Raw genomic sequence first — 56,113 nt, forward strand, 5'->3', positions numbered from 1 at the left:
AGGCCAAGGCGGCAGTCCTGCTGATGCGCCTGGACCCGAAGGACCTCAACCCGGCCAAGGGCCACGAGAACTGGGGCTACGACGGCATCGTCGCCTACTCCAAGATCTGCACCCACGTCGGATGCCCGGTCGCGCTCTACGAGCAGCAGACGCACCACTTGCTGTGCCCGTGCCACCAGTCCACCTTCGATGTCTCGAACAACTGCGAGGTCATCTTCGGACCGGCGGCCCGCCCCCTTCCCCAACTTCCGATCTCGGTCGATGACGACGGCTACCTGGTCGCACAGAGCGACTTCCACGAGCCGGTCGGCCCGTCCTTCTGGGAGCGTGCCCGCTCATGAGCAGCACAACGACCACCACCCCCACCACCGAGTCGGCGAACAAGCCGGCTCCTGACCGTGGTTCGCGCCTGATCAACTACACCGCGAACTACATCGACGAGCGCACGAGCATCTCCGGACTGGTGAAGGAGGTCGGTCGCAAGATCTTCCCCGACCACTGGAGCTTCATGCTCGGTGAGGTGGCGCTCTACAGCTTCGTCGTCGTCCTGCTCTCCGGGACCTTCCTGACGTTCTTCTTCCAGGCGTCGATGACCGAGGTCGTCTACAACGGTCCCTACGTCCCGCTCAAGGGCGTCGAGATGTCGGCCGCTCTGCAGTCCACGCTCAACATCTCCTTCGAGATCCGCGGCGGCCTGTTCGTCCGACAGATCCACCACTGGGCGGCCCTGCTGTTCGTGGCCTCCGTCATGCTCCACATGGCGCGCGTCTTCTTCACCGGCGCGTTCCGCAAGCCGCGTGAGCTCAACTGGGTCTTCGGCTTCGTGCTCTGGGTCCTCGCCATGGCCGAGGGCTTCACCGGGTACTCGCTCCCCGACGACCTGCTGTCCGGCAACGGTCTGCGCATCATCGTCGGCATGATCGAGGGTGTGCCGGTCATCGGTGTCTGGATCGCCTACCTGCTCTTCGGCGGCGAGTTCCCCGGCACCGACATCGTCGGCCGTCTCTACACGCTGCACATCCTGCTGCTGCCGGCGATCCTCGTCGCAGTGCTCGGTGTCCACCTCGTGCTCGTCGTGATCAACAAGCACACCCAGTACGCGGGCCCGGGCAAGACCAACGACAACGTCGTGGGCGTCCCGATCCTGCCGGCGTTCGCCGCGAAGGCCGGTGGCTTCTTCTTCATCGTCGCGGGCATCCTCGCTGCCATCGCGTCGTTCTTCACGATCAACCCGATCTGGAACTACGGCCCGTACGACCCCTCCCCCGTGTCCGCCGGTACCCAGCCTGACTGGTACATCGGCTTCGCGGACGGTGCGCTTCGTCTGGTGCCACCGCACTGGGAGGTCAACTGGTTCAGCTACACGATCTCGTTCAACATCCTCGTTCCGATCGCGGTCCTCATGGGGCTCATCATCGCGATCTTCGTGTACCCCTTCATCGAGGCCTGGGTCACGGGAGACGAGCGCGAGCACCACATCGCCGACCGCCCGCGCAATGCCCCGACCCGGACCGCTCTCGGCGTCGCCGGCATCACGCTCTACGGTGCGCTGTTCACCGCGGCGTCGTCCGACCTCATCGCGACCCACTTCATGGTGTCGATCAACCACGTGATCCACGTGCTCCAGGCAACGACGGTCCTCGGTCCGTTCGTGGCCTTCTGGATCACCAAGCGTGTCTGCCTCGCACTGCAGAAGAAGGACCGCGAGATCGTCCTGCACGGGTACGAGTCGGGCCGCATCGTCCGACTGCCGCACGGTGAGTACATCGAGGTGCACGAGCAGCTCGACGAGTACGAGCGGTGGCGCCTGCTGGAGTTCAACGACTACAAGCCGCTGATGATCCGCCCGGACTCCCGTGGTCGCATCACGTCGTTGCAGAAGGCTCGTGCACGCGCCTCCCGCTTCTTCTTCGAAGACCGCATCGAGCCGGTGTCGAAGAACGAACTCGAAGCCGCACATGCGGCGCACCACGGTCCCGACCTCGAGGGGACCCACCAGGCGCCGCAGGTCGGTGCCGGCACGCACTAGTCTCCTCGGCAAGAACGCGAACACCCCTCGTCCACTTCGTGGTCGGGGGGTGTTCGCGTTCGCATCACCCCGCGGACATCGGACACGCCGCCCCGGTTCACGGGGCGTTCAGACGTGGGTGCTGGAATCGTCGAGGACGGTGTGGCACTGTGTTGCACCACGCACCCGCTGCCAACGGAAGAAGAGACCGATGGACGCCCGGACGGCCGAACACCCCAGGCCGAACCACTTCCTGCTCCACCTCAGCGACACCCACCTCATCGCCGGCGACGGCGCGCTCTACGGAGCCGTCGACTCCACCGCACGGCTCGGCCAGATCATCGCCGAGATCGAAGCCTCCGGAGCACGCCCCGAAGCGATCATCATCACGGGCGACGTCGCGGATAAGGGGGAACCAGGTGCCTACGTCAAGGTCCGAGACATCATCGAACCCGCCGCCGAACGCCTCGGCGCCCAGGTCATCTGGGCCATGGGCAACCACGACGAACGCGGCGCCTTCCGGCAAGAGCTCTTCGGCTTGCAGCCCACCGACCGTCCCGTCGACTTCGTCTACGACGTCAACGGTCTCCGCATCATCACCCTCGACACGAGCGTCCCCGGACACCACCACGGCGAGGTCTCCCCGGAACAGCTCGACTGGCTCGCCGAGGTCCTCTCCGAAGCAGCACCGCACGGCACGATCCTCGCGATGCACCACCCGCCCGTCCCGAGTGTCCAGGACCTCACCGTCCTCGTGGAGCTCCGCGACCAGCCGGCTCTCGCCGAAGTGGTCGAGGGCAGCGACATCCTGACCATCATCGCCGGGCACCTGCACTACTCGACGAGCGCCGTGTTCGCGGGCATCCCCGTTTCCGTCGCGAGCGCCACCTGCTACACGCAGGACCTCAACGAGTTCCAGGGCGGCACCCGTGGACGGGACGGCGCCCAGTCGTTCAACCTCATGCACGTCTACGGACACCAGGTCGTGCACTCGGTCGTCCCGATCGGCACCTACGCGACGGTCGGCGAACCCGTGTCCTCCGTCGAGGTCGAAGCGCGCCTCGCTGCTGCCGGGGTCGTCATCCCGACAGCCGTCGAGCCGGCACCCGTCACGGCCTCCATGCCGGTGTTCACCCTCGACTCGGTACCGGTGTCCCCGATCCACCGGTGAGGGCGTGGGTGGGCGCCTGGAGGCCGTGCACGGAGCGGGCCCACGAGATTGCTGGGCCCCGGCCCCGTGCTCGCCCTGAGCACGACTCAGGAGCTGGCTGAGGTCCGGCGCCGTGCTCGCAGGCTCGCCCGGAGCGACGCTCCGGGGATGGCTGGGGTCCGGCCGTGCTCGCAGGCTCGCCCGGAGCGCCCCTCAGGAAGTGGCTGGGCTCCGGCGCCGTGCTCGCAGGCTCGCCCGGAGCGACCGGGAAGGCCGCTGGCGCGTCCTAAGCGCCCGGTCGCTCCCACGGGGCCGGGAAGGGGAAGTAGCGCTCGAGGAAGTCGGTGACCCGCTCGGTACGCTCCTCGTCGCTCACCTCCGGGAAGCTGCCGTCGTTCAGGCAGAACATGTCGACGTTCCGCTTCTTCAACAGCTCGTCGAGCTCCCGGAGCCCCGCTTCCATCGTCGTGTCGATGTACCCGACGGTCGCGTTCTCCTGGATGATCGCCCGTCCCGTGAGCAGCGCGTAGTAATGGTAGAGCGAGTTCGTCACGGAGATGTTGTCCGCCGCACGGAACCGGGAGCCGGCGGTCGCGGCGAACTCCGCCGCGAACTCGTGCTCCATCTCGGTCATGATGCTCTTCCGCAGCGGCGTGGCGGCATGCTCCAGGTGTCGCGTGGTGACCGCGCCGAACCGCTGCTGCAGGAGCTTCCGGTTCACCCGTGCCGAGTTCTCGAACCCGCTGCGTGCCGGGTTGTTCGTCCCGAGCCCGATCCGGGTGGTCGCGAGGATGAACTTCGTCACCGATCCCGGGCTGAAGAACATCGACGGGTCGACCTGGCGCCCGAAGAACATGTCGTCGTTCGAGTAGATGAAGTGCTCGCTGAGCCCCGGGATGTGGTGCAGCTGCGCCTCGACGGCCTGCGAGTTGTGGGTCGGCAGGACCGAGGGGTCGGCGAAGAACTCCTCGCTGCGGACGATGCGCACCTTCGGGTGGTCAGCCAGCCACTCGGGAGCCGGAGAGTCGGTCGCGATGTAGATGCGCCGGATCCAGGGCGCGAAGATGTGGACCGACCGGAGCGCGTACTTCAGTTCGTTGATCTGCCGGAAGCGGGCAGGGGCGTCGTCGCCCTCCCCCAGGACGGCGTTCGCCTGCGCGGCCTGACGGGCGCGCTGGTACTCGATCGCGTTGCCGTCCACCCACGAGAAGACGATGTCGATGGGGAACCGGATGTCGGAGACGTGGTCGTCGAACATGTGCTCGACGGTCGACCAGCCGCGTCCGTAGCGCTCGATGTCGACGAGGACGAACTCCTCGATCGGCAGGCTGCGTCGCATCAGGGCGTTCTCGACGGGCGCCAGGACCTCGGTCTCGGTGACACGCCAGAACTCGAGCTGCACACTCGTCTCGGCGCCGTACCGCAGGCGGCCCATCGGCTCGAGGCGCGGACGGAACAGGCGGAGGACGGGCTCGTCGGCCGCTCCGAAGCCGTCGTCGACGACGAGCAGGGCGGCCTTGCCCGGCGGCTTCGCGTAGAACGGCTCGCCGGCGGCGGCGTCCATCACGGCGCTCTCGGCCCGCTGGCGGTCGCGCTCGTCGACGGCGATGACCGGACGCTGGTCGTTCCCGCGGATGAGCAGGTGGTCGACGTCGCCGGCGGTGAGGGCGTCGTCGAGGAACAGCAGGTCCTCGATCATCGACTGCTGGGGCGTGAGGTGCCCGTTGATGAGAGTGAGGCGTCCCTTGCGGAGGACGACGTCAGGACGGTCGAGACCGCCGGAGGACGGTCGAGGGGTCAGCAGAGGACTCTCGGTCACCGGCTCGGTCTCGTTGCTCATCCATGCCTTCCAGGTCACGCCGCCGTACTCGATGCACAGCATGTGCGATCTTACCGGGAGGCGCGGCGTCAGTCCGCCGAGCGCGGGACCTTGACCGCGATCCCGACGACGATGAAGAGCGCCGCCGCCACGAGCTGCAGCGCCGCCCACAGCTGCCCCGCGATCGGGAGCACCACGACGGGGTTCCAGCAGACGGCGACGGCGGCCGTGAGGACTGCCGCCCACCAGACGCGTCCGCGGATCGCGAACACCAGGACGATGAGTGCCAGCACCGTGACGCCCCATCGCGCGAACACGAACGCCGAGGAGTCGAGGAACGCCACGCAGGCCAAGAGCACCACGGCCGCGAGGAGCGACGGTGCGAGGGCCGGCCGGGTGAAGTCCGGCAGGGTCCGTCCGTCGCGGTCCGACCCGCTCCTGCGAGTGGCGCCGGGAGACGGGCGAGCAGCCCTGGACTGCGACGACGCCTGGCGCGACGACGCCTTCGGAGACGAGGTCGCCTGCTGCGAGGACCCGATCGCCGGCCGTCCCTTCCGTCCCGTCATCGGTCCTGGGCGTCGCGCAGGTCCGCCAGCGAGATCGGCCGGGACATCGGCGGCAACTCACGGACACGCTCGAGCGCCGGAACGAGCTCGGCGACGTAGGCGCGATACCCGTCCTCGTCGAGGTGCAACCCGTCGTCGGTGAACCGCTCGTCGAGGTGGTCCCCGTCGGCCAGGGCAGGCCAGACGTCGAGGTACTGGGCGTGGCAGGTGGCGACGAACTGGCGGAGGTGCCGGTTCGCCTGCTCGATCTTCTGCGTGTACTCGGCCTGCCGCGGAAGGATCGACACCAGCAGCAGTCGGACGCCCGGCAGCGCACGACGGAGGCTCACCAGGGCGGACTCGACGTTCCGCACGACGTGCTCGGCGCTGGCACGGTGGTGGCCGAAGTCGTTCGTGCCGATCAGGAGGACGATGACCTCGGGTGCGGCCTGCACGACCTCGTCCAGGCGTGCCAGGACGCCATCGGTGGTGTCGCCGTCGACGCCGAGGTTGATCGTCCGTTCGTCCGGCAGCCACTGCTCCCATGCGCCGCCCGCGGTGATGCTGTCACCCAGGAACAGGACACCGCCGCCGTCCGAGCGGTCGCCGCCCGTGCTGCCGCCGTCCGTGCCGTCGTCACTCATGCCGCCTCCTCGTGCGCTGGCTGCGCGTCGTCATTCTGGTACGTGGAGTTGCGCTGCGTCGAGTCCGTGCGGTGCGCCTCCCGTTCCGCCCGGGCGGTGATCCGCTCGACCATGCCGGGGAAGATCACCCCGTGGAACGGCAGGATGCCGTACCAGTAGAGCCGCCCGGCAAGGCCCTGGGGGAAGTAGATCGCTCGCTGGTGGTAGTCGCTGCCGCCGTCGTCCGACGGGGTGACGGTCATCTCGAGCCAGGCGCGGCCCGGCGACTTGAACTCGGCCCGGAGGCGCAGGTACCGACCGCGTACCAGCCGCTCGACGCGCCACCAGTCCAGCGCGTCACCCTGCTCGAGACGCTTCGGGTCGCGACGGCCGCGGTTCAGGCCGACACCACCGGCGATCTTGTCGAGCCAACCGCGCGCGACCCAGGCGAGCGGGAAGGAGTACCACCCGTTCTCGCCCCCGATCGACTCGACGACGCTCCACACGGCCTCCGGCGGGGCGGACGAGTGCCGCTTGCGGTCGTCGACGTAGACGGTGTGGCCTGCCCAGTCCGGGTCGCTCGGCAGCGGATCGGCCGACCCGCTCGAGAGCGTCGCGTTCCGCCAGCTCGTCTCGACGTCGCCCTTGCGCATCTTCGCCAGCGCGAGCCGGACCGCTCGGCGGTACGAGGTGAGTCCGCCCTCCGGCGGCGGGATGACGTCGTCGATGTCGTGTTCGCGCTGGACGCACTCGAACTGCAGCGACTCGATGATCGGGGTCGCGAGCTTCCGCGGGATCGGCGTCACGACGTTGAACCAGTGCGCCGCCAGTCGCGGGGTGAGGACCGGGAGGACCGTGATCGGCCGCTGCGGCAGCTTCGCCTCGACCGCGTAGCCGTTGAGCATCTGCCCGTACCGGAGCACGTCCGGCCCGCCGATGTCGAACGTGCGGTTGACGTCGGCGGGGATCGTGAGTGCTTCGACCAGGTAGTAGAGGACGTCGCGAACGGCGATGGGCTGGATGTGGTTCCGCACCCAGCGCGGCGCGGGCATCCACGGCAGGACGTCCGTCAGGTGACGGATCATCTCGAACGACGTGCTGCCTGAACCGATGACGACGCCGGCCTGCAGCGCGACGGTCGGCACACCGGAGCCGAGGAGGATCTCCCCGACCTCTTTCCGGCTGCGCAGGTGCTTGCTGAGGTCGCCGTCCGGGTGCAGACCGCCGAGGTACACGAACCGCTGCACTCCGGCCTCGTGACCGACACGGGCCATGGTCTGGGCGGCGTCGCGCTCGGCCTGCTCGAAGTCGCCGTCCGCTCCCATGGCGTGGGCGAGGTAGTAGACCGCCTCGATCCCGTCGACGGCGCCGGCGACGGCGTCGGCGTCCTGCAGGTCCCCCTCGGCGACGGTCACCCGGTCCGCCCAGGGGACGTCCTGGAGCTTCCGTGGGTTGCGGACGAGCACCCGGACGTCGTGCCCGGCATCGAGGAGTCTGGGGACCAGTCGACCACCGATGTACCCGGTGGCCCCGGTGACGAGGACGCGCATGCTCCGCACGGTACGCCTCACGCCTGCTTGTAGGCTTGCCGGGTGGACAACGCAGCGCTCCCCGACAACACCGAAGCCGTCACTGCTGATGCCGTGCGTCGACTCATCGACCACGCGGTCCTCAAGCCCGAGCTGAGCCGCTCCGAGGTCGATGCGCAGCTCGACGAGGCCGCCGCGCACCGCGTGTTCAGCGTGTGCGTCCGTCCGGGTGACGTCCTGCACGCCGTCGAGCGCCTGCAGGGCACCGGGGTGGGCGTCGGCACCGTGATCGGCTTCCCGCACGGCACCACCTCGACCGCGGCCAAGGTCGCCGAGTCGCTGCAGGCCCTCGCCGACGGGGCCTTCGAGCTCGACATGGTGCAGGACATCGGCGCCGCGAAGTCCGGTGACTGGCAGCGCGTCGAGCGTGACGTCCGCGCCGTCGTCGATGCCGCCGGGGACACCGTCGTCAAGGTCATCCTCGAGACCGCGTACCTCACCGACGACGAGATCGTCGCCGCCAGCCGTGCCGCCGTCGCCGGTGGTGCCGCGTTCGTCAAGACCTCGACCGGCTTCGCCGGTGGTGGCGCGACCGCCGAGCACATCCGTCTGATGCGCGAGACCGTTGGTCCCGACACCGGTGTGAAGGCCTCCGGCGGCGTCCGCGGCCTCGACACCCTGCTCGAGATGGTCCGGGCCGGCGCGAACCGTATCGGCACCAGCGCCTCCGCTCGCATCCTCGACGAGGTCGCGCACCGCGTCGCCACCGGTGCGGCCTCGGATCGCGGCGACGACACCTCGTCCTACTGAGCCCCTCTCCCCCGACCGACCTCACCTGGCCGGCCGCGTCCGGACGTGACGACACGTCCCGGACCGCTGCCGGGCCTCCCGACCGCCACACCGGAGTGCGCATGTCCAGCACCACGACCTCGTCCGAGTCCTCGAACCTGGCCCTCGCCGTCGACCTCGGCGGCACGAAGGTCGAGGCCGCGCTGGTCACCGACCAGGGCGTCGTCCTGCCCGCCACCCGGCACCGCAGCCCGACCGGCCCCGGGCGCACGTCCGAGGAGCTGCAGGCCGCGGTCGACGAGGTCGTCGTCGCGGCCCTCGCCAGCCTGCCGGACGACGCGACCCTGGTCGGCGTCGGGATCGGCTCGGCAGGCCCGGTCGACGAGGAGAACGGCCTGGTCTCCCCGCTGAACATGCCGGTCTGGCGCGGCTACCCGCTCCGCGACCGCGTCGCCGCCCAGGTGCCGCATGGCGTCCCGGTGACGCTGCGCATGGACGGGCTCGCGATCACGCTCGCCGAGCACTGGGTCGGTGCCGCGCAGGGCTCTGACCACGTGATGGGCATGATCGTCTCCACCGGCGTCGGTGGCGGGCTCATCCTGCACGGTCGGACCGTGAGCGGGCCGACCGGCAACGCCGGCCACATCGGACACGTCGAGTGCGGTGGGTACGAGGACCCCTGCGCCTGCGGTGGCACCGGCTGCCTGGAGGCTGTCGCCAGCGGCCCGAAGACCGTCGGTTGGGCGCGTCGTCAGGGGTTCGCCGGCAGCACCGGCGAAGAGCTCGCGGCCGCCTACGCGGCCGGGGACGAGGTCGCCGTGGCCGCGGTCAAGCGGAGCGGTCGCGCGCTCGGTCAGGCCATCGCGGCCGCGACGAGCCTGGTCGACCTGGAGGTCGTGGCGATCGGTGGCGGTTTCTCACACGTCTCCCCTGACCTGTTCGAGTACGCCCGACAGGCCGTGGCGGAGCGGGTCGAGTTCCCGTTCGTGACGAAGGTGCGGATCGTGCCCACCGGGCTGTCGCAGGACGGCCCGCTCATCGGCGCGGCGGCGCTCGTGCACCGGGCCGACGTCCTGCGCTGACGCCGGTCCCGAGCCGGTCCACCGCTTGTCCACACCCGCGTCCCCGGTGACGCCCGGTACGGGATCATGTGCTCGTGCCCTCCTCCCGCCTCGTCACCACGGACGACTGGCCAGCGGCGGAACTGCACGCCGCCGTCCTCGCCGGTGACCTCGTCGCGGTCGGCGCCTGCTGGGCGTCGGTCGCCGAACCACAGGACGCTGCCCTCCGTGCCGCCTCGTACGGGTGGAGCGTCGGCGATCCGCGGGTCGTCGCCGGCGGCCTGAGCGCCGCGTGGATCTGGGGCGGGTGCTCCCGCCCGCCCGTCCCCCACGACGGCTGCGTCCCCGCCGACGAACGGTTCCGTCGGCGTGGTGCATGGACGACCGTGCGCGAGATCGCTCTGGACGACGACGACGTCACCACGTGCGCCGGGGTGCGGGTGCTCACGCCCGAGGCGACCGCCCTCGACCTGCTCCGGGTCCGACGTCGGTTCGGCATGCGGGACGCCGAAGCCCTCCGCGGACTGGTGGTCGCCGCGAACCTCGACCCGTCGTCCGTCGGACGCTGCCTCGAGCGGGCGGAACGGGCGCCGATGGGACGGCAGGCGCAGCGGCGGTTCCGCGACACCGGGTTCGACCGGACCGATCGGAGCCCGGCCTGACCGGCACTGCCCGGCCTGACCGGCACTGCCCGGGTCAGCCCGCGCTGACCCGGTACACGTCGTACACGGCATCGATGCGACGGACGGCGTTCAACACGCGGTCGAGGTGCGTGGTGTCGCCCATCTCGAACACGAACCGCGACAGTGCCAGGCGATCGGACGACGTCGACACGGTGGCCGACAGGATGTTCACGTGGTGGTCGGTGAGCACCCGGGTGACGTCGCTGAGCAGGCCGGAGCGGTCGAGCGCCTCGATCTGGATCTGCACGAGGAACACCGACTTGGACGACGGGGCCCACTCGACCTCGATCATCCGGTCCGGCTCGTTCATCAGCGACTTGACGTTCGTGCACGACGCCTGGTGCACCGAGACGCCCTGGCCGCGGGTGATGAAGCCCACGATCTGGTCGCCCGGCACAGGAGTACAGCACTTCGCGAGCTTGACGAGGATGTCCGGCGCACCGCGGACGAGCACGCCGCTGTCGCTGTTGCGCAGCTGTCGGCTCGTGACGTGACGCGGGAACGAGAGTTCCGGCTCGTCGGTCTCGGTCTCCGTCTGGATGCTGCCGAGCGCCTTCTCGATGACCGACTGACTGGAGACGTGGCCCTCGCCGACAGCCGCGTAGAGCGCAGCGACGTCGTCGTACCGCATCGCCGACGCCACCTCGGAGATGGTGTCCTGGCTCATGATGCGCTGCAGCGGCAGGTTCTGCTTCCGCATCGCCCGCGCGATCGCGTCACGACCCTGCTCGATCGCCTCTTCGCGACGTTCCTTCGTGAACCACTGCTTGATCTTGTTCCGCGCTCGCGGACTGCGGACGAAGGTCAGCCAGTCCTGGCTCGGCCCGGAGTCGGGGTTCTTCGACGTGAAGATCTCGACGACGTCACCGCTCGACAGCGCGCTCTCGAGGGGCACCAGCCGGCCGTTGACCTTGGCGCCCATCGTGCGGTGCCCGATCTCGGTGTGCACGGCGTAGGCGAAGTCGACCGGGGTGGCCCCGGCGGGCAGGCCGATGACCTTGCCCTGCGGGGTGAAGACGTAGGTCTCCTTCGCACCGATCTCGTACCGCAGCGAGTCGAGGAACTCGGCCGGGTCGCTGGTCTCTGCCTGCCAGTCGGTGATGTGCGCGAGCCACGCCATGTCCTGGTCGGACTGGCTCGAGCTCTCGGCGTCGCGCCCGGTGACGCGCTGCTTGTACTTCCAGTGCGCGGCGACACCGAACTCGGCACGCTGGTGCATCTCGTGCGTACGGATCTGGATCTCGACCGCGCGGCCCTGCGGCCCGAGGACCGTCGTGTGCAGCGACTGGTACAGGTTGAACTTCGGCGTCGCGATGTAGTCCTTGAAGCGACCGGGCAGCGGCGTCCACCGCGCGTGCACCGCACCGAGCATCGCGTAGCAGTCGCGGACTGTTGGGACGAGGACGCGGATGCCGACCAGGTCGTAGATCTCGTCGAACTCGCGCCCCCGCACGATCATCTTCTGGTAGATCGAGTAGTACTGCTTCGGGCGGCCCATGACGTCGCCCCGGATCTTGGCGGCCTTCAGGTCCTTCTTGAGGGTCCCGGTGACGCTCTGCACGAACTGCTCGCGCTTGGGCTGCCGCTCCTTGACCAGGCTGTCGATCTCGACGTAGAGCTTCGGGTGGAGCACGGCGAAGGACAGGTCCTCGAGCTCCAGCTTGATCATCTGGATGCCGAGGCGGTGCGCGAGCGGCGCGTAAATCTCGAGCGTCTCCTTCGCCTTGCGCGACGCGGAGGCGGACTCCACGAAACCCCACGTGCGGGCGTTGTGCAGGCGGTCGGCGAGCTTGATGACGAGTACCCGGATGTCCTTCGACATCGCGATCACCATCTTGCGGACGGTCTCGGCCTGGGCGCTGTCGCCGTACTTGACCTTGTCGAGCTTCGTGACGCCGTCGACGAGCATCGCGATCTCGTCGCCGAAGTCCTCGCGCAACTGGTCCAGCTGGTAGTCGGTGTCCTCCACCGTGTCGTGCAGCAGCGCGGCCGCGATCGTGATCGTGCCGATGCCGAGGTCGGCGAGGATCTGCGCCACGGCCACCGGGTGGGTGATGTACGGCTCGCCCGACTTCCGCTTCTGCCCGTCGTGCGCGCGTTCGGCGACGGAGTACGCGCGCTCGATGAGCGTCGTGTCCGCCTTGGGGTGGTGCGACCGGACGGTGCGGATCAGGGTGTCGACGGCACCCGCGGGCTGTGCGCGGGAGAACAGCCGCGGCAACAGGGAGCGGAGTGAACCGAGGTTCCCCGTCGTGTTCGCACCGAGCGGTGGACTGGACGGCCGCGGTGCCGATCCCGGCCGCGAGCCGTCGCCGGGCCGAGACGCACCGCTGGACTCGGGAGCACCGCCGGACCGGGAGGCTGCGCCGGCATCCGGCTGCGAGGACTCACGCGTGTCGGTCATGCTGCGCCTCCCGGGACTCGATCCGACAACACTACGCGTGTCGTGTCAGTGCTCGTGACCACGTTCGCCGTCAGCGGCGGCGGCCGTGCCGGGCCGGACGACCGGGGCGCCGGACTGCTCCCAGGCGACCATGCCGCCGGACAGGCTGACGGCGGGGACGCCGGCGCGCTCGAGCGCCGCGACCACCTGCGCCGAGCGGTACCCGCTGTGGCACACGACCACGGCGGGGTGCTCGTCGTCGACGGGGACCTCGGCCCAACGGGCCTGCAGCTCCGACATCGGCAACAGCGTCGCCTGCGGTGCATGCACCTCGTCCCACTCGGACTGCTCGCGCACGTCGATCAGCGGTGCGCCGGCCTCCAGGCGCGCGAGCGCCTCGGTGAGGTCGACCTCGGCGGCGGCCATCAGACCTCCGCCCCGGCCTCGACCGGACGCTTCTTCGCGGCCGCCTGCTGCTTCTTCGCGTCGGCCGCGACGATCTTCGGCTCCTTCTCACGGAGGTGCGCGTACATCGGCGAGGCCAGGAAGATCGTGGAGTACGTCCCCACGATGATGCCGATGAACAGCGCGAGCGAGATGTCCCGGAGCGTTCCGGCACCGAGCACGTACGACCCGATGAACAGGATCGCCGCAACGGGCAGGAGCGCGACGATGGAGGTGTTGATGGATCGGACCAGCGTCTGGTTCACGGCCAGGTTGACCGACTGCTTGAACGTGCGGATCGACTCGATGCTCGTGTTCTCGCGCACCTTGTCGAACACCACCACGGTGTCGTACAGCGAGTACCCGAGGATGGTGAGGAAGCCGATCACCGCAGCCGGCGTGACCTCGAGTCCGACGATGCCGTAGACGCCCGCAGTGATGAGGAGGTCGTGGATCAGTGCGGTCATCGCCGCGAGCGACATCTTCCAGGTGCGGAAGTACAGCGCCATGAACACTGCTGCCAGGGCCAGGAAGATCACGAGACCGCGGATCGCCTGTGCCAGGACGTCGGCACCCCACGTCGCACCGATGAAGGTCGCGGCGACCTTGTCGTCCGGCACCCCGTACGCCGAAGCGAGCTCGGAGGCGATCTCGTCGGTCTGGGCGGTCGTCAGCTGACCGGTCTGCACGCGGATGCCGTGCTGGCCGAGCTGCGAGACGCGCGGGATGACGTCCGGGACGACGCGTTCGACCGTCTCGGTCGCGAGGCCCTGGTCCGTCGACTTCGCGTCGGAGATGGTGAACTCGGAGCCGCCGGTGAACTCGATGCCGAGCTGGTACCCGCCGCGCAGCCACGGGATCGCGAGTGAGAGCACGATGCACACGACCGCGATGACGTACCAGGTCTTCCGGCGTCCGACGATGTCGTAGGACCGCTTGCCCGTGTAGAGGTCGCTGCCGAACTGGCTGAAGCTCGCCATCAGCTGTCCTTCCCGTTGCCGGTGCCGTTGCCCGTGCCGTTGTCGGTGCCGGCGGCCTTGCGCTCGGCGATGGTCTGGCGGCGGGCGGCTTCACGCGCACTGCGCTGCCGCTTGCCGTCCACGATCGGGGCCCGGAACTGCGCTCGGCCGCGGTACACCGCACCGAGTGCTGCCGGGTCGAGCCCGCTGAAGCGGTGCCCTTCGCCGAAGAAACGCGTCCGGGCGATGAGCTGCATCATCGGGTGCGTGAAGAGCGCGACCACGACGACGTCGATCAGGGTGGTGAGGAGCAGCGTGAACGCGAATCCCTTCACGTCGCTGACCGCGAGCACGTAGAGGGTCACGGCGGCGAGGAAGTTCACCGAGTCGGACGCCAGGATCGTGCGGAGTGCACGCTTCCAACCGGACTCGACCGCGCTCTCGAGGGCTCGGCCGTCACGGAGTTCGTCCCGGATGCGCTCGAAGTACACGATGAACGAGTCCGCCGTGATGCCGATCGCCACGATCAGACCCGCGACTCCCGCCAACGACAGTCGGTAGTCGACGCGCCACGACATGATCGCGATCACCAGGTAGGTGAGCGCTGCGGCGACACCGAGCGACAGGACGGTGACGAACGCCAGGGACCGGTACTGGATGACCGAGTAGATGACCACGAGGATCAGACCGATGAGACCGGCGACGAGGCCACCGACCAGCTGCGCGGTGCCGAGCGTCGAGGAGATGACCTCGTTCGACTGGACCTGGAAGTTGATCGGCAGCGCGCCGTACTTCAGCTGGTCGGCGAGGGTCTTCGACGAGTCTGCGGTGAAGTTGCCGGTGATCTGCGCCTTGCCGTTGGTGATCGCGGAGTTCGTCGTCGGTGCCGTGATGACGGTGCCGTCGAGGACGATCGCGAACTGGTTCTGCGGCTGAGCGAGCTTGACCAGGCGGTTCGTGACCGAGCCGAAGTCCTTCGTGCCGGCCCCGTTGAAGGACAGGTTGACGGCCCACTCGCCGGTCGTCGTGCCCTGCGAGTTCGACGCGAGACCCGACGTGGCGTTGCTGATGTCGGCACCCGACACCTCGACCGGGCCGAGGATGTACTTCGCCGCACCGTCGTTGTCGCACGTGACCAGGGGCTCGTCATCCGGAGCCGACGTGACGTCGTCCGGAGCCGTGCACTTGTAGTTCGTGTAGAGGTCCTGCAGCTTGGGCGTCACCCAGGCCAGGTCACTGCCGTTCGTCGGCTTCGCGCTCGGCGTCGCCTGCAGCGATGCGGGCGGCGAGTACGGCGTCGGCGAGGCGGACGACCCCGAGCCGGAGTCCCCCACGGCGCTGTCCGACGCTGCTTCGGTGTAGAGCACCGGCCGGAAGGTCAGTTTCGCCGCGGCCTCGATGCGCTGGATCGTCTGCTGGTCCGGCTTACCCGGGATCGAGACGACGATGTTGTTCGCGCCCTGGGTGTTGATCTCGGACTCCGAGACACCGGTGGCGTCGATGCGCTGGCGGATGATGTTCACCGCCTGCTGCAGCTGCTGCGAGGTGACTGCCGAGCCCTCGGTGCTCTGCGCCGCGAGGGTGATCTGCGTGCCACCCTGCAGGTCGAGTGCCAGCTCGGGGAGCCAGCTCGCGCCGGCGTACCACTTGTCGGAGGCGTCCTTGGTGGTGCTCGCGAGGACCGATGCGGCGGTGTTCAACCCCGCGAGGACCGCGATGAGGATCACCAACCAGGTGAGCGAGCGGAGCGCCTTCTTGACGGGTGTCGATCGTGCCACCGGTCGTCTCGTCTTTCTGTCGTGAGCCCCGCACGTCGCAACGCACGGGGCTCATGGTGTCGCACCGCCGGTCAGCCGGCGGCGTCGGAGGTCAGTCTTCGGTCTTGCGCTTCGTGATGTCGACGTCCTCGACACGCTCGCCGTAGATCGGCTCGCCGTTGAGTTCGGTGACGTGGGAGTCCGACTCCGTCTCGGTCGTGACGGTCGTGTCCACGGCCTCCGGGGTCTCTTCCGGGACGACGCGGGACAGCGTCTGGCGGTGCACCGTGATGACGGTGCCGGGCGCGATCTCGACGTCCGCCGTGACCTTCTCGTCATCGACCGACACGAGCGTGCCGTACAGGCCGAAGGACAGCATGACGCGTGCGCCCGGGACCATCTGGCTGGCCGTCTCCGTCTGCTGCTTCTTGCGCTTGCGGCTGCTGTAGAACATGAAGGCCGCGAACGCCACGACGATGATGATGAGGAAGTACTGGTCCATGGGAGCCTTCGGTCGGTCGAGCGGTTTCGGGCGCGAGCAGTCTAGAGCACGCACATGTGCAGTACTTCACGCATCGTCGGCGTCGAAGAGACCGGGCTGGGCGGCCGCCTGGCCGGGTGTCAGACCGAAGTGTCGCCAGGCCTGCGGCGTCGCGATCCGCCCGCGCGGGGTCCGGGTGACCAGACCGATCCGCACGAGGAACGGTTCCACGACCGACTCGATGGTCTCGGACTCCTCGCCCACGGACACCGCGAGCGTGTTCAGGCCGACGGGTCCGCCGTCGAAGCGGGTGAGCATCGTCTCGAGCACCGCGCGGTCCAGCCGGTCGAGGCCGTACTCGTCGACGTCGTAGAGCTCCAGGGCGCCCTGGACGGCAGCCATGCCGTCACGGGTGCCGTGCACGAGCGCGTAGTCCCGGACACGACGGAGCAGGCGGTTCGCGATGCGCGGGGTACCCCGGGAACGCCCGGCGATCTCCCGCAGGGCGTACCGGTCGAAGTCGAGCTCGAGCAGGTGCGCGGCACGGATCAGGACCTGTTCGAGTTCGTCGCGCTCGTAGAACTCGAGGTGTGCGGTGAAGCCGAAGCGGTCGCGGAGCGGATTCGGCAGGAGACCTGCCCGGGTGGTCGCCCCGACGAGGGTGAACGGCGCGAGGTCGAGCGGGATGCTCGTCGCCCCGGCGCCCTTGCCCACCATCACGTCGATGCGGAAGTCCTCCATCGCCAGGTAGAGCATCTCCTCGGCCGAGCGCGCCATCCGGTGCATCTCGTCGATGAACAGGACGTCGCCGGGCATCAGGGACGACAGGACCGCGGCGAGGTCGCCGGCGTGCTGGATCGCCGGCCCGCTCGACATCCGCAGCGGCCGCGCCGACTCGTGCGCGACGATCATCGCGAGCGTGGTCTTGCCGAGTCCGGGAGGCCCGGCCATCAGGATGTGGTCCGGCGTCCGGTCCTGCATCGCCGCGGCCTTGAGCAGCAGGTCGAGCTGCCCGCGGACCTTGCGCTGTCCGACGAACTCGTCGAGCGACTTCGGTCGCAACGCTCCCTCGAACGCCAGCTCCTCCGGCGACTGCGCGTCGGCGGCGGTGATCCCGCCGCTCACCGTCCGGCACCGGTGGGTCGGAGGGTCCCGAGTGCGGCGCGGAGCAGCGCCTGGGTGCCCATCTGCTCGACACCGGGTGCGTTGGCGACGGCGTCGTCGACGGCACTGCGGGCAGCGTCCTCGCGCCAACCCAGACCGACGAGCGCGGTGACGACGTCCTCGGACGCGGGGTGGGCGACGGCTGCGGCGGCCGCTGTCGTGGCCGTGGGCGCTTCGAAGGCGGCGAGCTTGCCGGCGAGGGCGACGATGATCAGCTTGGCAGTCTTCGGGCCGATGCCGGAGACCTTGCGGAACGCTCCGTCGTCGTCGTTCGCGACGGCGTTCGCGACCTGGGCCGCGGTCATCTGCCCGAGGACGCCGAGTGCCGACTTCGGGCCGACGCCGGAGACACTCCGGAGCAGGTCGAAGACGCGCAGTGCATCGGTCGACTCGAAGCCGAACAGCTCGAAGGCGTCGTCGCGCACGATCAGGGCCGTCCGGACGAAGACCTCGGATCCGTGGCGCATGGTCAGGGCGTGCGCGGGCGTGACCGTGACGGCGTACCCGACTCCCCCGACCTCCACCACGGCGGTCGATCCGGCGACGTCGATGCAGGTGCCCCGGAGACTCGCGATCATGCCCCGAGCCTAGGGCGGGCCGGGGACGTCCTCGCGCCGCCGCTCCGCACGAGGGGCGACGCGGCACTGCGTCCGGCCGCACCCGCCTGCGCGTCCCGCCAGGCCCGCTGTGCCGGGGTGAGCGTCGACGGACCGGAGCTGACGGCGTCGGGCGAGCCGAGCCTCCAGGCATGACAGACGGCCAGGGCGAGCGCGTCGGCGGCGTCGGCGGGCTTCGGCGCCTCGGCGAGCCCGAGGACCCGGGCGACCATCGCCTGGACCTGCCGCTTGTCCGCGTTGCCGTAGCCGGTGATGGCGGCCTTCACCTCGGACGGGGTGTGCAGACCGACCGGCAGCCCGCGCGCGGCGGCCGCGTGCAGGGCCAGGCCCGACGCCTGCGCCGTCCCCATCACGGTGCGGACGTTCGCCTGCGCGAAGACACGCTCGACCGCCACCGCGTCCGGACGGTGTGCGTCGATCTGTTCGGCGATGCCCTCGGCGATCGCGAGCAGTCGCAGTTCCAGCGCCATGTCGGCGGGGGTCCGCACGACCGTCACGTGCACGAGCCGCGCCCGGCGATCCGGCGTGACCTCGACCACGCCGACGCCGCAGCGGGTGAGCCCGGGGTCGACCCCGAGGACCCGGAGCGCCGCGCCGGACCTGGCCGTGATCAGTCCTCGTCTTCGTCGAGTTCGGCCTGGACGTCCGCCGGCACGTCGAAGTTGGCGTAGACGTTCTGGACGTCGTCGCTGTCCTCGAGCGCGTCGATGAGCTTGAACACCTTGCGGGCGGTGTCGGCGTCGACCTCGACCTTGAGGTTCGGTACGAACTCGGCGTCCGCGGCGTCGTAGTCGATGCCGGCAGCCTGCAGGGCGGTCCGCGCCTCGACGAGGTCACTCGCCTCGGTGATGACCTCGAAGCCGCCGCCCTGGTCGATGACGTCCTCGACGCCGGCGTCGAGCACGGCCGTCATCACGTCGTCCTCGGTCAGGTCGTCGGTCTTGGTGACCGAGATGACACCCTTGCGGTTGAAGTTGTACGCGACGCTGCCCGGGTCGGCCATGGTGCCGCCGTTGCGGCTCATCGCCGTCCGGACCTCGGCCGCGGCACGGTTCTTGTTGTCGGTGAGGCACTCCACCAGGAGCGCGACGCCGTTCGGCCCGTAGCCCTCGTACATGATGGTCGTGTACTCGATCGACTCACCGGTCAAGCCGGCGCCGCGCTTGATGGCGCGGTCGATGTTGTCGTTCGGGACCGAGGTCTTCTTGGCCTTCTGGACCGCGTCCACGAGGGTCGGGTTGCCCGACATGTCGGCCCCGCCCATCTTCGCGGCGACTTCGATGTTCTTGATGAGCTTGGCGAACGACTTCGCACGGCGACCGTCGATGACGGCCTTCTTGTGCTTCGTCGTCGCCCACTTGGAATGCCCGGACACGGTTCTCCTTGCGTCGTGCGGAAAGTCTCCGACAGTTTACCGGCTGGGCCCACACGGCCGGTACCGGCGCGCCACGGAGCCCGCGTCAGGCGCGGCGGACGATGTCGAGGAAGCGACGGTGGAACCGGTCCTCGCCCGCGACCTCGGGGTGGAACGCACTCGCGAGCACGTTGCCCTGCTGCACGGCCACCACCTGGCCGTCGGGCAGCGCACCGATGACGTCCACGCCGGACCCGTGCTGCTCGACGACCGGCGCGCGGATGAACACCGCGTGCACCGGGTCGGCACCGAGGTCGGGCATCGGGATGTCGATCTCGAACGAGTCGTTCTGGTTGCCGAAAGCGTTGCGCCGCACCGTGGTGTCGAGGACGTCGAGCGTGTGCTGCCCCGCGATGCCGTCGGTGATCCGCGAACTGAGCATGATCATGCCCGCGCACGTACCGTAGGTCGGGAGTCCGGCACGGATGGCGTCACGCAGGGGCTCGGCGACGCCGAACGCGCGGGAGAGCTTGTCCATCACGCTCGACTCGCCGCCGGGGATCACGACACCGTCGAGGGCATCGATCTCCTCCGGGCGGCGGAGCGGGACGACGTCCGCACCGAGCTCGGTGAGCGAGGCGATGTGTTCGCGGAAGTCGCCCTGCAGTGCCAGGACGCCGATCCGGGGGGCGGCCTTACCAGCCACGCTCGGCGAGGCGGTGCGGTGCTGGGACGTCGGCGACGTTGATGCCGACCATCGCCTCACCCAGACCACGGGAGACCTCGGCGATGACCTTGGGGTCGTCGTGGAAGGTGACGGCCTTGACGATCGCGGCGGCACGCTTCGCGGGGTCGCCCGACTTGAAGATGCCGGAACCGACGAACACGCCGTCGGCACCGAGCTGCATCATCATCGCGGCGTCCGCGGGGGTGGCGACACCACCGGCGGTGAAGAGCACGACGGGCAGTGCGCCGGTCTGGGCGACTTCCTTCACCACGTCGTACGGCGCCTGCAGTTCCTTGGCAGCGACGTAGAGCTCGTCCTCCTTGAGGTTCCGCAGCGCCGCGATCTCCTTCGAGATGGTGCGGATGTGGCGCGTGGCCTCGGACACGTCACCGGTGCCCGCTTCGCCCTTCGAGCGGATCATCGCCGCACCCTCGGTGATGCGACGGAGGGCTTCGCCGAGGTTGGTGGCGCCGCAGACGAAGGGGGTCGTGAAGCCCCACTTGTCGATGTGGTTCACGTAGTCGGCCGGCGAGAGGACCTCGGACTCGTCGATGTAGTCGACACCGAGCTCCTGCAGCACCTGGGCCTCGACGAAGTGCCCGATGCGGGCCTTCGCCATGACCGGGATCGACACGGCGGCGATGATCTCCTCGATCATCGACGGGTCGGACATGCGGGCGACACCACCCTGGGCGCGGATGTCGGCGGGGACGCGCTCGAGGGCCATGACGGCGGTGGCGCCGGCTTCCTCGGCGATGCGTGCCTGGTCGGCGTCGATCACGTCCATGATGACGCCGCCCTTGAGCATCTCCGCGAGACCGCGCTTGACGCGCGAGGACCCGGTGGTCGAAGTGGCGTTGACGGTGCTGGGGGTGCTGTCGCTCATGATCCCTCCATCTTAGTGCGGAGCAGGCGTCAGCGCTGTTCGCCCCAAGCGTCCGCGATGAGCACCCGGGTGTCGCCGAGCATCTGCGACATCGACTTGGTCCGGGCGATGATCGGGAAGAAGTTCGAGTCCGACTCCCACCGCGGGACCACGTGCTGGTGCAGGTGCGCGGCGACCCCGGCTCCGGCGACCTCGCCCTGGTTCATGCCGATGTTGAAGCCGTCGCAGTGCGAGACCCGCCGGAGGACCCGCATCGCCGTCTGGGTCAGCTCGCCGATCTCCTGCAGTTCCTCCGGCGTCGTCTCGTCGTAGAGCGGGACGTGTCCGTACGGGCAGACCAGCAGGTGCCCGTTGTTGTACGGGTACAGGTTCAGCAGCACGTACGCGTGCTCGCCCCGCGCGACGATGAGGGCTTCCTCGTCGGACTTCCGCGGCGCCTCGCAGAACGGGCAGTCGTCACGGTGTCCGCGGCCCTCGCCCGCGCGACCGGCGTCGATGTAGGCCATCCGGTGCGGGTTCCACAGGCGCTGGAAGGCGTCCGGGACCGCCGCCTGGGTGGCGGCGTCCCGGATCACCAGCGGGTCGCCCTCGTCGTCGAGCGGGCCGGTCATCAGACCTGCACGCGGTCGCGGATGGCGGTCGTGATGCGCTCCACCGCTTCGTCGACGGGCACGCCGTTGTCCTGACGGCCGTCCCGGAAGCGGAAGCTCACGGCCCCGGCGTCGCGGTCGTCCCCGCCCGCGATGAGCTGGAACGGCACCTTCGCCTTGGTGTGCGTGCGGATCTTCTTCTGCATGCGGTCGTCGGAGTGGTCGACCTCGGCGCGGACGCCCTTCGCGCGGAGCTTCGCGACGACTTCGTCGAGGTAGTCGCCGTACTCCTCGGCCACCGGGATCGCGACGACCTGCACCGGCGAGAGCCATGCGGGGAACGCTCCGGCGTAGTGCTCGGTGAGGACGCCGAAGAACCGCTCGATGGACCCGAACAGGGCGCGGTGGATCATCACCGGGCGCTGCCGGGTGCCGTCGGCGGCGGCGTACTCGATGCCGAAGCGCTCCGGCAGGTTGAAGTCGAGCTGCACGGTGGACATCTGCCAGGTGCGGCCGATGGCGTCCCGCGCCTGCACGGAGATCTTCGGGCCGTAGAAGGCCGCACCGGCGGGGTCGGCGACGAGTTCGAGCCCGGACTCCTCGGCGACCTCGCGCAGGGTGTTCGTCGCGACCTCCCAGACCTCGTCGTCGCCGACGTACTTCTCGGGGTCCTTGGTCGAGAGCTCGAGGTAGAAGTCGTCGAGACCGTAGTCGCGGAGCAGGGACAGCACGAACTGGAGGGTCGTCGTGAGCTCCTCCTTCATCTTCTCCTGCGTGGTGAAGATGTGCGCGTCGTCCTGGGTCAGCCCGCGGACCCGGGTGAGGCCGTGGATGACGCCGGACTTCTCGTTGCGGTAGACCGTGCCGAACTCGAACATCCGCAGCGGCAGGTCACGGTACGACCGGGCCTGCGACCGGTACGCCAGGATGTGCATCGGGCAGTTCATCGGCTTGAGGTAGTAGTCCGCGCCCTGACGGGTGACGTTGCCGTCCTCGTCGCGGGCCTCGTCCATGTGCATGGGCGGGAACATGCCGTCCTTGTACCACCCGAGGTGCCCGGACTGCTCGAACAGGTCGCCCTTGGTGATGTGCGGCGTGTAGACGAACGAGTAGCCCTCCTGCTCGTGCCGCCGGCGCGAGTAGTCCTCCATCTCGCGGCGGATGATGCCGCCCTTCGGGTGGAAGATCGCCAGGCCCGAACCGATCTCGTCGGGGAACGAGAACAGGTCGAGTTCGGCGCCGAGCTTGCGGTGGTCGCGCTTCGCCGCCTCTTCGAGACGCACGAGGTACGCCTTGAGCTGGTCCTTGTCCGGCCACGCGGTGCCGTAGACGCGCTGCAGCTGGGGGTTCTTCTCCGACCCGCGCCAGTACGCGGCGGCGACGCGCATCAGCTTGGCGGCGTTGCCGATCCAGCGGGTGTGTGGGACGTGCGGGCCACGGCACAGGTCCTGCCAGACGACGTCGCCGGACTTCGGGTCGACGTTCTCGTAGACGGTGAGTTCACCGGCACCGACCTCGACGCTCTCGCCGGAGTCGCCTTCCGACGCGGCACCCTTCAGGCCGATCAGCTCCTGCTTGTAGGGCTCCCCCGTCATGAGCTCGCGGGCTTCATCGTCGGTGACGACCCGGCGTCGGAAGCGCTGGGCCTGCTTGACGATGCGGTCCATGCCCTTCTCGATCGCCTTGAGGTCCTCCGGCGTGAAGGGCTCGGCGACGTCGAAGTCGTAGTAGAAACCGTCGGTGACGGGCGGCCCGATGCCGAGCTTGGCGTCCGGGTTGATCTGCTGCACCGCCTGCGCGAGCACGTGCGCGGCCGAGTGGCGCAGGATGTCGAGGCCGTCCTGCTCGTCGAGCGTCACCGGCTCGGCGGTCTCCCCCGCCTGGACGTCGGCGGCGAGGTCCTTGAGTACTCCGTCGACACGGATGGCGACGACACCGCGGACGCCGTCGAAGAGCTCGGTCCCCGTCGTGGCGGTCGTCGCGGTGCGGGGCTCGGGTGCCTGGGGCACGTCGGCGGGCTCGGCGGATGCTGCGGCGACTGACTCGGTCACGATGGTGGGGCTCCCTCGGTCTGGTGGTACGTCGATGGTAGTGGCGGGCCGGGTCAGGCGGGCACGCGGCCGAGCGTGGTCACGGGCAGGCGCGGCTCGAGGCGCTCCCGGCCGGACAGCCCGTCGAGTTCGAGCAGCGCGGCGAACCCGATCGCCTGGTACCCGGCACGCTCGAGCAGGGTCACGGTCGCGGCCGCGGTGCCGCCGGTGGCCAGGACGTCGTCGACGACGAGCACGCGGGTGCCGGGCTCGAGCTGGCCCGGGCGGAGTTCGAGTTCGGCCTCGCCGTACTCGAGCGCGTACTGCTCACTGAGGACCTCGCCAGGCAGCTTGCCGGCCTTGCGCACGGTGAGCACGCCGACCTGGTGCTGGGCGGCGATGCCGCCGGCCAGGGCGAACCCGCGGGCCTCGATCCCGGCGACGGCTTCGAAACCGGCGCCCACCGCGAAAGGCGCAGCGAGGGCCTCGCAGACGCGGCCGAAGGCGATCGGGTCGGCGAACACCGGCGTCACGTCGCGGAAGAGCACGCCCGGCTTCGGGAAGTCGGGGACGATCGTGGTGAGGCGCTCGACGAGAGCAGCCGCGGAGTCGGTCATGCACTCAACCGTACGGGGCTGGCAGCGTCCCGCCGTCCGGCGCGCTTGCACGGGTGGCGCCGGACGGGAGGCTCGCCACCGGCTGGTGCCGTGCCTCCCGTCCGGCGCTGGTCGCGACGGCTGCCCACGTCCGTCACCGCCACATGTGCATGGCCGCGCCGAGCATCACCCACTCGGCTTCTCGGCGCAGGCGGGCCTGTTCTTCGCGGTGCCGGCGGAGCTCGTCGGCCGGGTCGACCTCGTGCGGCTGCCGCCGGGTGCGACGGCTCCACACGATGAGGGCGAGTCCGATCCGGAGGGCGATCCGGTCCGGCAACGACACCCGGTGGGGTCGTCCCGTCGGCGGCCGCACGGGTCGGAGGAGGGTCTTCGATGACATGGTGGATTCCTGTTCGGAGAATGGATTCGAGTGCTCGAGAAAGGGTCGACGAATCGACCGGAGAACACCGTGGCGATGTCCCGGAAGGCGCGACAGTGCGACCTCGCAGAATGTCGTCAGGGCATTCCGGACGCATTGTCGGAAAGAGTGCGACCCGGCCGGGACGGTCGTGCACGAGTGCCGGACCTGCTGCCTAGCCGGAGGCGCGCCACGGCCGGACCAGCACCGCTCGCGGTCCAGCGCACCAGCCGGGCTCCAGCGCGCCGAGGCTCAGGCCCGGTCGGAGTCCCGGCTCAGGCTCAGGCTCAGGGCCCGCCAGGACTCAGCACGGAACGAGACCAGCACGGCGCTGGACTCAGCGCATCCCGCAGGGGCGAGGGAGACCGATCAGCAGGAACCGAGGACGGGACCGGTGGTTCCACGGACTGCACGGTACGGCGTCTGCATGGTGATCATTGTCGGCCCCCTTTCGGCGAGGTCTCTGCGGTACTGCTCTGAATCGGTACTGCTCTGAATCGGTACTGCTCTGAATCAGTACCGATCTGAATCAGTACTGCTCTGCATTCATCCGAACACATCCGTTCGGGCGTTCGCGACGAGTGAACACTATCCATGTCCGCGAGTGACGCGCAACCCTTTCCGGATTTCTCGTGCGGAATTGCATGGTGGAACACCTGAGCCAGCTCCGACCCGCCCGCACCACCGGACGAGCACGGCGCTCGCGCCCGGGTCAACCCCTCGTTCTGGAGATCGACCGCCACGCGGAGCACGGGTTCCGATGGTCCACGGTCGGCGGTACGTGCAGGGCGTCCCCCCGACCTCGGAGGGGAACCGATGCACACCAGGATCCGAGCACGCGTCGCAGCCGTGCTCATCGCGACGGCCACGATCACCGGGACGATCGCACTGCGCACTTCGGACGGAGCCGTCGCCGCCGTGCCACCGCTCACCAGCGCCACCATCAGGACCGCGGCCACGACCGAGGTCTTCGCGGGCGGCCTCACCGTGCAGCCGGACAGCCAGCCCGCCCTGGCCGCGGCGAAGCTCGCCGCCGAGGGGCGGACCACCGAGGCGGCCGCTGCCCGCACGATCGCCGCCCGACCGATCGCGACCTGGCTCGGTGAGTGGTACACCGGCGGCCTGCTCGACCGGGTCGTCGCTCGCAACCTGGCCGTCGCCGAGAAGGCCGGGACCACCCCGGTGTTCGTGACCTACGCGGTGCCGAACCGGGACTGCGGCGGTCACTCCGCCGGCGGGCTCGGTGCCGCCGACTACACGGCGTGGAACCAGCAGATCGCCGCCGACCTCCGCGGGCACCGGGCGGTCGTGCTCGTCGAGCCGGATTCGCTCTCGCACCTCGCGACGTGCACGAGTGAGCGTGACACACGACCCGGGCTGATCGCGTCCGCCGTCCGTGCGTTCACGGCCGCCGGCGTTCCGACCTACCTCGACGGCGGCAACGAGAACTGGAACACGCCGGCACTGCAGGCCTCGTACCTGCGGCAGGCCGGGGTCGCGGACGCACGCGGGTTCTTCACGAACGTGTCGAACTTCTACGGGGTGGACGGGGAGCGGGCCTACGCCGACCGCGTGAGTGCCCTGACGGGTGGGTCGCACTACGTCATCGACACCTCGCGCAATGGCCGCGGGTGGTCCGGGTCGTGGTGCAACCCGCCGGGTGCCGGTCTCGGCCGGGTACCGCACGCGACCGGCGGCACGACGGCACTGGACGCACTGCTCTGGGTCAAGACGCCCGGGGCGAGCGACGGGACGTGCAACGGCGGGCCTGCCGCGGGTTCGTGGTTCGCGGCGTACGCGGTCGACCTGGTCGCCGACGCGCGGCAGTAGTCGACACCGGCCGGGAGGCGCACCCCGCCGGACGACGAACGGCCCGGACGACGAACGATCGGGACGACGAACGGCCCGGCCCCCGCATGGGGACCGGGCCGTCAGGACCGGGATCGGATCAGACCGTGGCGGGCGTGCCGACCAGTGCGACGAGCGCCCCGTCGACGACGTCGACCCGGACGGTGTCACCCTCGTCGACCGACCCGTCGACCACGAGCTCCGCGATCCGGTCGTCGACCTCGCGTTGGATCAGCCGGCGGAGCGGACGGGCGCCGTACTCGGGCTCGTACCCGTGCTCGGCGAGCCAGTCCGTGGCGGCGTCGGAGACCGACAGGACCATGCCCTGCGCGGCCAGACGGAACGCGGTGTCCTGCAGGAGCAGCGACACGATCGACCGCAGCTGTCCGCGCTCGAGCTTGCGGAAGAGCACGATCTCGTCGATGCGGTTGATGAACTCCGGTCGCATCGACTCGCGGAGCTTGCCCATCACCCGCTTGCGCAGGTCGTCCTCCTGGTAGCCGAACGGGTCGGTGCCGCCGTCGGTCGCGACGGAGAACCCGAGCGCACCCGAGCGGGACGCCAGGAACTCGGAGCCGATGTTCGAGGTCATGATGACGACCGTGTTCCGGAAGTCGACCGTCCGGCCCTGACCGTCGGTGAGCCGTCCGTCGTCGAGCACCTGCAGCAGCAGGTTGAACACGTCCGGGTGTGCCTTCTCGACCTCGTCGAGCAGGATCACCGAGTACGGGTTCCGACGGACACGCTCGGTCAGCTGTCCGGCCTCGTCGTAGCCGACGTACCCCGGAGGGGCACCGACCAGCCGCGAGACCGTGTGGCGCTCGCCGAACTCGCTCATGTCGAAGCGGAGCATCGCCGACTCGTCACCGAACAGTGACGAGGCCAGCGCCTTGGCGAGTTCGGTCTTGCCGACGCCGGTCGGACCGAGGAACAGGAAGCTGCCGACCGGACGACGGGGGTCGCCCATGCCGGTCCGGCTGCGCCGGACCGCCTTCGCGATCGCGCGCACGGCGTCGTCCTGACCGACCACACGGTCGTGCAGTTCCGATTCCAGGGCGGCGAGTCGGGTCTTGTCGGCGGAGCCGAGGCGGCTCACCGGGATGCCGGTGGCACGCGACACCACGGCGGCGATGTCCGCCTCGGTGATCACGTCGTCGACCGGCTGCGGACGGGTGGCGGCGGCGACGCCACCGGTGGTGGCGGCGGCGATGCGGGCCTCCAGTCCGGCGATCTCGTCGCGGAGGTCGGACGCCTCTTCGTACTGTTCCTCGGCGACGGCGCGGTCCTTCCGGGCCGTGAGTTCGGCGACCTGGGTACGGAGCGTGTCGACGTCGACGTCGCCCGAGCGGGCGAGACGGCGGCGGGCACCGGCCTGGTCGATGAGGTCGATCGCCTTGTCCGGCAGGTGCCGGTCGGTGACGTAGCGGTGGGAGAGTTCGACGGCGGCGCGGATGGCGTCGTCGGCGTAGGTCACGCCGTGGTGCTCGGCGTAGCGGGGGCTGAGGCCGGTGAGGATCGCGACGGCGTCCTCCACGCTGGGCTCCCCCACCGTGACCGGCTGGAAGCGGCGCTCGAGCGCCGCGTCCTTCTCGATCCGGCGGTACTCGTTCAGCGTCGTCGCGCCGACCAGGTGCAGGTCGCCCCGGGCCAGACGCGGCTTGAGGATGTTCCCGGCGTCCATCGACCCGCCCTCGCCACCGCCACCGGCACCGACGACGGTGTGGAGTTCGTCGACGAACACGATGAGCTCCTCCGAGTGCGCGGCGATCTCGTCCATGGCCTTCGTCAGACGCTCCTCGAAGTCACCGCGGTAGCGGGTGCCGGCGAGCATGCCGGGCAGGTCGAGTGCGACGACGCGCTTGCCCTGCAGCAGGGCCGGGACGTCGCCCTCGACGATGCGCTGGGCGAGACCCTCGACGATGGCGGTCTTGCCGACGCCGGGCTCACCGATGAGGACGGGGTTGTTCTTGGTGCGGCGGAGCAGGATCTCGACCGCCTGCTCGATCTCGTCGGCTCGGCCGATCACCGGGTCGATGCGACCCTCGCGGGCGCGGGCGGTGAGGTCGGTGCCGTACTGGTCCAGCGTCGGGGTCTCCGACTGCTGGTCCTGCTGGGCGGTGGTGCCGGGCATGGGACGCCCCTCTCGTGCGGCCTCGGCCGCCTCTTGTGCGTAGGACTGCATCACCTGCGGGGTGACACCGGCGCTCGCGAGCAACTGGCCCGCGACCGTGTCCTGGTCCGTGACGAGCGCGAAGAAGACGTGCTCGGGGTCCGTGTACGTGCTGCCGAACCCGCGGGCCGCCTGAGTGGCCTCGAGCAGGATCCGCTGCGCGGACGAGGTCAGTGCGGGACGGCCCTCGACCGCCTCGCCCGAGGGCATCGGCAGGCGCTGCTCGACCTCGGCGGCGAAGCGCTCCGGGTCGGCGCCCGCAGAGCGCAGGACGGCCGCGAAGGGCTCGGTGCCGACGAGCACGTGCAGGACGTGCAGGGCGTCGATCTCGTGCTGCCCCTGCTCGACCGCGTAGGTCGCCGTCTGCTGGAGCAGCTCGTGGGTACGACGGCTGAGGAGCCGCGTGATGTCGACCGGTCGTCCGAACGGCATGGACCGCTGGGACTGGCCGGGGTTCTGTGAGGCCGCGAGCAGTCGTGCGAGGAACTCGTCGAACGAGTCGTTGCCGCCGGTCGGGCCGAACGTCTGTGGCAAAGGGACCTCCTGAGGAACTTGAGTGCCTTCGGCTCAATGCAACGCAGGGGGACCGTGCTCATTCCCGGTCAGAGGAAGAACTTGCGGCGGATCGACTCAACTCCGGGCGATGGGCGCCGTGCTCGCATCCGTGACCCGCACCAGGTCCGCCGGCGACAACTCGATGTCGAAGCCGCGGCGACCCCCGGACACGAAGATCGTCGGGTGCTCGGACGCCGAGGCGTCGAGCACCGTGCGCAGGCGCGTCTTCTGCCCGACGGGACTGATGCCACCGACGACGTACCCGGTCCGCCGCTCTGCCAGGGACGGGTCAGCGAGCGAGGCCTTCTTGCCGCCGACCGCCGCCGCGATCGCCTTGAGGTCCAGACGGTCGGCCACCGGAACGATCGCCACGGCCAGGTCGCCGTCGACCGACACGACGAGCGTCTTGAACACCTGCTCCTCGCGGAGCCCGAGCGCCGCGGCAGCCTCTTCCCCGAAGTTCGTCGCGCTCTCGTGGTGCTCGTAGACGTGCGGCGTGAACGGCACGCCCGCCCGCTCCAGCGCGAGCGTCGCCGGGGTGCTCGGGGAAGCTGCGCTCATGCCCCGATCCTGCCCCGGTCGACCGTCACGGCCTCGGAGCCACGCGGGCGCTACGCTGAGCCGCACCATGACCGTCATCGAGGTGCTGCTCCGCGGGCTCTCCGCCGTGCACGGCCTCGACCCCGCGGCACTCGGCTCGCTGCCGGCGCTGACCGCCGCCGCACTCGGGCTCGGCGCGGTCGGCATCACCGTGACCGCGCTCGCCGCGCTCGCCGCGGCACTGCTCGTCCTCCGACTGGTCGCGGTCCTGACGGGAGTCGGCGCTCCGGGCGCACCGCGGGCCTCCCGGACGACGCCGGACCTCGTGACCCGGATCGCCTGGAGCGACCCCGACGCCGACGGGCACCCGCGACCGCGGGCACCGGGAGCCGCCCCGGCGGTCTGACACCGATCGGTGTCGGGGCCGCAGACGCTCCCGACCCTCCGATCGAAGGACCTCCGTCATGGACATCACCACCCTGCCCGGCCTCAGCACACTGCTGCGCGCCGGTTCCGCACTCGTCACCAGCCTCACCGACCTGCTCACCCCCGTCGCCGGGACGGCCGCCGCGACGCTCGCCGTGGTCCTGCTGACCGTGGCCGTCCGGGTGCTCCTCGTCCCCCTCGCCGTCCTGCAGGTGCGCGCCGAACGGGATCGGCGTCGTCTGGCCCCCCGGATCGCGGAGCTCCGCCGACGGGCGGGGCAGGACACCGCCCGGTTCCAACGATCCCTGCAGGAGCTGTACACGAGCGAACGGGTGTCGCCACTCGCCGGGTGCCTGCCGGTGCTCGCACAGGCGCCGGTCGTGTCGCTGCTGTACACGCTGTTCACCCACGCGAGCATCGACGGCACCGTGAACACCCTGCTGCGGGCCACCCTGGCCGGCATCCCCTTGGCACAGTCCGCGGTGGCGGTCGTCACGTCGCCGCTGTGGGTCCACGCCTGGGTGGTGCTCCTGCTGCTCCTCGCCCTGGCGGTCGTCGTCGAGCTGACCCGGCGGGCCCAACTCCACTGGAACCCGGTCCCCCCGGCCGGCCCGGTCGATCCGGGTCTGCCCGGCACGGCGGCGATGACCGGGATCGCCCGGTGGGTGCCGTTCGTCTCGGTCGGGTTCGCCGCGATCGCGCCCCTGGCCGCCGCCCTGTACGTCCTGACGAGTGCGGTGTGGACGCTCGGCGAGCGGGCGGTGCTGCGGCGGGTGCTCCGGTAGCGGGCGTGGGCGCGGTCGGACCGGCCGCCCTGCCGCGGCCGCCCCGGCGGCCCGGTCGGCTCTAGCCGCCCTGGCCCTCCTGCTGCGGCCCCTGGTCGACCGGGTCGTACTCGGTGTCGCGGCCCTGCTCCTCCTCCGGCAGCGGGACGTGCCGCTCGGTGCCGCTGCCACCCGGGCTCGTCGCGACGTAGTCGGCCTCGCCGGACTGCGTGTCGTGGCTCAGCGGTTCGAGCGTCTCCTCGTCGACGTCCTGCGGTGTCGAACCGGTGGCGTCGGCGGGGACGGCGGGGTCTGTCTGGTCGGCGGCCTGGTCGTTCTGCGCATCGGTCATCCCTCGGGCGTACTCCCCCCGGTCTGGGTGCGCGCCGTCGGCGTACCGGTGGCAGCATGACAGCAGGCGTGACGACGAGGAGCGCGCATGAGCCGGACCGACGACGACGCGGCAGCACGAGCGCGTCTCGAACACATCGCCTGGGGCGCAGGGTCGACCCCGGCGGACGCGGCGCGCGCCCGCATCGCGCTGGCGGACCTCGACCGGGAGGCACGCAGACGGCCCGTCACGACCGTCGCCCCCGCCGCGGGGCCGCGTCGGGGTCGTCGTCCTGGTGCGCAGGTCGTCGCGGCTGCTGCGCCGGGCGTTCCGAGCGCGGCACCGGTCGTTCCCGAGGCTGCCCCCGCCCCGGACGTCGCGACCACCCCGGACGTCGCGCCGACGATCCGGACCGCCGGGCCCGACGTCCACCCGACCGGGAGGACGGAGCCCGGAGACGACACCGGCGACGCCGGAGACGCCCCGTCGTCGGTGACCGACGGTGTCGAGCGCGACCAGCCGTCCGGGGCGACCGCCGACGGACGTCGTGGGGCGGGCCTCCCGGTCGGCGGCCTCGCCCACCGTGCCCGGGAGGTGTTCGGGCGGGTCCGGCGGACCGACCGGACCGTGCTGTGGGCGCTCGGGGGCGCCGCCGTCGTGATCGGCCTGGTCGCGGGGACGGGCGTCGGCCTGTCGATCGGGACCCGCAGCACCGCCGAGCCGGCGACCACGGTGACGACGCCAGCAGCGGGGACGGTGACGCTCGAGCAGATGCTCGACCTGCCGCAGACCTACGCCGACCAGCTGCCCGGCGGCATGGACGCGCCGGTGTCGCTGCACACCACCCGACTCGTGTTCACGAACCGGTCGCTGGCCGGCGACGACGCGGCGACGCCCTGGAACGTCTGGGCCGGCGTCGGACGGGACAGCTCGACGATCTGCCTCGTGGCGACGGCCGACCGTCGGCAGGGCACGAGCGCCTGCTACCCCCGGGACGACGCCCTGCACGGGGCGGTCTCGCTCTCCGACACCTCGTCGAGCGGCACGCTCTGGCTGCGGGTCGTGGGTGGCGCGGTCCGTGGCACCGTGACGAGCTCGCCCGCGCCGCTGTACTGATCCGCGGGCACGCTCCGCCCCCCCCACCCCCCGAGAGGCCGGGCATTGGAGCGCTCCTGAGAGCATCGCGAGAACGACCTGGGGGTCCTCGCGTGATCGACGCGGGCCGTGCAACACTGGGTGGAGCGCACTCGCCGTGGAGTGGCCAGAACCACATCTCCACATCCCCGCCCACCACCCGCGAGCGCGCCCCGACCGGTCGAACACCCCGTCGTTCCCGCGCGCTCCTCGCACGTCCTCGAGGAGGTCAGCCGCCGTGTCCACCACCAGCAACCGAACCGTCCAGCCGCACACGACGCCGATCACCGTCACGACGTCGTCGGTGATCGGGATCGCCGTCCTCGGCCTCGCCACGTTCTTCGCCATCACCACCGAACTGATGCCGGTCGGCCTGCTCGGCACCATGAGCGAGGACCTCGGCGTCACCGAGTCCACCATGGGCATCGTCATCACGGTGTACGCGGCGGCCGTCGCCCTGCTCGCACTCCCCCTGACCTCGCTCACCGCGAAGCTCCCCCGGAAGACGGTCCTCGTCGCGACCCTCGTCGGCTACACGGTGTCGAACGCGCTCGTCGCCCTGGCCCCGTCCTTCGCCGTGGTCTGCGCCGGACGCGTGGTCGGCGGCATCGCGCACGCCCTGTTCTTCTCGGTCGCCTCGGCCTACGCCACTCGGATCGTCCCGCCCCGGCTCGCCGGCCGCGCCATCGCGTTCGTCTACTCCGGCAGCTCACTCGGCTTCGTGATCGGCGTCCCCCTCGCCACCGGCGTCGGGCAGTCCGTCGGGTGGCGCCCTGCCGTCGGCGGCGTCGCGGCGTGCGCCGCACTGCTCGCCGTCGTGGCCGCGGTGTGCCTGCCCGCCGTCCGCGGAGCCGCGTCGCCGCACGTCGGCTCGCCGAAGGCCTGGGCGCGCACCGGACTGCTGTCGGTCGTCGTCGCCGACCTGCTGCTCTTCGCCGGGCACTACGTCGTGTACACGTACATCGGCCCGTACGTCGTCGACGCCGGACTCGACGTCGGCATGGTCTCGGGCGCCCTGCTCGTCCTCGGCGGCACCGGCGTGATCGGCCTCTGGCTGGCCGGGGTGTTCGTCGACCGGGCTCCCCGCCGGACGCTGATCGCCGCGATCGCCGCGATGGCCGCCGCGTTCGTCGTGATGCCGTTCGCGCACGGATCCCTGGTCGGCACGATGGCCGTCGCCGGCGTCTGGATGGCGGCGAACGGCACGACCGGAACGCTGTTCATGGCCGCCGCCATCCGCACCGGTGGGGTCAGTCCGGAGATCGCAGGTGCCCTGGTCAACGGGGCCTCGAACATCGGCATCGCCGGCGGTGCCGCGATCGGCGGCCAGGTGCTCGGTCTGTCGGGACTGCAGACGCTGCCGTTCGCGGGGGCGCTGGTCCTGGTCGCGGGGCTCTCCGTCGTGGCCTTCGCCAAGCGCGGCTTCCCGGTGCACGCCACGACGCAGCCGCACCTCAGCACGTCGTCGATCCACGTGCTGACGTCGTCGCTCGCCGTCGTCACGAGCTCGATCCCGACCGTCAGCCGGGCGATCCAGACCGTCACCGGGTCCGTCGCCACGGTGCACCGTGCCGCGACCGCGTCCATCCAGACCGCCACGGGGTCGGTTCGGACCGTCCGCGAGCGGTAGCCGGCAGCGCTCAGCCGCGGTACGCCAGGGCGTCGAGTGCGGCAACCTGACCGGCGACGACGAGTCCTCGCGCCTCGGCGAGCGGCACCCAGCGGGCATCGTCGACCTCGGGAACCTCGACGGAACGGCCCGATCCGCGGGGCAGTTCCAGCGACACGGTGTTGCTCCGGACGACCTCGACCACGAAGTCCGGTGCGTCGAGGGTCCAGACCGTCACGACCTTGCCGGACGCCTGCCGGAAGTCGCCGAGCAGTTCCGGTGTGCCGCCGGGGGCGGGGACGCCGATCTCCTCGCCGAACTCGCGGAGGGCCGTCGCCAGCGTGTCCTCCCCCGCCTCGATCTCCCCCTTCGGGATCGACCACGCGCGCGGACGTCGACGCCAGAACGGGCCGCCCATGTGGGCGACGAAGACCTCGAGCGAGGGGCCGGTGCCGCGGTGCAGCAGCAGTCCGGCAGAGCGAGGGGGCACGGTCGGAGACTACCCTCGCGCGCATGCAGACCATCGAGCTCGGTGACGGCCGTTCCGTCCTGGTCGACGACACTGCTGCCGACCACGGCGCCGACGGCGGCCGGCCGACGCTCGTCTGGCACCACGAGTCTCCCCACACCGGTGTGCTCTTCGAACCGCTGCGGAGCGCCGCCACCGACCGGGGCCTGCGCCTGGTCGCCGTCACCCGCCCCGGGTACGGCGGGGCCGACCCGCTGCCGGGTCGGCGGGTCGCCGACGGCGCACACGACCTCGAGCAGGTGCTCGACGCCCTCGGCATCGACCGCGTCGCCGCGCTCGGTGGCTCCGGCGGCGGACCGCACGCCCTCGCCGCTGCGGCCCTCCTGCCGGACCGGGTCGCCGCGGTCGCGACCCTCGCCTCGCCCGCTCCCTTCGACGACTCGCCCACCTGGTGGGACGGCATGGCAGACGACGGCGGCCTCCGCGCCGCCACCGCCGGACGCCAGGCCCGCATCACCTGGGCAGCCTCCGCCGCCTTCGACCCGTCCCAGTTCGTCGACACCGACTGGGCCGCCCTCCACGGTGACTGGGCCGCACTGGGGCAGGACGCGACGGCGGCGGGCGGGTCGGGCCTCCAGGGCGGGGTCGACGACGACGTGGCGTTCGTGACGGACTGGGGGTTCGCCCTGTCGGCGGTCACGGTGCCGACGTTCCTGGTGCACGGCAGGCGGGACCGGGTCGTCCCGGTGGCGCACGGCCGAGCGCTGGCCGAGGCGATGCCCGGGGCGGCGTACGAGGAGCGTCCGGACGACGGCCACATCGCGGTCCTGTCGACGGTGCCGACGCTGATGGACCGCCTCGCCGAGGTCCTGCGCGCCTGAGATGCCCGACGGCGCCGCGACCCGTCCTGCAGCAGCAGGACGTCAGCCGAGGAGCTCGCGGAGTTCCGCGTCGAGCCGGCCGGTCAGGTACCGGACTCCGGCGGTGTTCGGGTGCAGCGCTCCGGGCTCGAGGTCGATGCTGCTGAACCCGCCGAACGAGTCGAGCGAGACCCCTGACACGTACGCGCCGGACCGGGCGCAGGCCGAGTGGGCCTGGGTCGTGTCGAAGACGTCGACGAAGCGGACCCCGGCGGCGCGGGCGGCGGACTGCCCGACCTCGTCGAGCTGCTCCTGGATCCCGTGCAGCCACCGGACGTCGGTGTCGGTGAAGGGGTACGTGTCCGAAGGGAACCGACCGGCGAGGGTGCCGAGGTCGACGGCAGGCCGGAAGCACCCGCGTTCCGGGGTGTGATCGGCGTCGGGGAAGATCGCCGGGTACCCGACCAGGAGGACCGTGGCGTTCGGGGCCGCCCGACGGATGTCCGCCAGCGTCTCCGCGATGCCCAGGGCGACGCGGCTCTCGATCTTCGCCCCGAGGGTGTCGACCCCGTCGACGTCGAGCGTGCTCCGGCACGATGGTGCGTTCTTGCCGGAGAAGACCGGCCCGGAGGCCGACAGCGCCATGCACGATGCAGCGGTGCCGAACAGGTCGGCGTCGTTGCCACCGATGGTCAGGGTGACGAGCCGGGTGGAGTCGGACAGGGCCTCGATCTGCGGCGGTGCGCCACGCCACTGCGTGCGCTCCCGGACGTCCTCGCTGGTCGCTCCGGCGCACGTGACATCCGTCAGGGCGAGCCCGAACCGTGCTGCGATGCGGTGCGGGTAGTCCCGGCCGGACTGCGCGCAGGCACCGACCGGCAGACCCGTCGGGTTCGCCAGCCCGTACCCGGCCGAGTACGAGTCGCCGAGTGCGACGTACTCGCTGCCCGGCGGCAGGTCCGTCAGTGTCTCGGGCGGGTCCTCGGTCGCCGGGAAGGGCTGCGGGACCGGCCACTGCGGCGCGGCGACCGCGGCCTGCGGGATGAGCGCTCCTCCCGGTCCACCCACCAGGGCCACACCCGTGAGCACGACGGACACCACGAGCGTGTGCACCACACGGGTGGCGCGCTCGCGGGCACGGGACGGACGGCGCAGGGTGGGCTCCGGGAGGTTCGGGTCAGGGTCGAGCGGACCAGGCTAGCCGGTCGCGCTCGACCCTCCCTGGAACGACGCCGGTCCGGTGGAAAGGACTCAGCGCCGCCCGAGACGACGCTCGCCGCCGACGCCGGCCTGGTAGTCGAGGCCGTAGTGCTGGAAGAGCTCCGGCTCGGTCGCCGCGTCGAGCTCGCCGTCGGTCGCGATCGAGGGCGCGTCCTTCACGGTCTTCTTGTCGAACGTCACGAGCAGGTGCTTCGGCGCGACGGCGGCGCCGACGAGCGGCACGAACACGAGCTTCTTGCCCACGACGCCCGTGGTCACCGCCCCGAAGGCCGGCTGCTGCGTCGCGGTGTCGTAGTAGATGCTCTCGAGGTTGCCGATCTTGTCCTCCTGGGCGTCGACGACCGGCAGGCCGATCCAGTCCCGGATGTTGGCTGCTTCGAACACGGCGGCTCCCTTCGACGGCCGGACCGTCCGTGCCGTCGGATCGACGCTACCGATCGGCGCTGGGTGCGGTGACGGCGGGCGTCACGCGCAGTCCGTCGACCGCAGCGAGGACGTCGTCCGCGCTGACGGCGAGGATGGCCGGGTCCGGGTCCTCGGCGAAGACGTCGCCGCGGCGGACGGACGCGTCGGTGAGCACCACGTGCGGACCCGACGAGGGTGGCCCCCAGGCCTCGGGTGGCGCCGGCCCGAAGAGCACGACCGAGGGGATCCCGTAGGCGGAGGCCAGGTGCGCCGCTCCCGTGTCGACGGTGACCAGGAGGCTCGCGGCGGCCACGACGGCGGCGAACGGCTGCAGGTCCAGACGTCCGGCGAGGACCGCCGAGTCGTCGAGCCCGGCCAGCTCGGCGACAGCCAGCGCGCGCTCGACGTCGTCCGCGCCTCCCGTCAGGACCACGTGGTGCCCGCGGGCGACGAGTCCGCGGACCACGTCGGCGAACCGGTCGACTGGCCAGTGTCGGGCGCCGTGGAAGGCGCCGACGTGCACGACCGCGGCACCGCGCACGACAGCGGGAACGGCCGGGACCGCGATCGACACGTCGTCCGGGTCGGCGGGCATGCCGTGGGCGGTCATGAGACCCGCCCACCGGGCGCGTTCGTGGACGTCGTGCCGCCACTCCGGACCGTCGGGGGCGCCGTGGCCGATCACGCGACGCGCCTGCAGCGCGTCGATGAGGTCGCCCGACTCAGGTCCGGCACCGTGCAGGTTCACGGCGACGTCGACGACGCCGGTCGGCACGTGGATCGGGTGGTCCAGGCCGTGCTGGGCGAGGTGGACGTCGACGTCGGTGACGAGCTCGACGACCGGGGCGAGCCAGGCGGTCGTGGCGAGGGTGATGCGGTGCCCCGGGAAGGCCCGGCGGAGGGCGTGCAGCGCGGGCACGGCGACGAGGAGGTCGCCGAGCTTGATCGCCCGGAGCACGACGAGCTCGGGGCGGCCGTCGGACGGGGGCAGGGTGGGTACGGCGGTCACGTGGACCGACGCTACCGGGACGAGACCGTCCCGTCCGCGGGAGGCAGCACCCTGTCCACCGCGCGCCACGGCTCGCCACGGTTCCGGCACCGGTTGGGCACGAGCGCCGCCGTGCCGGTAGAGAAGGGGTGTGGCTCTCTCCGACCGTCCGCTCCGCGGCGTGCTCTTCGACCGCGACGACACCCTGGTGGTGGACGTTCCCTACAACGCCGATCCGGAACGGGTCGTGCCCGTGGCGGGTGCGGCCGACGCGGTCGCCGCGGCCCGCGCCGCCGGCCTCGCCGTCGGTGTCGTCACCAACCAGTCCGCGATCGCGAAGGGCCTGGCGACCCGGGACCAGGTCGACGCGACGAACGCCCGCGTCGACGAACTCGTCGGGCCCTTCGACGTGTGGGAGGTCTGCCCGCACGACCGCGGCGATGACTGCGCCTGCCGGAAGCCGCGACCGGGCATGGTGCTCGCCGCGGCGGACCGGCTCGGGCTCGACGCCGCCGACCTGGTCGTGATCGGGGACATCGGTGCCGACGTCGGTGCTGCCGTGGCTGCGGGTGCCCAGGGGATCCTCGTGCCGACCGACCGCACCATGCCCGCCGAGGTCGAGGCCGCCACCACCGTCGCCGGCTCGATCGAGGAGGCCGTGGCCCTGGTGCTCGCACGGGCCGCGGGAGGGGCCTCGTGAGCGGGCCGAGCGGTCGCCGTGTGCTCGTCGCGCGGCTCGACTCGTTCGGGGACGTGCTGGTCGCCGGCCCCGCCGTCCGAGCCGTCGCCGCCGGGGCGGACCACGTCACGCTGCTGTGTGGTCCGCAGGGCTCCCCCGCCGGCGCACTGCTGCCCGGCGTCGACTCGCTCCGGGTCTGGGCGGCGCCCTGGGTCACCGAGACCGTCCGGCCGCTCGACGACGCCGTCCTCGCCGAGTTCCGCGCGCTCGTCGCCGAGGAGCGACCCGACGAGGCGGTCGTCCTGACGTCCTTCCACCAGTCGCCGCTGCCGCTCGCGATGCTCCTGCGGCTCGCCGGGGTCCGCCGGGTGTCCGGTGCCTCGGTCGACCACCCCGGCTCGCTGCTCGACGTCCGACTGCGGCCCGGTGAGGACCTGCCCGAGGACGTCCCCGAACCCGAACGGGCGCTGCGCATCGTGGCGGCCGCGGGCTTCGTGCTCCCCGACGGCGACGACGGTCGGCTCCGGGTGCGGCACGACGACGACGCGGTGTTGCCCGACGAGGTGGCGGCACTCGACCGGTACGTCGTCGTGCACCCCGGCGCCAGTGTGGAGGCCCGCTCCTGGCCGCCCTCCGCCCACCGCGAGCTCGTGGCCGCCTACGACCGACTCGGTGTCCCCGTCGTGGTGACCGGTTCGCCCGGCGAGAAGGACCTCACCGCGGAGGTGGCCGGCACCACCGGCATCGACCTCGGCGGTCGCACCACCCCCGCGGTGCTCGCCACGGTCCTGGCCGGGGCCGAGGTCGTCGTCGTCGGCAACACCGGCCCGGCGCACCTCGCCGCTGCCGTCGGTGCCCGGATCGTCTCGCTGTTCTCGCCCGTCGTGCCGGCCGTGAAGTGGGCGCCGTACGCCGAACACGTGGAACTGCTCGGCGACCAGGACGCGCCCTGCCGGCTCTCACGGGCCCGCGAGTGCCCCGTCCCGGGACACCCGTGCCTGGCCCGAGTCACCGTCGACGACGTGCTCGCGGCCCACGAACGGCTCGTCGGATGCGCTCTGCGGACGAACGACGACTCCCTGCGAGCAGCACCAGAGACCCGTGCGTAGCGTGCGGCACTGCTTCTCCTTCTGCTCCTCCTCCTCCTGATCGACAGCGACCGAAAGGCAGTGCATGCGGATCCTCGTGTGGCACGTGCACGGCGGCTGGATGGACGCCTTCGTCCGCGGCCCGCACGAGTACCTCATCCCCACGACCCCCGCCCGTGACGGCTGGGGCCTCGGTCGCGGTGGCCGGAGCTGGGGCACGAACGCCGTCGAGATCGCGCCCGAGGACGTCGCCGACGCCGAGGTCGACCTGGTCGTCCTGCAGCGACCGGAGGAGCTCGAGGTCGCCCGCGACCTGCTCGGCGGGCGCGACGTGCCCGTCGTCTTCGTGGAGCACAACGCCCCGCGTGTCGACGTGCCGAACAGCCTGCACCCGTTCCGGGACCGCGACGACGTGACCATCGCGCACGTCACGCACTGGAACGCCCTGATGTGGGACTGCGGCTCGACCCGCGCCACCGTCGTCGAGCACGGCGTCGTCGACCCCGGTCCGCTGTACACCGGTGAGCTCGAGCGGTTCGGCGCCGTCATCAACGAACCCGTCCGACGCAACCGCGTCGTGGGCACCGACCTGCTCCCCCGCTTCGGCGCGGTGGCACCGGTCGACGTGTTCGGGATGGGCACCGAGAAGCTCGACGACCTCGGCCACGGTGACCTGCTCGTCGGGATGGGCGACGTCAAGCCCGACCCGATGCACGCGGCCCTCGCCCGTCGCCGGGCCTACGTCCACGCCAACCGGTGGACTTCGCTCGGGCTCTCGCTCATCGAGTCGATGCACATGGCGATGCCGGTGCTGGTCCTCGCCACCACCGACGCCGCACGGACCGTGCCCGCCGAGGCCGGCGCGATCGGGACGGACGTCGAGGAGCTGGTGCGGGTCTCCCGGACGCTGGTCGACGACCCGGACGAGGCTCGCCGACGCGGCCTCGTCGCCCGGGAGGCCGTGCTCGCGCGCCACGCGCTGCCCCGGTTCCTGGCGGACTGGGACGAGCTGCTGGACGACGTGCGGTCACGACACCGGTCCCGGACCGGAGCCACGACCGTCGGTGCGGGGGCTGCGGCACCGCAGGGAAGGAGCATCTGATGAAGATCGCCATGGTCTCGGAACACGCGAGTCCGCTCGCGACCCTCGGCGGGGTGGACGCCGGTGGACAGAACGTCCACGTCGCCGCGCTCTCCGCTGCACTGGCCGACCGAGGCCACACCGTGACCGTCTACACGCGGCGCGACGACGCGTCGCTGCCGGTGCGCGTGCCGCTCCGACCGGGCGTCGACGTCGTCCACGTCGACGCGGGACCGGCCCGGCACGTCCCGAAGGACGACCTGCTCCCCTACATGGGCACGTTCGCGCAGGTCCTGGCGTCGGAGTGGTTCGTCGACCGGCCCGACGTCGTGCACGGCCACTTCTGGATGTCCGGCCAGGCGACCATCGACGCCGTGGGCCAGGTGCAGGTGCGCACCGGAGGCACGCGGATCCCCGTCGTGCAGACCTTCCACGCCCTCGGCGTCGTCAAGCGTCGACACCAGGGTGCCGCGGACACCAGCCCCGTCGAACGTGAGTGGCTCGAGCCCGCCGTCGGCCGGAGCGCCGACCAGGTCGTCGCCACGTGCTCCGACGAGGCGTTCGAGCTGAAGAGCCTCGGCGTGCCGCTGCGGTCCATCTCCGTCGTCCCGTGTGGCGTCGACGTCGAGCTGTTCCGACCGGACGGCCCCGTCGAGGAACGCGGGCGCACCTTCCGGGTGCTCACCGCCTCCCGCCTCGTGCAGCGGAAGGGCGTCGGCACCACGATCGCGGCCGTCGCCCAGCTCGTCGCGGCCGGTCGAGACGTCGAACTCGTCATCGTCGGCGGTGCCGGCACGGCCGGTGCCGACCTGCCGGACGACCCCGAGTACCAGCGCCTCGACGCGCTGGCCCGCGACCTCGGCATCCGCGACCACGTCTCGTTCCGCGGGCAGCTCGCCCAGGAGGCGATGGGCTCGGTGTACCGCAGCGCCGACGTCGTCGTCTGCGCGCCCTGGTACGAGCCGTTCGGCATCGTCCCGCTCGAGGCGATGGCCTGCGGCGTGCCGGTGGTCGCCTCCCGCGTCGGTGGGCTCATCGACACGGTCGTCGAGGACGCCACCGGGCTGCACGTCGAACCCCGTGACGAGGACGGCCTCGCCGCAGCCCTCGGCGGCCTGCTCGACGACCCCGAGCGCCGTGCCGCCTACGGCCGCGCCGGTCGCCGCCGCGCCGAGTCCCGGTACACGTGGCAGAAGGTCGCCACCGACACCGAGCGCGTCTACGAACGGCTCGTCGCCGGCGGTCGGGTCCGTCCCGTCCGTCCGGTCGGCGGCATCGGCACCGCACCCACCACCCGCATCCCGGACGCCGTCCGACCCGCCGAGGACGCGCTGGCCGAGGCCGCGCTCCCCATCACCGAGAGGAACGCCCGATGACCATCGAGCAGACCGGGATCGGCACGACCGAGACCCCGACCGTCGACGCCCCGCCCAGCGACGCCTCGACCAGCACCCGCGCGGTGCTCGAGCACATCGCGGCGTCCGTGCCCGTCATCGCGTCCCTCGTCGACCACAGCGACCACATCGCCGCTTGGGCGGACGACATCGCCGCCCGTCTGGTGGCCGGGCGTCGCCTGCTCGCCGCGGGCAACGGCGGTTCGGCGGCCGAAGCGCAGCACCTGACCTCCGAGCTCACCGGCCGCTTCGACGGTGACCGACCCGCGTACTCGGCGATCTCGCTGCACGCCGAGACCTCCGCCGTCACCGCGATCGGGAACGACTACGGCTTCGAGCAGGTCTTCGCCCGTCAGGTCCGCGCACACGCCCGCGCCGGTGACGTCGTCGTCCTCCTCAGCACCAGCGGCAAGAGCCCGAACCTGCTCGCCGCCGCGGCAGCCGCCCGGGACGCCGGAGCGCGGTCGATCGCGATGACCGGTGCGCTGCCGAACCCGCTCGCCAGCGCAGTGGACGACGTCATCGCCATCGACGGCCCGTCCGCCAACGTGCAGGAGGCGCAGCTCGTCCTCGTGCACGCCCTCTGCCGGGCCATGGAGCCCGCGCTCCGCCGAGGAGGCACCCGATGACCGACCGTCGACTCCGCATCGTCGTCGTCGGCGACACGCTGCTCGACGTCGACGTCAGCGGCACCAGCGATCGTCTCAGCCCGGACGCGCCGGTCCCCGTCGTCGACGTCCGCTCGGACCAGCGCCGCGCCGGTGGTGCCGGTCTCGTCGCGACCATGCTCGCGAAGGACGGTCACGACGTCTCGCTGGTCACCGTGCTCGGTGACGACGCCCACGCGGACCAGCTCCGGTCGTTGCTCCCCGGCGTCCGCATCGTCGACGGCCCCTCCGGCGCGCCGACCCCGGTGAAGACCCGGGTCCGCGTCGGCGAGCACGCCCTGGTCCGGATCGACGAGGGCTGCGACACCCCGCCGGTCCCCGCCGTGACGCCCGCCATGCGCGACGCCCTCGACGGCGCCGACGCGGTCATCGTCGCCGACTACGGACGCGGGCTCACCGAGGCGGCCGAGATGCGTGCCGCGCTCGCTGCGGTCGTCGGGCACACGCCCGTCGTCTGGGACCCGCACCCGAAGGGCGCCACCCCCGTCGCCGGCACCACCGTCGTCACGCCGAACGCCAGCGAGGCGCACCGGTTCACCGGCATCGTCGGCAGCGGGGTCGCCTTCGCGACGGACGCCGCCGCGGACCTCGTCGCCCGTTGGGACGTCCGCGCCGTCGCCGTCACGATGGGCGACCGCGGGGCACTGGTCGGCAGCCGCACGCCCCGCGGCGCCGACTCCCGGTTCGTCCCCGCTCCGTCCGTCACGGCCGGCGACCCCTGCGGTGCCGGCGACCGGCTCGCTGCCGGGGTCGCCGTCGCCCTCGCCGACGGAGCGGAGATCGCCGACGCCGTCACGGCCGGGGTCGAGGCCGCGTCCGCGTACCTCGCCGCCGGTGGCGTCGCCTCGCTCGTCGAGGGCGCGCCACCGGCACCGATCGCCGTGCCCGGTGCGGACCGGGACGCACTGCGTGTCGTCCACGAGGTCCGTGCCTCCGGCGGCGTCGTCGTCGCGACCGGCGGCTGCTTCGACCTGCTGCACGCTGGACACGCGCGCACCCTGTCGGCAGCGCGGGCACTCGGCGACTGCCTGGTCGTGTGCCTGAACTCGGACGATTCGGTCCGGGGGCTCAAGGGCCCGGACCGGCCGATCATGGGCCAGGACGACCGAGTCGAACTCCTCCTCGCACTGGACTGCGTCGACGCCGTCGTCGTGTTCGACGAGTCCACCCCCGACGAGGCGCTCCGTCGCTTCCGCCCGGACGTCTGGGCGAAGGGCGGCGACTACACCGCGGACGAACTGCCCGAGTCCGTGACCCTCGCCGAGTGGGGTGGACGGGTCGTCACCGTGCCGTTCCACCCAGGCCGCTCCACCACCCGGCTCGCCGCCGCGATCGAACGTGTCGGCTGAGCCCCACCGCTCTCCATCTGCCCCACCACAGCAAAGGACATCCATGCCCGTCCCCACCACCCCCATCGGCCGCGTCCTCGTCACGGGCGGCGCCTCCGGACTCGGCGCAGCCGTCGTGGCCGCCGTCACCGAGGCCGGCGGCACCCCGATCGTCCTCGACCTGCGCATCGACGCCGTCCCCGAGGGCGTCGACGCCGTCGCCGTGGACGTCTCGGACACCGACGCCGTCGAACGTGCTGTCACCGAAGCGGTCGAGCGCCACGGTGGCCTGGACGCCGTCGTGACCGCGGCGGGGATCGACACACCCGCTCCGATCGACGCCATCTCGTCGGGCAACTGGGAGAAGATCGTCGGCGTCAACCTGATCGGCACCGCGTCGACCGTGCGCGCCGCACTGCCTGCGCTCGAGGCGACGCACGGCCGGGTCGTCACTATCTCGTCGTCGCTCGCCCTGCGCGGCGTCGGCCACGGCACCGCCTACTCGGCGTCGAAGTTCGGCGTCCGCGGGTTCTCGCAGGCCCTCGCCGCGGAGACCGCCGGCCGCGTCGGCGTCACCAACGTGATCCCCGCCGGCATGCGCACCAACTTCTTCGCGGACCGGACCGAGCAGTACAAGCCGGGTCCGGACGCACAGCTCATCGAACCGGAGTACGTCGCGAACTCGATCATCTTCGCCCTCTCGCAGCCGGCCGGGTGCGAGATCCGCGAGCTGTCGATCATGCCGGCGACTGAGCCCAGCTGGCCCTGAGCCGTGCACACGACCGGCGCATGCGCCTGACGGACGGGAGGCCCGGTACCAGCTGGTACCGGGCCTCCCGTCCGTCTGCGGTCGCGCCGTGCCGCCGCCCGCCAGCCCGCCGCCGAGGTCGCACGAGCTGCTGCCCGGACGGCCTACCGGCAGCCGATCGTGCACCCTCGGCGAGGGGCGCGCGGCACGTCGTGCGACCTCGGGAGGCCCACACCGGCCCCGACGGACCGGCCCACCGCCGTCAGTTGGTGGTGAGCAGGTCCTCGACGTCCGCCAGGACCCGGTCCGGGGTGATCTCGTCGACGAACGACGGGTCGTGCTCGCACCGCTCGGCGCTCCACCCCACCTGCGTGACGTCGACGTCGCACACCGGGCACCGGGTGACGAAGCTCATCAGGACCCGGTGCCGTCCGCGGTCGAGCGGCCCGGCGTTGATGACGTTGCCGAACCAAAAGACGCCGACGGTCGGGGTGCCGACCGCGACGGCGAGGTGCCGCGGACCGGAGTCGTCGCCGACCATGACGTCGGCGGCACCGAGCACGGCGGGCAGTTCCGGCAGCGGCAGGGTGCCGGTGAGGTCGTGCAGGCGGGCGGCAGCCTCGGGCCCGACCGCCTCGGACACCGACGCCCGGATGGCGGTCGCGGCCGGCCGGTCCGAGTCGTCCCCGACGAGGACGACGTCGTCGCCGGCCTCGAGTCGGGCGACCGCGACGGCAGCGAACCGCTCCGGGCTCCAGCGCCGGCGGGGGTCGGTGGCACCGGGGTGCATCGCGACGAGTCGGCCGGTGACGCCGAGGCGCTGCCGGACCGCGGCCCGCTCGTCGTCCGTCACGGAGAGGCGCGGGTCGAGCGTGACGGGTTCGGCACCGGCGAGCCCGACGACCTCGAGCGCGCGGAGCACCTCGTGCTGGTAGTAGACGTAGCGGACCCAGCGCTCCGTGGGGGTGGCGTCCTCGGTGGCGGTGCCGATCGAGTGCGCAGCACCCAGGCGGAGCAGGAACGGGTTCGAGTTCCGGCCACCGCCGTGCAGCTGCACCGCCAAGTCGAACCGGCCGTGCAGGCGGGCGAAGAAGTCCTCCGGGTCCGGGGCACCGTCGCCGCCGTCCCGGACGCCCGGCGACACGGGCAACTCCTCGACGGCGTGCACGACGTCGGAACGGCCGGCGAGCAGCACCCGGGCCATCGGGGTGCCGAGCAGGGTGATCCGCGCCTCCGGGTACGCGGCGGCCAGGGCCTCGATCGCCGGCATGGCGAACATGAGGTCGCCGAGTCCCCCGCCCCGGAGCACCGCGATCTCGCGGACCCCCTCGAAGCGGTCGCCGCCACGTCCGATCTGCACCACGCCTGTCGTCCTCCTCGTCGTCCGACGCTGCCCGGTGTCCCGTCGCGCGTCCCTTCGTTCCTACCGACCGGAGCCGGTGCAGGTGCCGAGACCGCGGACCAGCTGCGTCCCGTGGACATGACGGCGCGACCCGTGGGCGCGTCCAGCAGGAGGAGTGCACCGTGGGGAGCCCCGGTGTACGTGACCGGACCACCACGAGAAGGACGCACATGACGCTCGATGCCCCCACCACCACCGCTCCGTCATCGGACGACTCGTCCGCGGACACGATCACGGTGCTCGATCCCGTGACCGGCGAGGTGGCCTCGGAGACCCGCCGGAGCACGGCGGACGAGGTGCGGGACGCGGTCGCGCGTGCGCGGGCAGCGGCGACCGGATGGGCCCGGACGGCTCCCGGTGAGCGTGGGGCGCTCCTCCGGGCAGCGGCCGAACGGCTCCGTGACCACGCCGACGAGCTCGCCGCGATGAACACCCGCGAGACCGGCAAGGTCCCGGGCGACGCCCTCGGCGGAGTCGAGGCCGGCATCAACACGCTCATCCAGTACGCCGAGCTCGGCCCCCTGCACCGCGGCGAAGCCCTGCGCGGCAACCACGGTGCCGCCGACTTCGCCGTCCCGCACCCCCGGGGCGTCGTCCTCGCCCTGACCCCGTGGAACGACCCGGTGGCCGTCGCGTGCGGGATCCTCGGCGCCGCGATCGCCGCCGGCAACACCGTCGTCCACAAGGGCAGCGAGCGGAGCCCGGGCACCATTTCACTGCTCAACCGCCTGCTCGCCGCCGAGCTTCCCGACGGCGTGCTCGTCGGCGTCGACGGTGACGCCACGACCGGTGAGCAGCTCCTGGCCGAGGACGGCATCGCCGTCTACGCCCACGTCGGTTCGACGGCGACAGGCGACCGTCTGGCCGAGGCCGCGCTCCGCACCCGCGCGCACGTCATCCGCGAGAACGGCGGCAACGACGCCGCCGTCGTGGACGCCGACGTCGACCCCGTCTGGGCAGCCGACCAGGTCGCCCTCGGGGCCTTCGCGAACACCGGGCAGATCTGCACGAGCGTCGAGCGCGTCTACGTGCACCGCGACATCGCCGAGGAGTTCACCGCTGCCCTGGTACGTGCTGCCGAGCGCAAGACCGCGGCCGCGGCGGCGGACTTCGGCCCCCTGGTGGACGTGCGCCTCCGTGCGACCGTCCAGCAGCACGTCGACCAGGCCGTCGCCGCCGGCGCGCAGGTCCTGACCGGCGGGGCGGTCCCCGCGGGCACGGGCACCTTCTACCCGGCGACGGTGCTCACCGGCTGCACCGACGACATGCTCGTCCTCACCGAGGAGACGTTCGGCCCGATCGCCCCGATCCGCGTCGTCGAGGACATGGCCGAGGGGCTGCGCCTCGTCGCGGAGGACCGCTACGGCCTGGCCGCGACCGTCCTGACCGCCGACACCGCGACCGCGCTGCAGGCCGCGGCCGAACTGCCGGTCGGCACTGTGAAGGTCAACGCCGTGTTCGGCGGCGCACCCGGCGGCAGCGCGGAGCCGCGCGGCGCGTCGGGCTCCGGTTTCGGCTACGGCCCGCACCTGCTCGACGAGATGACGACGACCACGGTCGTGCACCTCGAGGCCGCCCCGCGACGCACGACGAGCTCGGCCGCCGCGAGCACCGGCACCGGCACCGGCACGGCCGTCGACCCGTCCACCGCCGGCAGCCACGGCACCGACACCGCGACGGCCGAGGACGTCCGATGACCGCCGACGTCCGCATGGTCCGCCGCGTCGTCGACACGATCGCGGCGCGCCAGCCGGTCGTCGTGGTCGTCGGGGACGTCATCCTGGACCGCTGGACGGTCGGCGCAGCCGAGCGGGTCTCCCGCGAAGCCCCGGCCCCCGTGGTCCGCGTCACCGAGACGATCGCCGTCCCGGGAGGCGCGGCGAACACCGCGGTCAACGCCCGGGCCCTGGGTGCCGACGTCCGGATGGTCGCCCTGATCGGCGACGACGAGACCGGCCGGGTCCTGCGGGACCGCCTGGAGGCCGCCGGCGTCGACACCCGCTGGCTGGTCGCGGTACCGGGCGCGACGACGACGAGCAAGGACCGGATCGTCGGTGGGGACCGTGTGGTCGTCCGGGTCGACGACCTGGCCGGGCCGCCGAGTGCGGCGGACACGGCCCTGCTCGCCGAGGCGACGGCAGCGGCGGTGCAGGGACGCATCCCGGGCACCCCCGACACCATCGCCGGAGTCGACGGAGCCGCCGCCGCGGACGCCGTCGTGGTCTGCGACTACGACCTCGGCGTCGACGCCGCCGCGATCGTCCCCGTCCTCGAGCGGGACCGACCGACCACCGTGGTCGTCGACGCGCACGACCTCGGGCGCTGGCGTGCCCTGCAGCCGGACCTCGTCACGCCGAACGCCGGCGAGGCCGCCGCACTGCTCGGCCGCGACCTCGGCCAGGGTGCCGGACGTGCCGAGACCGTCGTCGCCGCTCGGGAAGAGGTCCTCACGGTCACCGGTGCGCGGAACGCCGTCGTGACGCTGGACCGCAACGGCACGGTCCTGCTCGAGGACACCACGGCCCCGGCCACCGACGTGCACCGCACCCGCGCGACCCCGGCTTCCGAGCAGCAGGCCTCCGGTGCCGGCGACACGTTCTGCGCCGCGGCCTCGGTCGCCCTCGCGGTCGGCACCCCCGTGCGCGAGGCCGTCTCGTTCGCTCAGGCAGCAGCCGACGTGGTCGTGCGCGAAGCCGGCACCTCCGTGTGCACCGCCGAGGCCCTGGTGGCGTCGGTGTCGGCTCCCGCCGAGACCGTCGTCGACCACGACCAGCTCGCCGACGCGGTCGAGGAGGCCCGGCGCGCCGGTCGTCGCATCGTCTTCACGAACGGGTGCTTCGACGTCGTCCACCGTGGGCACACGACGTACCTGCGGCAGGCGAGCGAGCTCGGCGACCTGCTCGTGGTGGCGCTGAACGACGACGACTCGGTCCGGCGCCTCAAGGGACCGGAGCGTCCGATCAACACGGCCGAGGACCGCGCCGGTGTGCTCGCCGCCCTGGCCTGCGTCGACCTGGTGACGGTGTTCGCGACCGACACCCCGATCCCGCTCATCGAGCGGATCCGCCCCGACGTCTACGTCAAGGGCGGTGACTACTCCCCCGAGATGCTCAGCGAGACCGAGGTGGTCCGCGCGCACGGTGGCGAGGTCGTCATGGTCGACTACGTCGCCGAGCACTCCACGAGCGCGGTCGTCCGCCGGATCCGCGAGACCGCGGCCGGCACCGGCACCGGCGCCGGAGCGCCGACGGGAGACCCGACCGCCGTGTCGGGGGACGCATGACGCGCGGCGCACGGTGGTCCGGCGAGTGGGGTCGACCGACCGCGGACCCGGCGGTGGAGAGCGCCCCCGTCGACGTCGACGTCCTCGTCCCGACGGTCGGGCGCACCGCCGAACTCGCCGTGACCCTGGCCGGCCTGGCCGCTCAGACCGACGTCGCCTTCCGCCTCGTGCTCAGCGACCAGTCCGCGACGGGCGACGCCGTCGCACAGCCGGCGGTCGCCGCGATGCTCCGCGTCCTGGAGGCCCAGGGCCGGCCCGTCACGCTGCTCACCCACCCGGAGCGGCGCGGCCTCGCTGAGCACCGGCACTTCCTGCTCGCCAACGCCACCGCGGACGCCGTCCTGTTCCTCGACGACGACGTCTGGCTGGAACCCGGGTCCGTGCACCGGATGCTCGACGCCCTGCGCTCGCTCGGCACCGGCTTCGTCGGGAGCGCCGTCCAGGGCCTGTCGTACCTCGAGGACCGCCGCCCGCACGAGACAGCTCCGTTCGCGGTCTGGGACGGCCCCGTCGTTCCCGAGGTGGTGCGTCGCGGGACGCCCGGCTTCGACCGCTGGTCCCTGCACAACGCCGCGAACCTGGCCCACGTCGCTGCCGAGCTCGACGTCGAGCCGGGCGGCTGGCTGCCCTACCGGGTCGCGTGGGTCGGCGCCTGTGCGCTGTACGACCGGGCAGCGCTCGAGGCGGTCGGCGGCTTCGGGTTCTGGGAGACCCTGCCGATCGGGCACGCGGGCGAGGACGTGGTCGCGCAATGGCGGGTGATGGAGCGCTTCGGCGGCGCCGGCATCGTGCCGTCCGGGGCCGTGCACCTCGAGGCGCCGACGACGGTGACGGACCGCTCTGTCGACGCTCCCGACGTCGTGTTCGCCGACGAGTTCCCGCACGAGCAGGTCCAGCAACGACCCTGACGGCGTCTGCGCGGCCCCGACGGCGTCCCTTCCGGTCAGGCGGGGTCCGCCGCCGTGTCGCCGTCGAGCAACCTCCGGACCGCCACGCCGAGCTCCGCCATCAGGAACTGCCACATCCACTGCAGTGCCACCGCGTTCGTGAGTCCCGGCGCGTTCTGCGCGAGCTGTGTGGCGACGCCGTCGCTGTAGGCGGCGAGCTTCAGGGCGACGACCGACGCGTCGATGGGCTCAGCCCCGGGTCCGGTGGTGCCGGAGCGGAACGTGCCGTCCGCCAGCCCGCGGCGGATGATGCGCACGAGACACGACTCCCAGACGCGGATGCGCTGGGCGTACTCCTCGGCGACCTCGGGTCGGCGTGCCACCGCCGTCCAGTAGTCCGACCAGATCCGCCAGTGCTGCCGGACCTCCTCGCTGTCGTCGAACAGCGGCGCGACGAGCATCCGGAGGGCCGTGACCACGTCCGCCTCGGCGTCGGCAGCCGCGACGATCGCACCGTAGAACCGCTCCGTCTCGAGCACGACGACCTCGTTGAGGATCTCCGCGACGCTGCCGAAGTGGTAGGTCACCGTCCCGACCGACACGTCGGCCTCGGCAGCGATGTCCCGGAGACCGGTCGCGCCCAGGCCCTTCCGGACGATGACGGTCCGCGCGGCCGCGACGATCATCGCCCGCCGCACCTCCGGACGCTGCCGGGGCTTCGTCGTACCGCCTCCGCTCACGCGGACGTCCTCGGCACGTCGTCGCGGAAGGTGTGTTCGGCAACGAGCTCCTCAGGTGCGTCCCGGTCGCCGTCGCGGGCCCAGGCGCGGACGGTGTTCACGACGTGGAACGCGTCGGCCGACGCCGTGACGCTCGAGGTCGTCTCGAGCCGGGCGGCCCACGACGCCTGCTCGAGGCCGATCGACCAGCGGGACCGGGCGCTGGCCGAGGTCGGGTCGTCGGTCCGGATGCGGTAGGTCTCCCGCGCGTCCTCGCGGAACACGAGACCGTCCGGGTAGACGCGTCCACCGCCGTACCCGGGGTCGACGTCGAGCGCCCACTCCCCGGTCTCGACGTCGTGCGTGACGGTCCGCTGCGGGAGCGGCTCCGACGGTGCGACCCGGGCGATCGCGAGCGGCGTGGAGCGCTGGGGTGCCTCGAAGCCGACCCCGTCATCGTCACTGCGGGTCCAGACCGGCAGCGTGACCGTGCTCGCGGCGGGGTCGAGGACCACCGTCGCCGTCGTGCCGTGCGGCCACACCCACGGCCAGTAGGAGGTCGACACGGCGAGCCGCAGGCGGTGTCCGGCGACGAACCGGTGGCCGGTGGACACGAGCCGGACCGGCAGCGTCGCCGGCGTGCCCGGGATGAGCGGATCGGACCGGTCCATGCCGTCCCGCCGCGCCGCGTTGAGCACCCCGCGGGTGACGAGGGTCGAACTGCCGTCCGGTGCGACGTCGCAGAGCCGGACGGTGACCGTCGCGCGCGCCTGGTCGCTGACGACGGACAGGTCGACCAGGACGTTGCCGAGCAGGTCGAACGACTCCTCGACGGGCAGGTCGAAGCACACCGAACGTCCGTCCTCGGCACGCTGGTCCGGCGGCAGGTCCGTCGCGTTGCCGAAGGGGAAGAACCGCCCGGCGTCGACCCCGGTCTCCTGTGGGGAGGCGACGACGACGACGCCGTCGGCTCCGCCGCGGAACCGGTCGAGCGGCAGCACGCGCGGGTCGGTGTCCGGGGAGGGCCACGACGTCGCGCCGACCCAGCGCCCGGTCCGCGCGGCGTAGTACGTCGCCGGCGGCTCGGGGTCGTTGATCCACGCGCGGAGGGCCGGCTCGCGCTCGACGCCGGTGTCGACCCCGCGCAGCCACCGGTCCCACCACCGGAGCGACTCCTGCAGGAACCCGATCGACGGCCCGGGTGCGAGCCCGCGGTCCGGGTACTGGTGCGACCACGGCCCGACGATGCCCTTCACGGGGGCGTCGACGTGCTCCACCAGCCGGAGCACGGCGTCCCGGTACGGGTCTGCCCAGCCGCCGACGGCGAGCACCGCGGCGCTGATCGAGCCGTACTCCTCGGCCGCGCTGCCGTGCCGCCAGTAGTCGTCACGCTCCTGGTGGGCCAGCCACACCGGGGTCATCGGTCGGTTCGACGCCAGGCGCTGCCGCCACTGCTCCACCCAGGACCCGCCGACCACCTCGGGCCGCGGCGGCCGGGAGTTGAACGCGAACATCGTCGCACCCCACGCGGCCATGTCGATGCCGAGCACGGCCCCGCCGACGTAGTGCACGTCGTTGTCGTACCGGTCGTCCGTCGAGCACACCGTGACGATCGCCTTGAGGGCCGCCGGGGCACGGGCCGCGAGCTGCAGCGCGTTGAACCCGCCCCACGAGATGCCGAACATGCCGACGGCCCCGGTCGACCACTCCTGCGCGGCCAGCCAGGCGATCACGGCCTCGCCGTCACGGAGTTCCTGCTCGCTGTACTCGTCGTCGAAGAACCCGTCGGAGGAGCCGGTCCCGCGGATGTCGACACGGACCGAGGCGTACCCGTGCGCGGCGAACCAGGGGTGCCGCTCGGAGTCCCGCGGCGCCGTCCAGTCGTCGAGCCGGTACGGCAGGTACTCGAGCAGCACGGGGACGCGGGCGTCCCGGCCAGCGGCGGCAGGTGCCCAGATGCGGGTGTGCAGGCGCACCCCGTCCGGCATCGGGATCCACTCGTCGCGGACCTCGACGCCGTCGCGCAGTCCCACCGGCACCCCGATCGCCGTGAACGTGCCGTCGGTCATGCGTCCTCCCAGTTCCGGATCCGGTGCCCGTCCCCGTGGTCGGTCCAGCCGTCGGCGTGCCCCCAGTGCTGCACCCCGTCGTCGACGTCCGGCAGGTCGGTGACACCGGGTTCGAGCGTCGCGGCGAGCAGGGTCCGCGTGTACGGGTGGTTCGGGCCGGTGAAGACCCGCTCGGTCGGTCCGATCTCGACGATCCGGCCGCCGGTCATCACGGCGACGCGGTCGGCGACGCCGCGGACCACGGCGAGGTCGTGGCTGATGAACAGGCAGCTCAGGCCGTTCTCGCGCTGCAGGTCGGCCAGGAGCGCGAGGATGCCGGCCTGGACCTGCACGTCGAGCGCGGTGGTGATCTCGTCGGCGATCACGAGTCGGGGTCCGGCGGCCAGCGCCCTGGCGATGCCGACACGCTGCCGCTGGCCGCCCGAGAGCTGCCCCGGCAGGCGGCCCGCGAACTCCGGGCCGAGCCCGACCTGGGTCAGCAGGTCGGCCACCCGGTCGCGCGAGGACGACCCGGTGAACAACCGGAGCGGCCGGGCGATCGCGGCACCGACCGTGCGTCGGGGGTTGAGCGAGGTGTCGGCGTTCTGGAACACGAGCTGCACGGCGCGGCGCAGCTCCGGGGACCGAGCGGCGACCGGCTGGCGCAGGTCACCGGTCGCGGTCCCGTCGGCGTAGGTGAAGGTGCCCGACTCGGCCGGCACCAGACCCGCCATCGCCGTCGCGAGCGTGGACTTGCCGCTGCCCGACTCGCCGACGACGGCGAGCGTCTCGTGGGCGCCGATCTCGAAGGACACCCCGTCGACCGCGGCCGGCAGGCCGCGTCCGTACCGGACGACCAGGTCGCGCGCGGTCACGACGGGCCGGCCGGGAGGCTCGGTGCGCGCAGGCGCGGCGGTGACCGTCTCCGGGACGGTGGCCGGGCGGTCGTGGTGATCCGGGCCTCCCCCCACCGGCTCGGTCGACCCGCCGCTGGCGCGCCGGTCCGGAACCGGCGGCGTGGGCCCAGAGCGGGCCCCACCGTCGGGGACCGCTGCCAACAGGGCGCGTGTGTACTCGTGGTGCGGGTCGGCGAAGAGCGCCGCGGTGTCGCTGTGCTCGACGACCTCGCCGTCGCGCATCACGGCGATCTCGTCGGCCATCGCCGAGACCACGCCGAGGTCGTGGCTGACGAGCAGGACGGCCATGCCGAGCTCGCGGCCCAGGTCGGCGACGAGGTCCAGGACGGCCGCCTGCGTGACGACGTCGAGCGCCGTCGTCGGTTCGTCGAGCACGAGCACGCGGGGGCGGGCGGCGACGGCCATGGCGATCGCGACGCGCTGCTGCTGGCCGCCGGAGAGCTGGTGGGGGTAGCGGCGGACGATCGTGTCCGGATCGGGCAGCCGGACGAGCCGGACGAGCTCGGCGAGGCGCTCCGGGGAGTCCGGCTCGCCGTGCGCGCGGAGGGCCTCGCGGATCTGGGCGCCGACGCGCATCGACGGCGTCAGGGCCTGCCCGGCGTTCTGGGCCACGACCGAGGCCGTCCCGCCGCGGAGCGCCCGGGTGGCCGACGGCGACAGGGCGAAGACGTCCTGGCCGGCGACGACGACGGAGCCCCGCACGATGCGGGACCCGGTGCGCAGGTGTGCGAGGAGGGTCCGGGCGACCGTGGACTTGCCACTGCCGGACTCGCCGACCAGGCCGAGGGTCCGGCCGGCTGCGATGGTGAAGGAGACGCCGCGGACGACGGGGACCTCGGTGCGTCCCGCTGCGTACGAGATCGCGAGGTCCTCGACCCGCACGGCGGGGGCGGTGCCGGTCGGGTTGCCGGTGGTAGGGGTGCCGGTGGTCGGGGTGCTCGGGTTCATGCGCGGGTCGCTCCCTGCGTTGCACGGTCGACGCCGAGCGACTTGCTCAGCCCGTCCGCGGCGAGGTTCAGGCCGATCACGAGCGTCGCCAGCGCCACGATGGGTACAAGCGTGCCGAGCGGCACGACGGTCACTGCGGTCCGGTTCTCCTGCACCATGAGGCCCCAGTCCGGCGTCGGCGGGTTCGCCCCGAACCCGAGGAAGGACAGCGACGCCACCAGGAGCACGATCCACGACGCTCGCATCGCGTACTCGACGAGCACGACGTCGAGCACGTTCGGCAGGATCTCGCGGAACACGATCGACAGCGGCTTCTCGCCGCGGGCGCGGGCTGCGGTGACGTAGTCCTGCGTGATCACGGTGCGGGCGGCACCGCGGACGACCCGGGTGACGGCTGGCGCGTACACGACGGTGACTGCGAGGACGATGACCCACAGTCCGGCGTCGAAGACGGTCACCACGACGAGCAGGGCCAGGATCGACGGCACGCTCAGCAGCGCGTCGACGACCCGCATCACGACCTCGTCGAACCAGTTGTCGGCGTACGCGGTCACTGCGCCGAGCACGGTCCCGACCGCGACGGCGATGGTCGTCGCCAGGAAGGTCACGAGCAGTGCGTACCGGCCCCCGTTCAGCGTGCGGGACAGGATGTCCCGGCCGTACTGGTCGGTGCCGAGCCAGTGGGTCCACTCGGGGCCGGCGAGCACGTTCGCGGAGTCCGTGGCGACGGGGTCGTGCACGCCGATCACGGGGGCGAGGAGGGCGAGCACGAGGTGGAGCGCGATGAGCCCGAGGCCGACGGCGAGGGCGGTCGAACTGCGGAGCGGCGCGACGGCGGCGCCGATGACGCTCCGGGAGCGCGGGGCGACGGCGGTCATGCGGAGACCTTCCCTTCGGGTGCGTCGACGGCTGCCGACGGCTGGACGGGTGCGCGTCGTCGTGCCGGTGGTCGGACGCGGGTCCGGCGCTGCCGGGTGCGCAGCCGTGGGT

Annotated in this window: 54 protein-coding genes (2 of these 54 running past the window's edge); 22 read left to right on the top strand and 32 right to left on the bottom strand. The window is 71.9% G+C overall.

Translation table 11 applies throughout. The features are described from left to right. The 3 genes from DEJ25_RS06290 to DEJ25_RS06300 form a co-directional block, all read left to right on the top strand. Window positions 1–341, top strand: partial view of a ubiquinol-cytochrome c reductase iron-sulfur subunit gene (locus tag DEJ25_RS06290; RefSeq protein WP_110902299.1) — the final stretch only. It extends 727 nt beyond the left edge of the window; only the last 341 of its 1,068 coding nucleotides appear in the window; the start codon falls outside the window, past its left edge; the stop codon is at window positions 339–341. Then, window positions 338–2,029: a cytochrome bc complex cytochrome b subunit gene (locus DEJ25_RS06295; RefSeq protein WP_111044144.1), complete on the top strand. Its 1,692-nt coding sequence runs from the start codon at window positions 338–340 to the stop codon at window positions 2,027–2,029. The genes DEJ25_RS06290 and DEJ25_RS06295 overlap by 4 nt, the downstream gene beginning before the upstream one ends. Window positions 2,030–2,219: 190 nt before the next feature. Then, complete coding sequence (locus DEJ25_RS06300) at window positions 2,220–3,179, top strand: phosphodiesterase (protein WP_111044145.1); 960 nt, start codon at window positions 2,220–2,222, stop codon at window positions 3,177–3,179. A 265-nt stretch (window positions 3,180–3,444) separates the two neighbouring features. Here DEJ25_RS06300 and DEJ25_RS06305 read toward each other — a convergent pair whose 3' ends face one another. From DEJ25_RS06305 to DEJ25_RS06320, 4 genes are read right to left on the bottom strand one after another with little or no spacing between them, the layout of a single operon-like run. Continuing rightward, complete coding sequence (locus DEJ25_RS06305) at window positions 3,445–5,040, bottom strand: stealth conserved region 3 domain-containing protein (protein ID WP_258366063.1); 1,596 nt, start codon at window positions 5,038–5,040, stop codon at window positions 3,445–3,447. A 26-nt stretch (window positions 5,041–5,066) separates the two neighbouring features. After that, on the bottom strand, window positions 5,067–5,543 hold the full coding sequence (locus tag DEJ25_RS06310) for a DUF6804 family protein (protein ID WP_181421454.1): 477 nt from the start codon (window positions 5,541–5,543) through the stop codon (window positions 5,067–5,069). Beyond that, window positions 5,540–6,166 carry a GDSL-type esterase/lipase family protein gene (locus DEJ25_RS06315; protein ID WP_110902302.1) on the bottom strand — a complete coding sequence of 209 codons (627 nt, stop codon included), beginning with the start codon at window positions 6,164–6,166 and terminating at the stop codon, window positions 5,540–5,542. The genes DEJ25_RS06310 and DEJ25_RS06315 overlap by 4 nt, the downstream gene beginning before the upstream one ends. Next, window positions 6,163–7,695 carry an SDR family oxidoreductase gene (locus tag DEJ25_RS06320; protein ID WP_111044146.1) on the bottom strand — a complete coding sequence of 511 codons (1,533 nt, stop codon included), beginning with the start codon at window positions 7,693–7,695 and terminating at the stop codon, window positions 6,163–6,165. The genes DEJ25_RS06315 and DEJ25_RS06320 overlap by 4 nt, the downstream gene beginning before the upstream one ends. A gap of 42 nt (window positions 7,696–7,737) precedes the next feature. Between DEJ25_RS06320 and deoC the strand changes: the two genes are divergently transcribed. The 3 genes from deoC (at window position 7,738) to DEJ25_RS06335 (ending at window position 10,186) form a co-directional block, all read left to right on the top strand. Further along, complete coding sequence (gene deoC / locus DEJ25_RS06325) at window positions 7,738–8,484, top strand: deoxyribose-phosphate aldolase (RefSeq protein WP_258366435.1); 747 nt, start codon at window positions 7,738–7,740, stop codon at window positions 8,482–8,484. A gap of 101 nt (window positions 8,485–8,585) precedes the next feature. Further along, the gene (locus tag DEJ25_RS06330) at window positions 8,586–9,545 is read left to right on the top strand and encodes an ROK family protein (protein WP_111044147.1); all 960 of its coding nucleotides are present in this window, start codon (window positions 8,586–8,588) and stop codon (window positions 9,543–9,545) included. A 74-nt stretch (window positions 9,546–9,619) separates the two neighbouring features. Further along, the gene (locus DEJ25_RS06335) at window positions 9,620–10,186 is read left to right on the top strand and encodes a type IV toxin-antitoxin system AbiEi family antitoxin (RefSeq protein WP_181421455.1); all 567 of its coding nucleotides are present in this window, start codon (window positions 9,620–9,622) and stop codon (window positions 10,184–10,186) included. A gap of 34 nt (window positions 10,187–10,220) precedes the next feature. On the opposite strand, the gene DEJ25_RS06340 is transcribed toward DEJ25_RS06335, so the two are convergent. From DEJ25_RS06340 to DEJ25_RS06410, 15 genes are all read right to left on the bottom strand, one after another. Further along, a complete protein-coding gene (locus DEJ25_RS06340) occupies window positions 10,221–12,611 on the bottom strand; it encodes a bifunctional (p)ppGpp synthetase/guanosine-3',5'-bis(diphosphate) 3'-pyrophosphohydrolase (protein WP_258366061.1) in 2,391 nt (796 codons plus the stop codon). A gap of 45 nt (window positions 12,612–12,656) precedes the next feature. Continuing rightward, window positions 12,657–13,016, bottom strand: coding sequence for a rhodanese-like domain-containing protein (locus DEJ25_RS06345; RefSeq protein ID WP_110902306.1), 360 nt, complete (start codon window positions 13,014–13,016; stop codon window positions 12,657–12,659). After that, on the bottom strand, window positions 13,016–14,014 hold the full coding sequence (gene secF, locus DEJ25_RS06350) for a protein translocase subunit SecF (protein ID WP_110902307.1): 999 nt from the start codon (window positions 14,012–14,014) through the stop codon (window positions 13,016–13,018). The genes DEJ25_RS06345 and secF overlap by 1 nt, the downstream gene beginning before the upstream one ends. Then, entirely contained in the window at window positions 14,014–15,771 is a 1,758-nt protein-coding gene (gene secD, locus DEJ25_RS06355) for a protein translocase subunit SecD (protein WP_110902308.1), read from the bottom strand. Before secD ends, secF begins: the two co-directional genes overlap by 1 nt. A gap of 91 nt (window positions 15,772–15,862) precedes the next feature. After that, entirely contained in the window at window positions 15,863–16,252 is a 390-nt protein-coding gene (gene yajC / locus DEJ25_RS06360; protein WP_110902309.1) for a preprotein translocase subunit YajC, read from the bottom strand. A gap of 66 nt (window positions 16,253–16,318) precedes the next feature. Beyond that, window positions 16,319–17,356, bottom strand: coding sequence for a Holliday junction branch migration DNA helicase RuvB (gene ruvB / locus DEJ25_RS06365; RefSeq protein WP_111044148.1), 1,038 nt, complete (start codon window positions 17,354–17,356; stop codon window positions 16,319–16,321). Further along, window positions 17,353–17,973, bottom strand: a complete 621-nt coding sequence (gene ruvA, locus DEJ25_RS06370) for a Holliday junction branch migration protein RuvA (RefSeq protein WP_111044149.1) — start codon at window positions 17,971–17,973, stop codon at window positions 17,353–17,355. Before ruvA ends, ruvB begins: the two co-directional genes overlap by 4 nt. Next, a complete protein-coding gene (locus DEJ25_RS06375) occupies window positions 17,970–18,551 on the bottom strand; it encodes a crossover junction endodeoxyribonuclease RuvC (protein WP_284157247.1) in 582 nt (193 codons plus the stop codon). Before DEJ25_RS06375 ends, ruvA begins: the two co-directional genes overlap by 4 nt. A 71-nt stretch (window positions 18,552–18,622) precedes the next feature. Beyond that, window positions 18,623–19,387 (bottom strand): YebC/PmpR family DNA-binding transcriptional regulator, encoded by a 765-nt coding sequence (locus DEJ25_RS06380; protein WP_110902313.1) that lies wholly within the window; start codon window positions 19,385–19,387, stop codon window positions 18,623–18,625. Window positions 19,388–19,472: 85 nt separating this feature from the next. Further along, on the bottom strand, window positions 19,473–20,072 hold the full coding sequence (gene pdxT / locus DEJ25_RS06385) for a pyridoxal 5'-phosphate synthase glutaminase subunit PdxT (RefSeq protein WP_110902314.1): 600 nt from the start codon (window positions 20,070–20,072) through the stop codon (window positions 19,473–19,475). Next, the gene (pdxS, locus tag DEJ25_RS06390; protein WP_110902315.1) at window positions 20,062–20,979 is read right to left on the bottom strand and encodes a pyridoxal 5'-phosphate synthase lyase subunit PdxS; all 918 of its coding nucleotides are present in this window, start codon (window positions 20,977–20,979) and stop codon (window positions 20,062–20,064) included. The genes pdxT and pdxS overlap by 11 nt, the downstream gene beginning before the upstream one ends. Before the next feature lie 29 nt (window positions 20,980–21,008). Beyond that, window positions 21,009–21,590 carry an HIT domain-containing protein gene (locus DEJ25_RS06395; protein ID WP_111044150.1) on the bottom strand — a complete coding sequence of 194 codons (582 nt, stop codon included), beginning with the start codon at window positions 21,588–21,590 and terminating at the stop codon, window positions 21,009–21,011. Continuing rightward, window positions 21,590–23,578: a threonine--tRNA ligase gene (thrS, locus tag DEJ25_RS06400; protein ID WP_111044280.1), complete on the bottom strand. Its 1,989-nt coding sequence runs from the start codon at window positions 23,576–23,578 to the stop codon at window positions 21,590–21,592. The genes DEJ25_RS06395 and thrS overlap by 1 nt, the downstream gene beginning before the upstream one ends. Before the next feature lie 95 nt (window positions 23,579–23,673). Continuing rightward, window positions 23,674–24,216, bottom strand: a complete 543-nt coding sequence (locus tag DEJ25_RS06405; protein ID WP_110902317.1) for an adenine phosphoribosyltransferase — start codon at window positions 24,214–24,216, stop codon at window positions 23,674–23,676. A 133-nt stretch (window positions 24,217–24,349) separates the two neighbouring features. Further along, window positions 24,350–24,595: a hypothetical protein gene (locus DEJ25_RS06410; RefSeq protein ID WP_110902318.1), complete on the bottom strand. Its 246-nt coding sequence runs from the start codon at window positions 24,593–24,595 to the stop codon at window positions 24,350–24,352. 834 nt (window positions 24,596–25,429) lie between these two features. Here DEJ25_RS06410 and DEJ25_RS06415 point away from each other — a divergent pair. Next, entirely contained in the window at window positions 25,430–26,443 is a 1,014-nt protein-coding gene (locus DEJ25_RS06415; protein WP_111044151.1) for a glycoside hydrolase family 6 protein, read from the top strand. Window positions 26,444–26,561: 118 nt separating this feature from the next. On the opposite strand, the gene DEJ25_RS06420 is transcribed toward DEJ25_RS06415, so the two are convergent. After that, window positions 26,562–29,165 carry an ATP-dependent Clp protease ATP-binding subunit gene (locus DEJ25_RS06420; protein ID WP_111044152.1) on the bottom strand — a complete coding sequence of 868 codons (2,604 nt, stop codon included), beginning with the start codon at window positions 29,163–29,165 and terminating at the stop codon, window positions 26,562–26,564. A 96-nt stretch (window positions 29,166–29,261) separates the two neighbouring features. After that, the gene (gene ybaK / locus DEJ25_RS06425; RefSeq protein WP_110902321.1) at window positions 29,262–29,747 is read right to left on the bottom strand and encodes a Cys-tRNA(Pro) deacylase; all 486 of its coding nucleotides are present in this window, start codon (window positions 29,745–29,747) and stop codon (window positions 29,262–29,264) included. Between the two features lie 67 nt (window positions 29,748–29,814). On the opposite strand from ybaK, the gene DEJ25_RS06430 reads away from it, so the two are divergent. Both DEJ25_RS06430 and DEJ25_RS06435 read left to right on the top strand, forming a co-directional pair. Then, a complete protein-coding gene (locus DEJ25_RS06430; RefSeq protein WP_111044153.1) occupies window positions 29,815–30,132 on the top strand; it encodes a DUF6412 domain-containing protein in 318 nt (105 codons plus the stop codon). Between the two features lie 58 nt (window positions 30,133–30,190). Next, a complete protein-coding gene (locus tag DEJ25_RS06435; RefSeq protein ID WP_110902323.1) occupies window positions 30,191–30,937 on the top strand; it encodes a membrane protein insertase YidC in 747 nt (248 codons plus the stop codon). Between the two features lie 61 nt (window positions 30,938–30,998). Here the strand turns inward: DEJ25_RS06435 and DEJ25_RS06440 are convergent, their stop codons facing one another. Further along, entirely contained in the window at window positions 30,999–31,268 is a 270-nt protein-coding gene (locus tag DEJ25_RS06440) for a hypothetical protein (RefSeq protein ID WP_110902324.1), read from the bottom strand. Window positions 31,269–31,355: 87 nt separating this feature from the next. Here DEJ25_RS06440 and DEJ25_RS06445 point away from each other — a divergent pair, with 87 nt between their 5' ends. Further along, entirely contained in the window at window positions 31,356–32,363 is a 1,008-nt protein-coding gene (locus DEJ25_RS06445) for a hypothetical protein (protein ID WP_111044154.1), read from the top strand. A 256-nt stretch (window positions 32,364–32,619) separates the two neighbouring features. Beyond that, window positions 32,620–34,011: an MFS transporter gene (locus DEJ25_RS06450; RefSeq protein ID WP_111044155.1), complete on the top strand. Its 1,392-nt coding sequence runs from the start codon at window positions 32,620–32,622 to the stop codon at window positions 34,009–34,011. Window positions 34,012–34,021: 10 nt separating this feature from the next. Here DEJ25_RS06450 and DEJ25_RS06455 read toward each other — a convergent pair whose 3' ends face one another. Beyond that, the gene (locus DEJ25_RS06455; protein WP_111044156.1) at window positions 34,022–34,480 is read right to left on the bottom strand and encodes an NUDIX domain-containing protein; all 459 of its coding nucleotides are present in this window, start codon (window positions 34,478–34,480) and stop codon (window positions 34,022–34,024) included. 23 nt (window positions 34,481–34,503) lie between these two features. On the opposite strand from DEJ25_RS06455, the gene DEJ25_RS06460 reads away from it, so the two are divergent. Further along, window positions 34,504–35,340: an alpha/beta fold hydrolase gene (locus DEJ25_RS06460; protein ID WP_111044157.1), complete on the top strand. Its 837-nt coding sequence runs from the start codon at window positions 34,504–34,506 to the stop codon at window positions 35,338–35,340. Between the two features lie 42 nt (window positions 35,341–35,382). Here DEJ25_RS06460 and DEJ25_RS06465 read toward each other — a convergent pair whose 3' ends face one another. The 3 genes from DEJ25_RS06465 to DEJ25_RS06475 form a co-directional block, all read right to left on the bottom strand. Beyond that, complete coding sequence (locus DEJ25_RS06465) at window positions 35,383–36,417, bottom strand: SGNH/GDSL hydrolase family protein (protein WP_181427362.1); 1,035 nt, start codon at window positions 36,415–36,417, stop codon at window positions 35,383–35,385. Between the two features lie 153 nt (window positions 36,418–36,570). Then, window positions 36,571–36,924, bottom strand: a complete 354-nt coding sequence (locus tag DEJ25_RS06470) for a PRC-barrel domain-containing protein (protein ID WP_111044159.1) — start codon at window positions 36,922–36,924, stop codon at window positions 36,571–36,573. A gap of 46 nt (window positions 36,925–36,970) precedes the next feature. Then, window positions 36,971–37,954, bottom strand: a complete 984-nt coding sequence (locus DEJ25_RS06475; protein ID WP_111044160.1) for a glycosyltransferase family 9 protein — start codon at window positions 37,952–37,954, stop codon at window positions 36,971–36,973. 130 nt (window positions 37,955–38,084) lie between these two features. Here DEJ25_RS06475 and DEJ25_RS06480 point away from each other — a divergent pair, with 130 nt between their 5' ends. The 7 genes from DEJ25_RS06480 (at window position 38,085) to DEJ25_RS06510 (ending at window position 44,940) form a co-directional block, all read left to right on the top strand. Continuing rightward, the gene (locus tag DEJ25_RS06480; RefSeq protein WP_110902331.1) at window positions 38,085–38,633 is read left to right on the top strand and encodes an HAD-IIIA family hydrolase; all 549 of its coding nucleotides are present in this window, start codon (window positions 38,085–38,087) and stop codon (window positions 38,631–38,633) included. After that, window positions 38,630–39,721, top strand: coding sequence for a glycosyltransferase family 9 protein (locus DEJ25_RS06485; RefSeq protein ID WP_110902332.1), 1,092 nt, complete (start codon window positions 38,630–38,632; stop codon window positions 39,719–39,721). Before DEJ25_RS06480 ends, DEJ25_RS06485 begins: the two co-directional genes overlap by 4 nt. Before the next feature lie 64 nt (window positions 39,722–39,785). After that, window positions 39,786–40,802: a glycosyltransferase family 1 protein gene (locus DEJ25_RS06490; protein ID WP_258366436.1), complete on the top strand. Its 1,017-nt coding sequence runs from the start codon at window positions 39,786–39,788 to the stop codon at window positions 40,800–40,802. Further along, window positions 40,802–42,157 (top strand): glycosyltransferase, encoded by a 1,356-nt coding sequence (locus DEJ25_RS06495; protein ID WP_110902333.1) that lies wholly within the window; start codon window positions 40,802–40,804, stop codon window positions 42,155–42,157. The genes DEJ25_RS06490 and DEJ25_RS06495 overlap by 1 nt, the downstream gene beginning before the upstream one ends. Continuing rightward, entirely contained in the window at window positions 42,154–42,804 is a 651-nt protein-coding gene (locus tag DEJ25_RS06500; protein ID WP_110902334.1) for an SIS domain-containing protein, read from the top strand. Before DEJ25_RS06495 ends, DEJ25_RS06500 begins: the two co-directional genes overlap by 4 nt. Continuing rightward, window positions 42,801–44,192 (top strand): PfkB family carbohydrate kinase, encoded by a 1,392-nt coding sequence (locus DEJ25_RS06505; RefSeq protein WP_110902335.1) that lies wholly within the window; start codon window positions 42,801–42,803, stop codon window positions 44,190–44,192. Before DEJ25_RS06500 ends, DEJ25_RS06505 begins: the two co-directional genes overlap by 4 nt. Window positions 44,193–44,235: 43 nt before the next feature. Next, window positions 44,236–44,940, top strand: coding sequence for an SDR family oxidoreductase (locus DEJ25_RS06510; RefSeq protein ID WP_110902336.1), 705 nt, complete (start codon window positions 44,236–44,238; stop codon window positions 44,938–44,940). Window positions 44,941–45,181: 241 nt separating this feature from the next. Here the strand turns inward: DEJ25_RS06510 and DEJ25_RS06515 are convergent, their stop codons facing one another. Beyond that, complete coding sequence (locus tag DEJ25_RS06515; protein WP_111044161.1) at window positions 45,182–46,282, bottom strand: glycosyltransferase family 9 protein; 1,101 nt, start codon at window positions 46,280–46,282, stop codon at window positions 45,182–45,184. Between the two features lie 209 nt (window positions 46,283–46,491). Between DEJ25_RS06515 and DEJ25_RS06520 the strand changes: the two genes are divergently transcribed. Genes DEJ25_RS06520 through DEJ25_RS06530 form a run of 3 tightly spaced genes read left to right on the top strand, consistent with a single transcriptional unit; the run spans window position 46,492 to window position 50,512 of the window. Continuing rightward, window positions 46,492–48,018, top strand: a complete 1,527-nt coding sequence (locus DEJ25_RS06520; RefSeq protein WP_111044162.1) for an aldehyde dehydrogenase — start codon at window positions 46,492–46,494, stop codon at window positions 48,016–48,018. Further along, window positions 48,015–49,604: a D-glycero-beta-D-manno-heptose 1-phosphate adenylyltransferase gene (gene rfaE2 / locus DEJ25_RS06525; RefSeq protein WP_111044163.1), complete on the top strand. Its 1,590-nt coding sequence runs from the start codon at window positions 48,015–48,017 to the stop codon at window positions 49,602–49,604. The genes DEJ25_RS06520 and rfaE2 overlap by 4 nt, the downstream gene beginning before the upstream one ends. Then, window positions 49,601–50,512, top strand: a complete 912-nt coding sequence (locus DEJ25_RS06530) for a glycosyltransferase (RefSeq protein ID WP_110902340.1) — start codon at window positions 49,601–49,603, stop codon at window positions 50,510–50,512. Before rfaE2 ends, DEJ25_RS06530 begins: the two co-directional genes overlap by 4 nt. Before the next feature lie 35 nt (window positions 50,513–50,547). Here the strand turns inward: DEJ25_RS06530 and DEJ25_RS06535 are convergent, their stop codons facing one another. The 5 genes in view from DEJ25_RS06535 to DEJ25_RS06555 are tightly spaced (each overlapping or abutting the next) and all read right to left on the bottom strand, a layout consistent with a single transcriptional unit that may run on beyond the window. Beyond that, complete coding sequence (locus DEJ25_RS06535; protein ID WP_258366437.1) at window positions 50,548–51,231, bottom strand: TetR/AcrR family transcriptional regulator; 684 nt, start codon at window positions 51,229–51,231, stop codon at window positions 50,548–50,550. Continuing rightward, window positions 51,228–53,279 (bottom strand): CocE/NonD family hydrolase, encoded by a 2,052-nt coding sequence (locus DEJ25_RS06540; protein WP_111044165.1) that lies wholly within the window; start codon window positions 53,277–53,279, stop codon window positions 51,228–51,230. The genes DEJ25_RS06535 and DEJ25_RS06540 overlap by 4 nt, the downstream gene beginning before the upstream one ends. Next, complete coding sequence (locus DEJ25_RS06545; protein WP_111044166.1) at window positions 53,276–55,123, bottom strand: ABC transporter ATP-binding protein; 1,848 nt, start codon at window positions 55,121–55,123, stop codon at window positions 53,276–53,278. The genes DEJ25_RS06540 and DEJ25_RS06545 overlap by 4 nt, the downstream gene beginning before the upstream one ends. After that, window positions 55,120–56,001: an ABC transporter permease gene (locus tag DEJ25_RS06550; protein ID WP_111044167.1), complete on the bottom strand. Its 882-nt coding sequence runs from the start codon at window positions 55,999–56,001 to the stop codon at window positions 55,120–55,122. Before DEJ25_RS06550 ends, DEJ25_RS06545 begins: the two co-directional genes overlap by 4 nt. Beyond that, window positions 55,998–56,113, bottom strand: the 3' end of a protein-coding gene (locus tag DEJ25_RS06555) for an ABC transporter permease (protein WP_110902345.1). Its footprint extends 928 nt past the window's final position; the window shows 116 of its 1,044 coding nt (coding positions 929–1,044); its start codon lies beyond the right edge, outside the window — the gene reads right to left on this strand; its stop codon occupies window positions 55,998–56,000. The genes DEJ25_RS06550 and DEJ25_RS06555 overlap by 4 nt, the downstream gene beginning before the upstream one ends.

Origin of the sequence: Curtobacterium sp. MCPF17_011, from assembly GCF_003234145.1 — a bacterium.
Lineage (GTDB): Bacteria > Actinomycetota > Actinomycetes > Actinomycetales > Microbacteriaceae > Curtobacterium.

Excerpts from the sequence above, each read along its gene's own strand:
- DEJ25_RS06395 (WP_111044150.1), bottom strand. The coding sequence starts at position 21,590 with ATGACCGGCCCGCTCGACGACGAGGGCGACCCGCTGGTGATCCGGGAC.
- DEJ25_RS06345 (WP_110902306.1), bottom strand. The coding sequence starts at position 13,016 with ATGGCCGCCGCCGAGGTCGACCTCACCGAGGCGCTCGCGCGCCTGGAG.
- DEJ25_RS06310 (WP_181421454.1), bottom strand. The coding sequence starts at position 5,543 with ATGACGGGACGGAAGGGACGGCCGGCGATCGGGTCCTCGCAGCAGGCG.
- DEJ25_RS06530 (WP_110902340.1), top strand. The coding sequence starts at position 49,601 with ATGACGCGCGGCGCACGGTGGTCCGGCGAGTGGGGTCGACCGACCGCG.
- DEJ25_RS06495 (WP_110902333.1), top strand. The coding sequence starts at position 40,802 with ATGAAGATCGCCATGGTCTCGGAACACGCGAGTCCGCTCGCGACCCTC.
- yajC (WP_110902309.1), bottom strand. The coding sequence starts at position 16,252 with ATGGACCAGTACTTCCTCATCATCATCGTCGTGGCGTTCGCGGCCTTC.
- DEJ25_RS06315 (WP_110902302.1), bottom strand. The coding sequence starts at position 6,166 with ATGAGTGACGACGGCACGGACGGCGGCAGCACGGGCGGCGACCGCTCG.
- pdxS (WP_110902315.1), bottom strand. The coding sequence starts at position 20,979 with ATGAGCGACAGCACCCCCAGCACCGTCAACGCCACTTCGACCACCGGG.
- DEJ25_RS06430 (WP_111044153.1), top strand. The coding sequence starts at position 29,815 with ATGACCGTCATCGAGGTGCTGCTCCGCGGGCTCTCCGCCGTGCACGGC.
- DEJ25_RS06330 (WP_111044147.1), top strand. The coding sequence starts at position 8,586 with ATGTCCAGCACCACGACCTCGTCCGAGTCCTCGAACCTGGCCCTCGCC.
- DEJ25_RS06520 (WP_111044162.1), top strand. The coding sequence starts at position 46,492 with ATGACGCTCGATGCCCCCACCACCACCGCTCCGTCATCGGACGACTCG.
- secF (WP_110902307.1), bottom strand. The coding sequence starts at position 14,014 with ATGGCGAGCTTCAGCCAGTTCGGCAGCGACCTCTACACGGGCAAGCGG.
- ybaK (WP_110902321.1), bottom strand. The coding sequence starts at position 29,747 with ATGAGCGCAGCTTCCCCGAGCACCCCGGCGACGCTCGCGCTGGAGCGG.
- DEJ25_RS06505 (WP_110902335.1), top strand. The coding sequence starts at position 42,801 with ATGACCGACCGTCGACTCCGCATCGTCGTCGTCGGCGACACGCTGCTC.
- DEJ25_RS06500 (WP_110902334.1), top strand. The coding sequence starts at position 42,154 with ATGACCATCGAGCAGACCGGGATCGGCACGACCGAGACCCCGACCGTC.
- rfaE2 (WP_111044163.1), top strand. The coding sequence starts at position 48,015 with ATGACCGCCGACGTCCGCATGGTCCGCCGCGTCGTCGACACGATCGCG.
- DEJ25_RS06550 (WP_111044167.1), bottom strand. The coding sequence starts at position 56,001 with ATGACCGCCGTCGCCCCGCGCTCCCGGAGCGTCATCGGCGCCGCCGTC.
- DEJ25_RS06545 (WP_111044166.1), bottom strand. The coding sequence starts at position 55,123 with ATGAACCCGAGCACCCCGACCACCGGCACCCCTACCACCGGCAACCCG.
- DEJ25_RS06440 (WP_110902324.1), bottom strand. The coding sequence starts at position 31,268 with ATGACCGATGCGCAGAACGACCAGGCCGCCGACCAGACAGACCCCGCC.
- DEJ25_RS06540 (WP_111044165.1), bottom strand. The coding sequence starts at position 53,279 with ATGACCGACGGCACGTTCACGGCGATCGGGGTGCCGGTGGGACTGCGC.
- DEJ25_RS06300 (WP_111044145.1), top strand. The coding sequence starts at position 2,220 with ATGGACGCCCGGACGGCCGAACACCCCAGGCCGAACCACTTCCTGCTC.
- DEJ25_RS06510 (WP_110902336.1), top strand. The coding sequence starts at position 44,236 with ATGCCCGTCCCCACCACCCCCATCGGCCGCGTCCTCGTCACGGGCGGC.
- DEJ25_RS06410 (WP_110902318.1), bottom strand. The coding sequence starts at position 24,595 with ATGTCATCGAAGACCCTCCTCCGACCCGTGCGGCCGCCGACGGGACGA.
- ruvA (WP_111044149.1), bottom strand. The coding sequence starts at position 17,973 with ATGATCGCGAGTCTCCGGGGCACCTGCATCGACGTCGCCGGATCGACC.
- DEJ25_RS06460 (WP_111044157.1), top strand. The coding sequence starts at position 34,504 with ATGCAGACCATCGAGCTCGGTGACGGCCGTTCCGTCCTGGTCGACGAC.
- DEJ25_RS06490 (WP_258366436.1), top strand. The coding sequence starts at position 39,786 with ATGCGGATCCTCGTGTGGCACGTGCACGGCGGCTGGATGGACGCCTTC.
- DEJ25_RS06445 (WP_111044154.1), top strand. The coding sequence starts at position 31,356 with ATGAGCCGGACCGACGACGACGCGGCAGCACGAGCGCGTCTCGAACAC.
- DEJ25_RS06415 (WP_111044151.1), top strand. The coding sequence starts at position 25,430 with ATGCACACCAGGATCCGAGCACGCGTCGCAGCCGTGCTCATCGCGACG.
- DEJ25_RS06320 (WP_111044146.1), bottom strand. The coding sequence starts at position 7,695 with ATGCGCGTCCTCGTCACCGGGGCCACCGGGTACATCGGTGGTCGACTG.
- DEJ25_RS06305 (WP_258366063.1), bottom strand. The coding sequence starts at position 5,040 with ATGCTGTGCATCGAGTACGGCGGCGTGACCTGGAAGGCATGGATGAGC.
- DEJ25_RS06295 (WP_111044144.1), top strand. The coding sequence starts at position 338 with ATGAGCAGCACAACGACCACCACCCCCACCACCGAGTCGGCGAACAAG.
- DEJ25_RS06405 (WP_110902317.1), bottom strand. The coding sequence starts at position 24,216 with ATGACCGACTCCGCGGCTGCTCTCGTCGAGCGCCTCACCACGATCGTC.
- DEJ25_RS06435 (WP_110902323.1), top strand. The coding sequence starts at position 30,191 with ATGGACATCACCACCCTGCCCGGCCTCAGCACACTGCTGCGCGCCGGT.
- DEJ25_RS06340 (WP_258366061.1), bottom strand. The coding sequence starts at position 12,611 with ATGACCGACACGCGTGAGTCCTCGCAGCCGGATGCCGGCGCAGCCTCC.